The organism is Variovorax sp. LjRoot84 (assembly GCF_964254305.1).
Classification (GTDB): Bacteria; Pseudomonadota; Gammaproteobacteria; order Burkholderiales; family Burkholderiaceae_C; genus Variovorax.
The window spans coordinates 447,822-503,202 of record NZ_CAXUTE020000002.1 but is presented as its reverse complement, the minus strand read 5'-3'; the positions used below and the strand labels follow the sequence as shown (position 1 = coordinate 503,202).

Here is a 55,381-nt window from a genome sequence, read left to right as displayed (position 1 = left end):
GAAGATCGCGTTGTAGGTTCTGCGCATGGGCGTGTTCGGCGGCGGCAGGATCCAGTCGAGTTGCGCCAACCGCGCCCAGTCTAACGGCCCGCGCGACAGCCGCTTGACGCTCTTCGCGGCCACCACCAGGCAGGGCTCCTGCTGGTAGATCGCCTCCTGCACCAATCCCGTCGCATCCCCGTCGTACGAGCGGCCGATCGCGCAGTCGAGCTCGCGCGCGACGAGGCCGGCGACGAGTTCGTCCGTCGTGCCCTCGCGCGTCATCACCGCCATGCGTGGGGTGCGATCCAGTAAATGGGTGAGCGCGGCGGACAGCAACTGTTGCGGCACCTGCTGCGTCAGGCCCAGACGCAGGCGGCCGCTGCGGCCTGCCTCCAGTGACGTGAGCACGCGCGTGGTGGCCTCCAGTTCCGCGAGCCAGCGCTGCGCGTAATGCAGCACGGCCTCTCCGGACGGCGTGGGCAGCAGACCCCGGCTGGTGCGTTCGAAGAGCCTGCTGCCGAAAATGTCTTCCACCTCGCGCAGCGCCTTGGTGATCGCCGGCTGGCTCAGTCGCATCTCGGCGGCCACGCGGCCGAGCGTGCGATGGCGGTTGATGGCCTGCAGCAGCGAAAGCTGCCGCAGCTTCAGGCGCGAGAGCAGCGCGTGCTGCAAGTCGGCGGCAGGGTCGCGGGCGGTCAGCAAGGCCATAACTCCAGGGTTATCGGGTCATCAGAATTTAATGCACTTTGGTGAATTTGGGCGCCTAGACTTTCTCCATGCCCGCAGCCACCGCATCGACGCTCACGGCCCTCACGGCCAACCTCCTGGACGTGCTCGCCGAGGCGCGCAGTACCGACGCCGCCCTGCGCCAGGTGGACCTTTGCCGACGCCTGATTGCCGGCGACAGCGTGTTCAGCATCCAGCAGAACGTGACGACCGCGCGCGACCCGGTTGACGAGATCCGGCTGCGCCGCTTCTATTCGTCCGAGGCGCAGCGCTACCCGGTGAACGGCGCCAAGCGCAAGACGCTCACGCCGTGGACCGAGTGCCTCTTCCTGCAGGGCCGCGTGTTCGTCGGCGAGGGCGAGGAGGCGCTGGCACGCCATTTCGACGACTTCGAGCAGATGCGCCCCCATGGCCTGCAAAGCGTGATCAACGTGCCGCTGCTCCAGGGCAACCTCTGCTACGCCACGTTCAACGTCTTCGGCACCCGCCCGCAGTGGCTGCCGCAGGAAGTCCTGGGTATCCGCCTGCTGGCCCTGGCCGCGGCGCGCTGGGTGCCGACCGCGCCCGGCCTGGCGTACCGCTTCAATGGCGTGTCCCTCACCGCTCCCATGGAGGCTTGACCATGCAAAGCAAAGTCCCTGTCGTGATCGTCGGCGGCGGCCCGGTGGGCCTGTCGATGGCGATCCTGCTGCAGCGCTTCCGCATCGATTTCGTGCTGCTCGAACGCAGCCCGACAACAACGGACCATCCCAAGGCGCGCGGTACCTACACGCGCACGATGGAGATCTTCCGCCAGTGGGGCATCGACGGCCTGATGAAGCGCCATGCGCTGCCGGACGGCGCCGACTTCTTCGCCTTCTGCGAATCCATGACCGGCCACGAATGGGGCCGTACCAACCCCGAGCCGAACGTGGGCCACTCGCCGTGCTGGAAGATCATCCAGTCGCAGGACACGGTGGAGATGGAACTGCTGGACCACGCGCGCAAGAGCGAGGTCGGCCGCTTCCTGTTCGGCCACGAGTTCCTGCACTACGACGAAGGCGCCAGCGGCATCGCGGTGACCGGCCGCAAACTCGACACCGGCGAGACCACTACCTGGCAGGCCCAGTACCTGATCGCCGCGGACGGGGCCGCGAGTTCGGTGCGCAGGCAGGCCGACATCGAGATGCGCGGGCCGGCCACGCTGGCCGTGATGGCCAACGAGTTCTGGCAGGCCGATCTCTCGCACGTTCGCGACGCCGCCACCTGCGCCGGCTGGCGCGTGTACGCGAAGGACTCGCCATACCCAATCACGACCGTGCTCAACACCAACGGCAAGGACCGGTGGCTGAGCCTCCTGCCGGTCGGGCGCGAGGTGGACGAGCGCATCGGCGAGCGCACCGACGACGAAGTGGTGCGGCTCGCCCGCACCGTCGCAGGTGCCCCCAACCTGGACGTGAAGGTGATCAACCGCTCGGTGTGGCGCATGAGCCGCCAGGTGGCCGCGAGCTTCCGCAAGGGCCGCGTCCTGCTGGTGGGCGACTCGGCTCATCGCTTCCCGCCGAACGGCGGCTATGGCATGAACTCGGGCATCCAGGACGCGCACAACCTCGCGTGGAAGCTGGCCTTCGTGCTCACGGGGCGCGCCGGCGCGCGGCTGCTGGACAGCTACGAGCGCGAACGCCGCCCCGTCGCCGAGTCGAACGCCGACTTCAGCCTGCACAACGCGACGCGCTTCATCCAGTGCGACGAGGCGCTGCGTTCCGGCAACCCGGACCGTATCGACTTCTGGATCCGCGACAGCGACAACCACATCCACAGCATCGGGCAATCGCTTGGCTTCTGCTACGAGGACGGGGCGGTCATCCCCGACGGCACGGGCAGGCACGTGATGCGGGCACGCTGGTACGAGCCCGGCGACCGACCGGGCGTGCGCTTTCCGCACCTGTGGCTGGACCTGGCACGGCGCCACACCACGCTCGATTGGTTCGACCGGGAGTTCGTGCTGGTCGCGGGGCCGAAGGCCGATGGATGGATGGAGGCGGCGCATGCCGTTTCGGGCAAGAACGGGCGCGTGGTGCAGGCACATCAGCTGGAGGACTCTCACGAGAAGGACGGACTGCTGCTCGGCCTGCGCGGCGCGGTGCTCGTGCGGCCGGACGGGCACGTGGCATTCCGCATGCCATGGACGCCGTCGGATCCGGCCGCCGAGCTCTCCGCCGTTCTCGCCAGGCTGCTGGATTGATGCCATGCCTGTCACCGCTCTTCACCACTACACGATCCGCTGTACCCCGGACGAGTTGCCGCCGCTGGTCGATTTCTACACGCGCGTGATGCGTCTGCAGCTCGGGGCGCGGCCGGAGATCCCCGCGCCCGGTGCATGGCTCTATGCGGAGGGTCAGCCGATCGTGCACCTGTATGCGCATCTCTCGAAGCCGGACGCGCCGATGCAGCCGGTCACCGGCCACGTGGACCACATTTCGTTCCGATCGCGCGGGCTGAAGGAGACGCGCGAACACCTCGGTGCGCTGGGCGTGCCGTTCACCGAGGCGCCGATTCCCGGGTGGGCCATCCACCAGCTGTTCCTCCACGACCCGCGCGGGCTGAAGATCGAGATGACGTTCTGGATGGACCAGGAAGAGGGAGGTGCGGCATGACGGACTTCGTGCAAGCCGGCGAGCTGCGCGTCGCCTTCGATCGCGAGGGCCAGGGCCCGGCACTGGTGCTGATGCACGGCGCGGAGGCCTCGCGCCAGATGTTCGCCGCGCTGGTGCCGCACCTGACGAAGCACTTCACCGTGATCTCGTACGACCAGCGAGACTGCGGCGACACGCAGGGACCCGAGCGCGCGGCGACGTTGACGGACCTGGCGAACGACGCGCACCAGTTCATCAGGGCGCAGGGGTTCAAGCGAACGCATGTGTTCGGGTCGTCGTTCGGCGGAAGGGTGGCGCAGGCCTTGGCGCTGCTGTATCCGCGGTCGATCGATCGACTCGTGCTGGCCAGCACCTGGCCACTGCCGCGGCCGTACGAGGAGCTGTGCCCGGACGCGCGCCGCTTGGCCGAGTTGCGGCACGGCCTGCCTGGGACGGCGCAGGAGCTGGCGACGTGGTTCTTTCCGGAAGACTTCCTGCGCCAGCGCTCGGAGCTGCGGCGCGTGTTCGCGAATGCCCGGCCGGAATCGGCGCGGTCGGCACGGCGGGCCGCGACCGTGGCGACGACGCTGGAGAACGGGGTGGCGGACATCGTGGCGCCGACGCTGGTGCTGGCCGGCGAGCTGGACCGCGTGGTGCCGCCGACGGTGACGCTGGCGATGGCGGGGCGCATCCGCGGGGCCGATGCCGTGCTGCTGCCGGCCATCGGGCATGTGGCGGCGATGCAGGCACCGGAAGTTCTCGCCCACCACATCGTTCGCTTCCTGAATCCTGCAGGAGTCAAAGCATGAACACGACCTTCCCACAGGCTGCGCCCGCGAAATCCGCGGGAGCAAGAGCCGACTACATCCGCATCGAAGGGCTGTCCAAGACCTTCGGCGGCGGCGCTGACGGCGTGCTCGCGCTCCAGCAGATCGACTGCAGCATCCAGCAGGGCAGCTTCGTCACCATCGTCGGCCCCAGCGGCTGCGGCAAGAGCACGCTGCTGCGCATCCTGGCAGGGCTGCTCGACTACGAAGTCGGCCGCGTGGCGCTCGACGGCCAGCCGATCCATGGCACCCGGCGCGACGTGGGCGTCGTGTTCCAGAGCTCCATCCTGCTGCCCTGGCGAAGCGTGCTCGAGAACGTGATGCTGCCGGCCGAGGTGCTCGGGCTGGACAAGAAGCAGGCGCGCGAGCGCGCCATGCAGCTGCTGCACATGGTCCGCCTCGAAGGCTTCGAGCACAAGCTGCCGCGCCAGCTAAGCGGCGGCATGCAGCAGCGCGCCTCGATCGCGCGGGCGCTGCTGCACGACCCCAAGATCCTGCTGATGGACGAGCCGTTCGGCGCCTTGGACGCGATGACGCGCGAGCGCATGAACCTCGAGCTGCAACGCATTTGGATGGAAAGCGGCAAGACAGTGGTGCTGATCACGCACTCCATCCCCGAGGCCGTGTTCCTCGGCGACAAGGTGTTCGTGATGTCGCCTCGCCCGGGCACGCTGGAGCGCGTGCTGCCCATCGACCTGCCGCGGCCGCGAACGATGGAAGCGATGTCGCACCCGGCGTTCGCGTCCGCGGCCGCTTCGATCCGCGAGCGCTTCTCGCATGCCGCTTCGTTCGACTGAAAAGGTGCTTGCCATGACGACCGCCATGTTGACCTCCAGTTCCGCCGCGCAGCCCGACGACACCAACGCCAGACCGATGAAGGCGCAGCGCCACCGCCGCGCCAACCCGCTGGCGTCCACCCGCGTGCAATCCATCCTGCTGCTGATCACGCTGCTCGGTTCGTGGGAAGCGGCCGTGCGGCTGTTCAAGGTGCCCAGGCACCTGGTCCCGCCGGTCAGCGACATCGCGGTCGCGCTCTGGCGCGGCCTCGCCACCGGGCCGATGGCGAAGGACGGCTTCTGGTACCACGGCGGCGTCACCCTCTCCGAGATCCTGCTGGGCTTCTTCATCGGCGGCGGCGTCGGCCTGGCGATCGGCATCCTGGTCTCGCAGATGCCGAAGCTGGAGGCGCTGCTGGAACCCTATGTGGCCGCGCTGCAGAGCGTGCCCAAGGTGGCGGTGGCCCCGATCATCGTGGTCTGGCTCGGCTTCGGGATCAGCTCCAAGGTGATGATCATCTGCCTGCTCACCTTCTTCCCCGTGCTGGTGACCAGCATCGCGGGCTTCAAGGCGGTGGACCCGGACCGCATCGACCTGCTGCGCTCGTTGTCCGCCACGCGCTGGCAAATCTTTCGCAAGGCCAAGTTCCCGAGCGCCCTGCCCTACATCTTCGCCGGCTTGAACATGGCCGCCGCTTTCAGCGTGGTGGGCGCCGTGGTGGGGGAGTTCGTCGGCGCCCAGGCAGGCCTGGGCGTGCTGATCCTGCAGATGGAGGCGCAGGCCGACACCGGCGGCAGCTTCGCGGTGTGCGTCGTGCTCTCCGTGATCGGCATCCTGCTGACCGGACTGCTGCGCCGCGTGCAGCGGCGCGTGCTGCACTGGATGCCCGCCGACACCTCGCAACGCACCGTGAACGTCTGAATCCGCCCTTGTGCGGCGGGCGCTTCCAGCCGCACGACTGCTTTCTTCCAACGCGGCCGGCGCGGTGCCGGCAAGGAGTGGACCATGTTGACGCGACGTGATTTCGGGCTGGGCCTGGGTGCCCTCGGACTCGCCGGCGGGCTGCCGGCCCTGGCGCAGAAGCTGCGCGTGATGAAGGTGGCGAACACCGCGGCGGTCAACGACCCGCAGCAGTGCTTCGTGACCTCGGGCCAGCACCCGAAGCTGAACTTCTACAAGCCCAACGGCGTGGACGTGGAGTACGTCAACATGTCGAGCATGACGCAGGCGCTGCAAAGCCTGCGCGCCGGCCACGTGGATTTCGGGCCTGCGGTGCCCGGCATCCTGCTGCCGGCGATGGCGAAGGACTCTTCGTTGGACCTGGTGAGCGTGTACAAATGGTTGCCGCGCAATGCCAACGTGATCGTGGTGAAGCCGGGCAGCCCGATCAAGTCGGCGGCTGACCTGGCGGGCAAGCGTATCGGCGTGCGCAGCCAGGGCGACAGCGGGATCGTCGTCACCAAGACCATGCTCGCCGAGCTGGGGCTGAAGGACGACAAGTGCGAATACATCGCCATCGGCGACGGCGCGCCCGCCGGCGCGGCGATCGACAACGATCGCGTCGATGCGATGGTGAGCTTCGACACCGCGGCAGCGCGCATCGAGCTGGTGGGCACCAAGCTGCGCTATGTGCCGATCACGCCGAAATTCGCCCAGGTGGGCTCCGGCTGGATCTGCGTGCCGCGCAAGCTGCTGCAGGAGGAGCGCAAGGGGCTGGTGGCGCTGTTCCGCGGCATCGCCAAGTCCACGGTCTTTGCGCACCATAATCTCGACGCCGGCATCGACCTGCATTGGGCCGTGTACCCCGAGAGCCGCCCCAAGGGCCGCAGCGAGGAAGAGGCGCGCAAGGAGCTGGCGTTCATTTTGAAGGACCGCAAGAACAGCTGGATGCGTCGCCCGGACGACCCGGACCAGCGCATCGGCGCGTCGTCGCTGGCCGAGTGGAAGGCCAATATCGAGATGGCCGCCGAGAGCAGCAAGAACCCCAAGCTGGCCGAGGAACTGGGCGATCCCAACCGCTTGTTCACCAACGAACTGATCGACGAGATCAATGCGTTCGACAAACAGGCGGTGGTGGAGATGGCGAAGGCCTTCAAGTCGTAGGCCGACACCACGCCGCTGCGTCATGCACTTCGACTTCCACAATCCCTACCCCAGCACGCGCCTGCCCGTCTTCGCGCGCAACGTTGTCTCGACCTCGCACCCGCTCGCCGCGCAGGCGGGCTGCGGATGCTGTGGAAGGGTGGCAACGCAATGACTTCGAACGCCAAGAGAAACGGAAGAGCAAGAAGAGGATCAGGGCATATAGCTGCCCTACCAGGATGGCCGTCATCGCCACGACCGGTCCGGACAGAAGGATCAAGACCCAATACTGTTCGTTTATGGCATAAAGCTCCGGAATCGACGCGGTATGTGGGAATCGGCTGGTTTGGGTCGGGGTCCAGGCGGGCCGATGATCTCGGGCGTGCAATCCATGGGCACGCGCGTCGGCGCGTGGTGGTCGAATGATGCGTAGGGCGAGTGGCGCCGCTTGAGCATCCGCGGCGAGCGCTTATTCAGCGTTCGCGTGGCGCGGATCCGGGCGCAAGCTTCGAGCAGTTCATCGAACCATCGTCGTCGACGCCTCGGGCGCGCTGGGGGGAAAGGCCCCGGAGCGGGGCTGTGCGCGGCGTAGCAGCTGCACATGCCCTGTGAAGGACAGCTCGGCGTGCGGTATTCGGTGCCGCGTTGCGCCCTGATGCAACAGCCAGCGCACCGAGTAGTGCGCCAGCACCCAGCCATAGAACTCCTGGCGTACGAGCTCCGCGGTCTTGCTGCGCAGCACGCGCCGGCTCTGCCGCAGGTGCGTCTTGAGCTCGTCGAACACGCCCTCGATTTCCCAGCGCTGGTGGTACAGCGCTGCCAGTTCCAGCGCCGGGGCGATCTGCGGGTCCAGCAACGTGGTCAGCAGTCGGTAGCGCGGTTGTGCATCGGTCAGTCCCGGCAAGGCGTATTCGATGACACGCACCACGATGGCTTGGCTCATCGCCTCGCTGCGGCTCACACCGGTGGGATGGATGGCACTGAGGTACGAACCGTCGTCGAGCATGCGATGCACGGGCAACTGGCGGTTGCCCACGCAGCGCCAGAGCAACTGCGCCCCGGTGGCTTGCGCCTGCTGCCAGTGCTCGAAGCCATTGAACCCCCGGTCCGCCATGCACAGCATGCCCGGCTCGAGCCGGGGCAAGAGCGGCTGGAACAGCTCCCATTCGCCGCTGCGGTAGGGCCCCAGGTTGGCGCCCAGGATCGCGTGCGTGGCGCACTCCACCAGGACCATGCATCGTGCCTGCGGGTAGCCAGCGTGGCCGATGCGGCTGCCCGGGTAGCCGAACTGCGCCGCGTTCTCCGCCTCGTCAGGCAGCTCGAAGGTGCTGCCGTCAATGGCCACCAGCCTCAGGCCGGCATAGAAGGCGCGGGGGTGCGCCTGGGCGTCGGCCATGGGCACACAGCAGCGCTCGACCAATTCACGCATCGGCGCCGCGCCGATCTTGCTGCGCAAGCCGCTGATCGAGGACTTGGTCACCCGGGGTGGCTCGGCAGCGCCGGCGGCCCACGCCAGGCCCTGCGACACGGCGGCGAACACTTCCTCATAGGCGGCCTCGGGGTACAGGCTCAGGGCCATGCAGTAGTACGCCCCTGCCACCGCCGGAAAGCTGCGCATGCGCTGAGAGTTGCAGCCGTGGGCGTCGAGCACGGCGTTGACGACCTCGGCCGGCACCACCCGCGCCAGCAGGCTGGCGCTCAGAAAGTCAGCCAGCCTCGCCCCGCTGCCCAGGACCGCCTTGGTTCGCGCCATGCTCGACTCCGTCGTTGCGACGGCAGTCATTTTACATCAGATTTCTCTATCCGAACAGTATTGGATCAAGACCACCTTTCCAACGAGCACGAGCTTCCTCAGGCAAGCCAGTTTGAGCGGACCACTATCCAGATGGGAATAGCGCGCGGCCAGACTCCAACGTAGGACGGCTCATCACACGGGCAAACCCTCAATACCCAATATTGGCGTGACATCCCTTCGCCGTCGCAATTCATGCGGAGAAGATCCACCACCCATTCAGCTAAACCAACGCTGATTCAGCCTACGGTTCCGCGGCTCCAGCGTCACCCCGCATGATCCCGGCCATCCACTCCCCAATGAACGCCCTCCCTTCTTCCTCAAGCATGACGATCGCTGCGGCCTGGTCGTGCTGCTGGCCCGCCAAGGCGATGCGGCACTGATGGGTTTGGCCTTGGTACAGGTCCGCATGGCCAGCGACGAAGCCGTCCGCCTCAAGCTTGGTCAAATAAACTCGGACAGACCATCCCTCGTGATCGAAGCGCTTCACTTCGAACTCACCATCGGCGTCCACAGCAGCTCCCGGGGATTGCGATCGCCGCCGACCGGCCGCGAATGGTCAGATTAAGCCCTTTGACCTACAACGCCGTCAACAGGGGTAGCGGGTTCAGCTCCAACGGCAGCCCCTTGGCTTCGTGGCATTCAGGTGCGGTCGTCCCGCCAAGGGTTGAAGCCGCGTCGATGTGTTCATCCCGGGCAGCCGCAGATCGTCGCCGGCGGCGCTCCTCTGCACCGTTAGGATCGACGCATGACCGACTCTCAAGATCTATTCGCCCGCTCGCCGTCTCTGCTTCGCATGCCGTCCTGGCTCGGCCCGGGGGTGCATGAGGAACGTGAACTCCCGCTTGAGCCTGGCGAGTACGAGATCACGCCCGGGGAACGCTGGACCGTCAGCGCTCTGAAAACTGGAGAGACGGTGTATTCGGGCATCGGGCCGGTCGAGGTCCTCCGCGCCGTTCCTCAGTCCCAATAGCCCAATGCGCCGCTGAGTGTGGGCGGCGTGCGACACATAAGAGCTTTGAGCTGCAATGTGCGAAATTGCGCAGCGCGTTCTGCTGCGCAGATCCCACAATTTCTGCTCATGAACAGTCCTCGCTTGCCCCTCTGGTATCGCCACGCCTGGTGGTTGCCGGGCACCGTCACTGCGCTGGCGGTCGTCCTGGTGGCCGCTCTGGTGGCCGCGACGCAGAGGCCAGCCGAACATGGCGTCATGCTGTTCGTAGCGATCTTGTGTGCGCTCCCGTGGTCCCTGGCTCTTCTTCTCCTTGATTTCGGGCAAGGATTCGCGGATCGCGCCGCAGTGATCGTTTCCTTGGGCCTGACTGCGAACACGGCGCTGATCTGGGGCTCAACCGCCCTCCTCCTCGCTCGTTTCCGTCATCGGCAGGGCCTCGAGCTCATCAAAGCCTAGCCCCATCGACAGGACGAGGTCGACGCCTCAAGCACCCAGCCCACGCGGCTTTCGGCCTCGTTGCCCTTCTCGCCGACGGGCACGGTTATGTCCGCTTCATGCCGGGCGCCTCTCGACCCAGTGCGTCTCATGCCCCAAAGAACATGTTTCCCGTTGGCGCGGCGTGATCGAGCTTGTCTCTGTTGTGCGGCGTCTGCGGCATCTAATTGGTCACGTTTCATCAGGAGATACCTTGTCGAACCAGCACGGCCTGATCTCGTACAACACGCGCAATGTCTTGTGCGACACGATGCTCCTCGGTGCAGAAGATGATGAAGAGGGGGAACGCCCGGTTACGAACTGGGGACAGTGACATCAGCCATCGTCTTACAAAAAGACGCACGTAAATATAAGAGAAGAGAGATGCGCTGCTCACCGCCTCGCTCGTGTTCGGCTTACCTGGACGCAGCGCCGACCATCCTGGTGCCGCCCGCCGCGTGACGCCAGTTCAACCCCATCCTTTTCGCAGAGAAAGATCTCCCACCATGTTCCGTACCCTGCTCAAGTCCAAGATCCACCGCGCCACCGTCACCGATTGCGAGCTTCACTACGAGGGCTCCTGCGCCATCGACGAAGACCTGCTGGAGGCCGCCAACCTGGCGGAGAACGAGCAGATCCATGTCTGGAACATCAACAACGGCGAGCGCTTCGTGACTTACGCGATCCGCGGCCAGCGCGGCAGCGGCATCATCTCGCTCAACGGCTCGGCCGCGCGCCGCGCCTCGCTGGGCGACCTGGTCATCATCGCCGCCTTCGGCCTGGTGCCCGAGGAGCAGGTGCGTGGCCACCGGCCCAAGCTGGTGTTCGTGGACGAAGCCAATTTCATCAAGGAAGAGCGCGCCCACATTCCGGTGCAGGCCGCCGACGGCGAAGCGTTCGCGGCCTGAGCGCGGATTCCGCGGCGTCCGGCCGCTCCCGCTTCCGCGACGCCATCCCCCTGCACGAGCTGTGTGGGCTAGAGGGCAAGGCTTCGAATACCGCGTTGCGGCTGGATACCGCTCGCCAATAGGGCTCAGGAGCCGGCAGCGGCGGTGTCGATGAACCTCAGCAGATCATGGAGCCCCGGCCCGAACTCCTGCGTGTCGACTCCCGCAAGGAGGACCAGATCACCAGGTGCCAGATCCATGTCGTCCCCACGAATCGTCCTCACAGGGAGCTTTCCATCCCGTGCGTCGGACTCCCCGGCACACAACACGACGATCGCGCATTCGTGGGGCGCGTTTCGGCCCATGGCCAGCGCGCCGCGGGCAGCGCAGCAACCAACATCGAACAAGCGGGCTCGACGCAAGGTGCGCTAGAACGCGTAGGCTTTCCAAGCGCGTAGCCACCGGGCTGCGCTTCGGATTCGTCGCTGCACCCGCGCAGTGGGTGCTGCCATAGAGCGAACGATCAGGGCTTCCATCTGGAACACCCCCGGCGTGATGACGGCGATCGCCTGCGGCTGGCTCGACGACGGTACGGTCACCCGGCTGGAGGCAGAGAAACGCCACGATGCGAGGATTCGGCAATCCATGGCCAGCGAAGTGCTTGCCAGGCTCCGATGCGTTCGCCATCCGGCTTCCCATTTTCTCTGGCTTCCGCTGGCAGAAGAGGTTCGAGCCGACCAGATAGCGATGGCGCTCATGCGCGAGCACGTAGCGGTGTCGACTGCCGAACCGTTTGCGACGTCTGTCCACGTGCCCCATGCGATCCGCTTGGCACTCGGGTCTGTAGCTCTGGACACTCTCCAGGAAGCGCTGGAAAAAGTGAAGCAGGTGATTGGCACCTACTCGTACTGAGGCCGCCAGTACATGCTGGTCAACATCAGCACTCGGAAGATGCCGATCCGTCAACACGCGTGCCGCACGAAGGTCTGCCAGCCCATCACGCCAGCTCTATCACGGGGGTGACCGTGACCGATACAGTGTCACAACGCAAGCGCCCCCGAGGCCCAGATTGTGCTGCAAGGCAATACGAGCGCGGGGCACTTGACGCTGTTCTGCGCTGCCTCGCAGCTGATGGGTCAGCTCGAAGCATTGCGCCAGGCCGGTCGCACCCAGCGGATGGCCTTTGGACAACAGGCCGCCGGACGGATTCGTCACGACCCGGCCCCCGTAGCTGTTGTCGCCCGCGGCGATGAATGCCGCGGCTCCGCCCTCGGCACACAGACCCAGCGCTTCGTAGCTGATCAACTCGTTCTGTGCGAAACAGTCGTGCAGCTCGACCACGTCGAGGTCTTCGGGGCCGATGCCGGCCTGCTCGTAGACACTGCGCGCCGCTGCTCGGCTCATGCCGTAGCCGACGAGGTTCATCATGTCGTGGCTCTCGAGCGAGTCGGGCCGGTCGGTCGTCATCGCCTGCGCGGCGATGAACACATCGGTGCGCAAGCCGTGCGACTTCGCGTACTTCTCCGAGACCAGCACCGCAGCCGCCGCGCCGCAGGTCGGCGGGCACGCCATCAGGCGCGTCAGCACGCCGGGCCACAGCATCGGTGCGTCCATCACATCGTCGACCGACAACTCCTTGCGCAGCAGCGCGAGCGGGTTGCGCGCCGCGTGGCGGCTGGCCTTCGCGCGCACTTGGGCGAAGGCCTCGAGCGGCGTGCCGTACTTCTGCATGTGGGCGAGCCCCGCGCCGCCGAAATAGCGCAGCGCGAGCGGCAGCTCGGGCATGCCGACCAGCGCCTCGGCCTCGCGGTCGAAGTCCTCGAACGGGCTGGGCCTGTCGTTGAACACGGTGCCAAGCGCACCCGGGCTCATCTGCTCGAAGCCGAGCGCCAGCACGCACTCGGCCGCACCGCTCTCTATCGCCTGGCGCGCGAGGAACAGAGCGGTCGAGCCGGTCGAGCAGTTGTTGTTGACGTTGAAGATCGGGATGCCGGTCATGCCCAGTGCGTAGACCGCCTTCTGGCCGCTGGTCGAGTCGCCGTAGACGTAGCCGACGTAGGCCTGCTGCAGCGCCTCGAAGACGATGCCGGCGTCGGCCAGCGCGAGCCGGCCCGCCTTCGCGGCCATCACGTCGTACGGATCGCTGCCTCCCGGCTTCGCGAACGGAATCATCCCGACACCCGCGACGAACGCCTTGCTCATCGAGCCGCCTCGGTCACGCGTTTCAGCATCTCGGTGCGGATGTCCTTCTTCAAAACCTTCCCGACCTTGGAGCGCGGCAGGTCGGGCCAGATGTCGACAAGCTTGGGCGCCTTGACGCTGCCGATGCGTGCCTTCACGAACGCGACGAGTTCGTCGGGCCGCACGCTGCGCCCGGCGTACAGCTGCACGACCGCGACGACCTTCTCGCCCCACTTGTCGTCAGGCAGGCCGATCACCGCGCTGTCCTGGACGTCAGGGTGCCGCATCAGCGCTTGCTCGACCTCGACCGAATAGACGTTGAAGCCGCCGGTGATGATCATGTCCTTCGCGCGGTCGACGATGTAGAGATAGCCATCGTCGTCAATGCGGCCGATGTCGCCGGTGTGGTGCCAGCCGAAGCGCCCGGCTTCGGCGGTCGCGGCCGCGTCCTTGTAGTAGCCCATCATCACCAGCGAGCTGCGGATCACGATCTCGCCGGTCTCGCCGCGCGGCAGCAGCGCTCCTTCGCTGTTCATCGTCGCCACCTGCACCAGCGGCCCGGGCCGGCCGGCGGACGCCAGGCGTTGCTTGGCCACCGAACCGTTGGCGTTGAAGTGCTCGCGCGGCGCCATCATCGAGATCATCATCGGCGCCTCGGTCTGGCCGAAGAGCTGCGCCATCACCGGGCCGATCTTCGTCAGCGCGTCCTCGAGTCGCGCGGGGGAAATCGGCGCAGCACCGTACCAGAAGCACTGCAGCGAATCGCGCTTCGTCTGCGCGAGCTGCGGATGTTCGAGCAGCATGTAGATCAGCGTCGGCGGCAGGAAGGTGTGGGTGATGCGGTGGCGCTCGATCAGCGCGAGAAACTCGCCGAGGTCAGGCTTGGGCATGATGATGACGCGCCCGCCGAGCGCCATCACCGGCAGGCAAAGCACGCCGGCCGCGTGCGTCAGCGGCGCGAGCGCCAGGTACGAGGGCCGGCCGTCGAACGGGTAGCCCATCAGCGTCAGCGCGCTCATGGTCTCGAGGTTGCGGCCCGACAGCATCACGCCTTTGGGTGCGCCGGTGGTGCCACCGGTTCCGGCGATCATCGCGAGGTCGTCGATGGGCGGGATGTCGATGGCCGCGTCGCTGACGCCTTCCAGCCATTGCGCCAGCGACGGCGCGAACGCGCAGGGCTGGTCGATGCAGACGAGCACGCGAAGCTTGGACAAGTCGACACGCATCTGCTCGACCATCGGCGCGTAGGCGCTGTGGAAGATCAGCGCCGCGCAATCGAAGGCATCGAGCACGAAACAGTTCTCGGCCGCCTCGTTGCGCGGGTTCACCGGGCACCACACGGCCGCCGCACGCGAGATGCCGAAGACGCAGGCGAAGGCGGTCGCGTCGTTGCTCGACAGCACCGCGACCTTGTCGCCGGCGGCAATGCCGGAGCGCTGCAGGCCGTGCGCAACGCGGTGGCTGATGCGCTGCACGTTGCGGTACGACAGATCCGCCGTGCCCATCGTCAGGCACGGCGAGTCCTCGCCCAGCATCGCCCCTTTGTCGAGGTAATCGATCAAACGCATTGCAACGTCAGGTGTGCACTGTCAGAACAGGCGCCTGCACCAGGCCGAAACTGCGCAAGGCCCCGAGCAGCTCGTGGTGACCGAAGGCCTGGCAGCCCGACGCGAAGCCCACGCGCTTCGGCACTTGCTGCAGCAGCGAGGCCGCCGCGAAGGCCTGCAGCATGCCGGTCTGCTTGTAGTTGCAGTTGCCGAAGATGACACAGTGCGCGCGCGCCAGCGGGCCCGAGGCATGCACCGAGTCGACGGACTTGTTGATGCGCGGGTTCTCGCGCGGCGGCATCGTGTTCATCACACCGGCGGCCGTCTTCGCCAACGCGGCGTAGCGATCGTCGGCGTTCATGTCTTCGGTGGCCTTCAACGCGGCGGCCACGATCTGCGGCACGCCCAGCATCAGCGGCTTGTTGAACACGCCGCCCAGCACCTTGACGTTGGACACGCGCGGGTCTTTCTTGAACCACACCGGGTGCGAGGTCCCGCCCCAGGGCAGCGCGAGTGCGGCCTCGTGCTGGCCCGGGATCGTCAGGCTGTACAAGCCTGCATCGGCTTGATGCTCGACGAACTGGTTCTGCTCGAGGTAGTAGGCCTTGGCCATCGCCGCATTGACAAGGATCGTCTGCGTCGACGCGATCGTCGGGCTGCCGCCCCAGAAAACCGCGATGTCCAGCGTGTCCAGGCCCGGCGTCTCGAGACACAGCTGCGCGGCGATCTCGCCGGTGGTGTACATCTGCGCCAGGCCCGGCGACAGCAGCAGGCCGGCGGCGGCAAACCTCGCGCCGTACTCCTGGTCCAGCGTGATCAGCCAGTCCTGCTCGCCGGTCGTGTCGGTGTAGTGGCACTTGGCGGCCAGACAGGCCTCGACGACCTCGGGGCCGAACTTGGCGAACGGGCCCACGGTGTTCAGCACGACCGAGGCCCCCTTGAACAGCTGGGTCAGCGCCTCGACGGTGTGGATCACCTCGACCACTTCGTAGCTCGCGGTCTCGATGCCGGCGACGTTGGACTTCATCGCGGCCTGGATCTTGTCGGCACTGCGACCGGCGGCGATGAACGGAATGCCGTACTCGCGCAGGTACTCGCACACAAGCCGTCCGGTGTAGCCGGAGGCGCCGTAGACCACGACGGGTTTCTTGGGCTTGCTCATGATTGTCTCGCTCCTGGTTGGTTGGTCTTACATGCCCATGCCGCCGTCGACCGGCAGGCCCGCGCCGGTGATGAAGCGCGACGCGTCGGAGCACAGGAACACCACCGCATCGGCCATGTCGGCGACCTCGCCGAGGCGGCCTGCCGGCGTCTGCTCGATGATCGAGCCCACCGCCGCTTCGGGGGATGCGAACAGGCCCGCGGCGACCACGTCGGCGGCCAGCTTCATGCCCATCTCGGTTGGCACCAGGCCCGGATAGATGCAGTTCACGCGCACGCCGTAGCCAAGCTTGCCGGACTCCATCTCGGCCACGCGCGTGAGCCGGTCCACGGCCGCCTTGGTGGCCGAGTAGCCGGCGATCGCCGGGAACGCGATCGTCGCCGCGACCGACGAGATGTTGACGACCGCACCGCCTTGGCCCGCCGTGCCGCCAGGCCGCATTGCGCGGAACGCATGCTTCAGGCCGAGGGCGGTGCCGACGATGTTCACGTCGAGCATGCGGCGCAGGTCGGCGGGGTCTATTTCGGTCACCAGCGCAGTGACCTCGATGCCGGCGTTGTTGATCAGGATGTCGAAGCCGCCGAGCGTGTCGACGGTGGCCTTCACCGCGGCGAGCCAATCGTCTTCCTTCGTCACGTCGAGCTGCACGAAGCCGGCTTTTGCGCCGCTGGCTGACAGCTTGCCCGCCGCATCTCGGCCGAGCGACGCGAGCACGTCGCCGATCATCACCGACGCGCCTGCGGCTGCGAGCGCCTGCGCCATGCCTTCGCCGAGGCCGCGCGCGCCACCGGTGACCAGGGCCTTTCGGCCGCTCAGGTCGAACTTGTTCATGGATGTCTCCTGTTTGATTTGGACAGTCGTCAAGAAAATGGAAACTGATCCTAGGAGTCGTCTTGACAACTGTCAAGCTGGTTTTGGACAAGTGTCAAGACGCGCGGATTGCGACACTGGTGCGACGCGCGAAGTGCTCCTTACAATCGCCGCATGGCCACCGTTCCCCAGCCCCGCGACCACAAGTTCGCCGAGCGCCGCGCCGAGCTCGGCGAAGCCGCGCTGCAGACGCTCGCCGAACTCGGCTATGCCCGTACCAGCCTGCGCGAGATCGCGCAGAACTCCGAGTTCTCGCACGGCGTGCTGCACTACTACTTCACAGACAAGCTCGACCTGATCCTGTGCAGCGTGCGCCAGTACAAGGCGCGCTGCGTGAAGCGCTATGACGAGGTCACGGCCACGGCGACGACCTACGACGAACTGCTCGACGGCTTCGTCGCTGCGCTGGGTGACACGCTGCGCAAGGAAGCGCCGATGCACCGCCTCTGGTACGACCTGCGCGCGCAGTCGCTGTTCGAGGAAGCGTTCCGCGCCGACGTGGCCGAGATCGACAAGAGCCTGGAGAAGATGATCTGGCGCGTGATGTCACGCTTTGCCGAGATCACCGGCGAACCGGTGCGGGTGCCGAGCAGCGTGGCCTATGCGTCGTTCGACGGGTTGTTCCAGCAGAGCCTGTTGAAATACCTGTCGGGGGACAAGAAGGCGGTGGCGGCGATGCAGGCGAACGTTCGGCTGGTCGTGTCTCGGCTTGTCGGCGTCGAGCTTCCGGTCAAGCCGCGCCGGAGTGCACTGGCGCGTAACCGCCTGAACACAGCGTGAAGCACGAAGTCATCTCGCATGCCCCCCGCTCGAAGCTGTTGGTATTCGCGGCAGCTGCCGCGTCGGGATGTCAGCGCTGGGCAAAGCAGCTCAAGATCACGTACCCGAAGAAAAACCACGTCAACAAGCAGTCGGACTTCGAGGACTTGAAAGAAGGTCAGGTTGTTGAGGTTGCAAAGAGCGCTCAGATCTTTAGTGTCCGCCGCCAAGACATTGATCGAGAAGATCGATAAGCGGAACACCGCCGCGCATCCGTCTTCGACAATCGTCATGCCTGTGACGGCAGACGAGGTCATTGCTGGCCTCGTACAAAACATCATTCTTAAGCCTACGCTTTAGCCTTGGCTCTGGACTTGCACGGGTAGATGATCGTCAATGACCGCTGCCAGTCTGAAGACAGCTATGCAGCGGAAGCGGACTGTCTGCCTGGAGCGTTCAAGGCCTTGGCGGCTGATAGTCGGGCCCAACCAGATTCTCGCGTGACCGGGCGCATGCGCTACCTCTATCATCACAATTGTCGATTGCCGAGCTCTCAAAACTGCCCAATACTTGATCAATCCGATTAAGGATGGCCATCTTGCACGACCTTCGCTCTTTGCACCGCTCGTGGCGGCCAGCAACGCTATGAATACGCCCACCGCGGCGAGCCGGCTGCGCCAGTTCGACGACTTGCCCGGCCCACACGGTGTGCCGGTGTTCGGCAACCTGCTTCAGATCGACTCCACTCGGCTGCACCTGCAACTTGAGCAGTGGTGCGAGGAGCACGGGCCGATCTTCAAACTGCGCCTGGGCCCTCGCCGCGCGGTGGTGGTGGGAGACCATGAACTGATCGCCACAGCCCTGCGTGACCGCCCCGACGGCTTTCGCCGTACCACCAAGCTCGAACAGGTTTGGACGGAACTCGGTCTTATGGGTGGTGTGTTTGGTGCCAACGGCGACACTTGGCGGCGCCAGCGACGCATGGTGATGGCCGCCTTCGATCCCGGTCACGTGAAGCGCTATCACCCCGCACTGCAGCGCGTTGGACTGCGCCTGGCCCAACGCTGGCAGCAGGCCGCGCGTCATGGCACCACCATTGATCTGCAGGCCGATCTGATGCGCTTCACAGTGGACGCGATTGCCGGTTTGGCGTTCGGCGCCGAGGTCAACACGCTGCAAAGCGACGAAGATGTGATTCAGAAACACCTGAACCGCATCTTTCCGGCCGTGTTCAAGCGCATCTTCGCGCCACTTCCGCTGTGGCGCTGGTTCCCGTCGGTCGAAGATCGCGCTCTGGTGCGCAGCGTGGCCGAGGTGAATGCGGCGGTCGACGGCTTCATTGCGCAAGGGCGCAGGCGACTACAGGCGAACCCGGCCCTGCGCGAGCACCCATCCAACCTGCTGGAGGCCATGCTGGTTGCCGCTGACGAACCCGACAGTGGGATGGACGACAAGCAAGTGGCAGGCAACGTGCTCACCATGCTACTGGCCGGAGAAGACACCACCGCAAACACGCTGGCTTGGATGATCCACTTGCTATGGCAAAACCCGCAGGCTCTGGCCGAGGCCACCGCGGAGGTGCGCCGCGTGTGCGCCGATGGCGAGCCGCCCACCGTCGACCAGATTGGTCAACTGGACTATGTGGAAGCCTGCGCCCACGAAACCATGCGCCTGAAGCCCGTGGCTCCGCAGAACGCCATGCAAGCCCTGCGCGACACCACGCTGGGTGACGTGCACATCCCGGCCGGCATGGTGGTGATCGCGGTCATGCGGCGCGACGCGGTGAGTGAATCCCACATTCGCGATGCCGGCCGCTTCAACCCCGAACGCTGGTTGGCCGACGGCCACCCCGGGCAGAACGCCAGCGCCGCCAAGCGTATCTCCATGCCCTTCGGTGCTGGCCCGCGCATCTGCCCCGGGCGCTACCTGGCCTTGGTTGAAATGAAGATGGCGATGGCGGTTCTGTTGAGTCGCTTCGACATCCAAAACGTGAGCACGGCCGACGGCAAGGAGCCGCGCGAACTGCTGCAACTGGCCATGGCGCCGGTGGGATTGAAGATGAATGTGCGCGAGCACGGCATTAACGCTGAGGCCTGAAAAATCGCGCTCGCCTCCTCGTCAGGGCGTTGGCCAGTCGGCAGCGCGGCGTTACCTTGGCGATGCGTAGGCATCGTGTGCGTCGGCCCCGCGCAGTCTCGGCGGTGGTCGCTGCAAGTCTGATGTGCAAGCGGAAGATGCTATGTGGGACTCCCCGAGGTAGACCCGTTGAGCTAGAACGGAACTTCCCAACCTCTTTGTGCGAAGGAGATGGAAATGTCGACAACCCAGACAGTCCCACAAGGCAAGGATACGGCGATCGCGGGCGATCTGTACATGAGCTTCGAGCTCGGCGACAAGAAGTGGAAGTTGACGGCAAGCGATGGCGGCCGGGGCCCGAGCCGGTACAACGTGGACGCCGGCGACACGGCCGCAGTTGCGGACTGCATCCGCAAGGCCCGGGAGCGCTGCAAGCTCGAGCCGCAGGCCCGGGTGCACTCGTGCTACGAAGCCGGCCGCGACGGCTGGTGGCTGCACCGCTGGCTGATCGAGCAGGGTGTCGACAACATCGTGGTCGACTCCTCCAGCATCGAGGTGAACCGGCACGCCAGGCGGGCCAAGACCGACCGGATCGATGGCGACAAGCTGCTGGCGATGCTGCTGCGCCATCATCGCGGCGAGCGGGTGTGGTCGGTGGTGCATGAGCCCACGCCCGAGGACGAAGACGCGCGCCGCACGCACCGCGAGCTCGCCCGACTGACGCAGGAGCGCACCTCACACATGAACCGCATCGGCTCGCTGCTGGTGCTGCACAACCTGCGCCCGCACGTCATCATCGGCGGACGCGACTGGGCGCGCTGGTGGGAACGCCATGGCGAGCAGGTGCCGCCTGTCTTGCGCGCCGAGATCGAGCGGGAGAGCGCGCGGCTGACTCTGGTCAAGCAGCAAGTGAAGGCGCTGGAGGCTGCGCGGCGCTTGGAACTGGCCGACGGCAAGCAACCGCTGGTGGCGCAACTGGCGCAGCTGCGCGCCATCGGACCCAAGGGCGCCTGGGTGTTGGTCAAGGAGTTGTTCGGCTGGCGGCGCTTCGCCAACCGGCGCGAGCTGGCCGGCTGCCTGGGGCTGACTCCCACGCCCTACGCCAGCGGCGACAGCCAGATCGAGCAAGGCATCAGCAAGGCAGGCAACAAGCGAGCGCGCACGATGCTGATCGAACTCGCCTGGAGCTGGCTGCGCCTGCAGCCCGAAAGCGCATTGACCCAGTGGTTCAACCGGCGCTTCGCTGGCGCAGGCAAGCGCATGCGACGCGTTGGCATCGTGGCCATGGCCAGAAAACTGGTGATCGTCTTGTGGCGCTATCTGCAGAACGGCGAGATTCCGGCCGGGGCGACGCTCAAGCCAGCCACCGCTTGAGGCCCTGCCAGCCCTCACACTGAAGCACGGCTTGCCAAGGAACGCATCATCATGATCAAAGGTCGACGCGCCCGCAAGGTCAGCGGGTCACTGCACAGAAGTGACCGATGCGAAAGAAGGGGCGCGTCGGTAACCGGGGTTTGCCAGTGCGCTTCGCGCGCATGCAGCATGAGGTGCAGGGCTTGCACGCCCTGCACGGATAGAAGTTCGTCCGGGCACTGGCTCGAACGCTCGCCATACCCCGACCTCGGATCAGGTGGACGCATCACCCATGCCACGCCACTGTCTCATCCGCTCAGCAACACCCGGGGCCGCCATGAAATAACGCTTCCTATCGATGCGATGCTAAAAAAGACTTGACTAAAGAGTCCCCATAGAAGCTGACCTTCGAGCCTGGACCGCGAACTGGAACGTCGGCCCACTTGCGGACCTTCATCCCGCTGACTCGAATGTCCCCTTGCGATGCAGGCGGTCATTCGATAGTTCCAGCTTCAGTTCAGACTCCGGCCTACAGGCCGACCGTCATCCGCGCAAACGCATCGAATCCGAAAACCTGTCCGTCGGATGCGCAGGAAACCATCCAAGGTGCGGGCGTGTGAGCGCCCTCGCCTCCAATGCTCCGGGTTCGACCGCAAGAGCACGGCACGAGAGGGTGCTTCCGAGCTTTATGCGGCCCTTTGTCGGCCGCCCCATGGAGACGCAAGTCGGTGTCGTCGATGCGCGGGACCAACGGGCCGCGGCCCGCTCGGACCTCCCGGGGCGGCGTTCGCACGTTGCACAAACCAACGTGGCGCGCCGCACGTATTTTGAACCGCGACTGTTCAGCGCAGCGTGGCCTCGCCGCGCGTGGCACACGGCTTGCATGCCGCTCCCTCGGATAACATTCACGCTAACAGGCCGCCGCCTCCATGGGCTTCCATCTTGGACGGCTTCCCTGAACAAGGTCTTTGGATTTGGGCACCGAGAACGCTTTCGCCGAACTGGGATTGGCACCTGACGCGACCGAGCGCGAGGTGAAGGCGGCATGGCGCCGGCTCGCCTCGCAATGGCATCCGGACCGCAATGACAGCGCCGGTGCTGTTGCCAAGATGCAGCGCATCAACCAGGCATTCGAAGAGATCCGCCGCGCCGGATTCGGTGCCCGGGCGAACGCCGACGTCGACACGCCCGACGCGCCGGACAACAACACCCCCGGCGGATTCGACGCCGACCAAGCTACGACGGCATCCCGCGCGGCCGGCACGGAACGGCAGCGCCGGCCCCTGCACCGCAAGGTCAGGATGACTCTGGAGGAAGCGGCCGTCGGTTGCATCAAGGTGCTGCGGGGCAAGGTCACCGACATCTGCGCCACCTGCGCGGGCGCCGGGCACCAGGTGATGGGCGGGAATTGCGCTCGGTGCGGGGGGTCGGGCGCGATCCCGAAGCGCTCATTTTTCGGTTGGCCCGCCGGTGTGACCGAGTGCGAGGCTTGCTTGGGCGGCGGCATCGCGAGGCAGCCGTGCGCGGCGTGCGGCGGGGTCGGCAAGAAGGAGCCGCGCGGCTACAAGATGAACGTGCGCATTCCGCACGGCGTGCGCGATGGCGATCTGCTCCATGTCGACGGACGGCGCGTGCGAGCCGAAGGCCCTCCCACCGACGTCGAGATTCGCGTCGAGGTGTCGGAGCACGCGTTCTTCAAGCTCGACGACGACGGCACCATTCGATGCGAGATGCCGGTCGATGGATTCGCGTGGATCGCCAATCGGCAGGTCAAGGTGCCGACCGTCACCGGCTTCCAAGCGCTGCAGCTGAGCCGCGACCGGCTGTCTTACCGCTTGAAGGGCCAGGGCTTCCCGGTGCAGTGCCGCGGCACGCGTGGCGACCATCTGGTCACGCTGGCGCCGATATTTCCGCAACAGCTCAGCACCGATCAGCAGATCCTGCTCGACCAGCTCTCGGCCACCAGCTCGGGCGCTGGCGGAGAAGCATTGGACGACCGCCTTCGCGCATGGAATCGGGGGCTACGCGCCTGGGAACGAGGCCTGTAGACGGCGGTAGCTGAGCCGGCAATGGACCGCGGACCGTGCCCCCGGGCGCGCGGGCTAGTGAGGGAACGAAATGACATTGCACCGTTTTCTCAAGACACTCGCAATAACCCAGGCGCCTCATCGTCCATTGAAGATCTTGAACCGCAGACCTCTCTCGTCGACATTGCGGACCTTCAGACTGACAGCTCGAAAGGCGGCAACGGGTCTGGTGCCGCGGCACAGTCTTCCCCACCGGTAGGGCCGGACTCGCAGCCAGAAGCGGACGCCGCCGCCACCTGAATCCGCGTCGCCGCGCGCAACAATGAGTGTAGAAATGGATTTGACGCAGGTCTCCTTCACCGGCCCCAACCTTGATACTCAGTCGCCGGTGCTCGAGCGCCTACCGACGGAGCTTGCCGAATATGGCGGACTGCACGTGCGAGGCATCTGCTCAATATGGGCTTCGCACCTGCTGTCCTTCAAGAACTTGGGCATATCATCGAAGTCAGAAACAGATCCCCCATGGCGCAGCCGACCAACAACCAGAGCATCACCCCGGAGGTACGACCGGTCACCGAAGAACTGGACCGCTTCGCGAGCCGTCCCGACGTGTTGTGCGTCCTGCGGCAGGCGGCCGCCGATGCCCGCGAGAAATTGCGGCAGAACCCGAACATTGCCGAAGCCTTTGCAGCATTGGATCTCTCGTGTCTTGGGTGCCCAGTGCCCGCGGCGATTGGTAGCGTCAGAGTCGTGGTGAATCGCGGCGCCGGCGGCGCAAGCATCGAGCGGCATGTGAATAGCACGCAGTATCTGTTTGCCCTGGATGGCGCCATGGAAACGCACGTCCAGACAACGGACGGCTGGCGCGTGGATCGTTATGGGCAAGGCAACCCAGCCGTACTGGAAAATCGATGGCACGTCGTTCCGCCCGGGGTTTGGCACAAATCCACCGCCCCCGGAGCGCGGAACTGGGGTGTCGTGGCTTTCCATTCCGCACGCAACGTGAGCGACGAGTATCAGTGAAGGCTCAGCCTTGCCCCGCCCTCCCAAGCAACTCGCGCGCCTCGATCAAGTCAGCCGCATCGAAGCCTTCGGTAAACCATTCATACACGGAGGCAAGTTCGAGCAAGGCCTGCGCGTGCCCGCCATGGAGACGCGCCAACCGGACCATGCTGACGCATGTGCGCAATTCAAGAGACTTGGCGCCTTGCTTCCTGGCGATGGAAAGAGCGCGCTCGAAGCAGGTCTGCGCCTCGGCGGCATTTTCCGTGGAGAGGGCAAGAAGCAATTCTCCCCTGACGCGAAAGAGCTCAGCCTCCCACCAATACGTACCCATCTCGCTGGCGAGGCCCAGCGCCTTGGTGACCGATTCCAGTCCCTCGGCGATTTGTCCGGCACGCGAGAGCGCCTGAACCTGCAACAGCAGGAATAGCGGCTGCCAGACCTTGGCACCGGTAGCCTTGTACGCTAACAGCGCCTGCTCGATGTGGGTGAATCCGCTTTCGGTATTGCCTAGCTCGGCCTCGGCCCATCCTTGGACGATCAGGCCGTGGACGAGCCAGCTCGGGAAACCCTGCTCGGTGGCGAAATCGGTCGTCGCTTCGGCCGCTTGCAGAGCCAGCGACGCTTCGCCGCGGAATTGATGGACCCATGCCAATGAAGCCATCGCGTACGCGAGGCTGAACGGGTGCCGAGGCGTTGCCGCATGCGCCGCCCGCTGCGCTTGCGCAACGCCCGCAACCGCCTGATCCGGGTATCCCAACAGCCACAGCGCCAGCGCCCCGAAGGCAAGACAGGAGATCCTCGGATCCCGGCCCAGGCTGTCGCGCAGTGCGCGATCGCGCACGTCCTCGTAGCGCTGAACCGCCAGCTCCATATGCGACCTGCAATCGATCAGGTCGCCGACCCGAAGCAACGTGAGTCCGAGCAATTCGTGGCCGCCCACAAACAGCTCGGTTTCCAGCCTGCGCTCGGCCAAGCCCAGAAGTTGCTCGCCGATATCGCGCGCCAACCGCAGTTCACCCCGATTGATGTACAGCAACCCCAATCCTGAAAGCACCCGAACGAGGTCGGCGCTATCGGTGGTGTCCTGGCATAGTTCGCGGGCCCGCTCGTAGGCTTGGGCGACCTCCGGCACCGCGAAGCCGCGCGTCGCCATCCATGCGGACCCGAGCATCGATTGAATCTGCAACTCGCGCGAGCCGCGCCCCGCCGGATCGGCAAGTCCCGGCAGCATGGTCAGCGACGAACTGAGATGATCGATTGCCGTGGCGTAGGCGGAGCGTTGCATCGCTTGCGATCCGGCGCGCATCAGGAAATCGACCGCCTTCGGCACGTTGTCGCTGCAAGCATAGTGATGGGCAAGCTCGCTGCAGTGATCGTCCAGGTGATCGCTGAAATGCGCTTCCATCGCTTGCGCCACACGCGAATGCAAGATGCGCCTGGTGTCAGCCAGCAGCTCGCCGTAGGCCGCCTCCCGGGTGAGTGCGTGCTTGAACACGTATTCCACATCGGGGAACACCGTTCGCTCGAAGATGAATTCGGCACTCTGCAGGCGGTCGAGCATCTCCTGGAGCTGCGTTTCGGAACTCTGCGCCACACGCTCGATGAGACGCAGCGGGGACGCATTGCCGAGCACCGCAAGCATCTGTAGAAACGCCTTGTGCTCGGGCTCCAAGCGGTCGATGCGGGCCGCCAACACGCCCTGCACCGTTGCGGGCATCTCGATCGTCGCCAATGCGCGGGTGAGCACGATCTCTTCACCGCGTCGCATCAGAACACCATGATCGAACAGGGTCTGAACGTACTCCTCCATGAAGAATGGATTTCCCTGCGTCTTCTCTACAATGAGCGATTTCAGCTCGGCGAGCGCGGGAGCTATTCCGAGCAAGGCGATCAGCAACGCTTCGGCATCCTCACGGCCGAACGCTTTCAAGCGCAATTGGCTGTGCGACGTGGCAGCGTCCCAGCTGGGTTGGTACTCGGGACGATAGTTGACGAGCAGCAGGATGCGCGCACCTTCCACGGCGCGGCCGAACATCGTCAGGAAGCTCTGACTCTCGGCGTCCAGCCAGTGCAAGTCCTCCATCACCATCAAGACCGGCTGGTTGACGGCTTCGCGCAGCACCAGTCGCTGAATTGCGTCGAACGTTCGGCGGCGCCGAATCTGCGGATCCATCTTGTCGATCGGCGCGGCAGGATCCCTGACGCCCAACAGGGTCAACAGGAAGGGGATCGTGTCATCGAGGCTGCGATCGAGCCCCAGCACGCGGCCGGTCACCTTCTCCAGCTTACGGCGGTCGTCGTCGCCCGGCGCAATCTGCAGATAGCTCTTCAGCATGTCGATCAACGGCAGGTAGGGAAACGCCTTGCCGTAGGAGTCCGAACTGCATTCCAAGATCAGGCAGCCCTCTTTCGCCAGCAGCTTGAACTCGTGACACAGGCGCGACTTGCCCACGCCCGCCTCGCCGATGACCGCGATGATTTGTCCTTCGCCCGCCTTGGCCAACCGCAGCATCGCCTGCATCCGTTCGAGCTCGTGCTGGCGACCGACGAACCGTGCCAAACCGTGGCTGGCGGACACTTCGAGGCGGGTATGCAATGGGCCGACGCCGGTGACTTCGAAGAGGTTGACGTTCGCACTGACGCCTTTCAAAGGGACGCTGCCCAGCCTGCGAAACTCGAAGTAGCCCTCCGTCAGGCGATGGGTGGATTCGCTGACGACCACTGAGCCGGGTGCCGCGACGTGCTCAATGCGAGCTGCCAATCCCGTCGAGTGCCCGATCGGCACATAGTCCGCACGCTGGTCGTCGGTCGGGATCGAACGCACGACCACTTCACCGGTATGGATCCCCACCCTGATCTGCATGGCGGGCAGCCCGTATTCCCGCAGCAGCCGGGCGCCGTACCCTTTCATCTGCTCCTGCATGCTGAGCGCCGCATAGAGAGCCCGGCGGGCGTGATCCTCGCGCGCGATCGGAGCGCCGAAGAAGGCGAAGATGCCGTCACCCAGCGCCTGGGCAACATAGCCTTCGTAGCGGTACACGGCACTCATCATCAGGCGCAGTGCCGGATCGATCACCTGCTGCGCGACTTCCGGGTCCATGCCGTCGAGCAGCGCCATCGAGCCCTTGATGTCCGCGAACAGCGCGGTGATGATCTTGCGCTCGCCGGCGTGCTTCGTGAGGTGTGCCGCATGGCCAAGCCGGAATCGCTCAGCCAGATGCGCCGGAACGTACGGATCCGCCGTGGCAGCCTCGGCCGACACGCCGGTACGCGCAGCCTGCGAAGATTCAATGGTCGCTGCGGCAACGACCGCCGGCTTCGGAGTCAGCGGCGTTCCGCACTTTCGACAAAACCTGCTGGCTGCCGCATTCGCGGCATGGCATCCGCTGCAAATCAACTCGAGCTTGGCACCGCAATCCTGGCAAAAGCTGGCATCGGCCAGATTCTCACATTGGCAGAGGGGACACTGCATCCGCGGCTCCCAGTGATCTGGTGGCGCAAAAAGCTGAGAAACGACAATGCAGCACCGTCACACAGGACGATCGTAAGCGGGCAGGCCAAAACACTCTTGCAAGACGGTTTCCGTGGAGCGCAATGCACCGTCAACCCAAGCTTGCTCGTCCGAATACGCTTCACCGCAAATGTAGACCTTGCCCTTGATCGGGTTCTGCAGCCGCGCTGCGATGGCCTTGTCGTCCGCGCCGATCACCCAGGAGTGATCGCCGTCCCCGAACTCCGGCGAGCCCCAACGCACATAGGTCGCCAACACTGGATCCGGCAAGGCGTTGTCCCCGAAGAACTCGGCAAGCTGCCGCATCGCCTGCTCGACCACGAACGTGCCGGCCGGTGTCGTGTGCTTGGGTTGCGTCAATCCATCGGTAGGCGCGAAGGGCTTGCCCATCTTCTGCAACTCCTCCCAATATGTGGTGCGATCGAAATCGCAGTAGATCGTCATCGACGCCGGCCCTTTGTCGTCATTGGCCGCAATGGGCCAATAGCAGTAGAACTGGGCCATCGGCAGGTCGGTGAAAGAACCGCCTGCGGCAATCTTGTAGCGGTCGAACCACCACCGCTCCTTGAAGTACAGGTTGATCTTCGTGAGCGGCATGGTGGTGACGCTGCGGATGTCAGCCATGAGCTGACCGTTGTCGCGCAGCGCCGGACATTGCGAGCAAAGGAGCTCGAGCGGACGACTGGGCAGCCCGAGGACGAGTTGCGGACAAAGAAAGTGCGTCGTCCAGCCGTTGTCAGTATGGGCTCTCACGTTGAGCAGGTTCTTGTCAGTGACGTCGAAGTCGAAGGCATCGACGTGATGTCCCAGGAGAATCCTTCCTCCCATTTCCTTGATCTGCTGCGCAAGCGTGTCCGACAGCGTTTCGTAGCCGGGCCGTAGCGTTAGATAGTTGGGCAACTTGTCGAAGTCACCCATGGTCTGGAAGCCGACGCCGGCGTTGACCTTTTGGTCATAGAACGCGAGGAACCCCATCGAGTCCTCGATCATCTGCAGGCATTCCTGAGAAAGACCGAAGTCGACGAGCAATGCCCAAAAGCCCCATTCATACAAGGGCACGCCGCGATAGCGGAATTCGAGGCGAATCTTCTGCCAGTCCTCGGGAGTTTGCGGATACCACTGCTTCGGATCGACACCATTCTGTGTCAGCACCGTGTCGAAAACCTCTTGAAGAATCTTGTTCGGCTGGCGCTGTTTCTCCTGGTCACGCAGGAAGTAGCGGCTGCTCCAGAGGTCGGGATTGCCCGCCATGTCGCCAAAGGTGAAGCGGCGGCCACGCAGGTAGTAGATGTTGTTGTCGTCCCCCATGTTGAACGGCATGATGTCCTTGTCGAGCGACAGCGCCTTGAGCAGCCACATCAAGTTCTTCATGCTATCGACAAAGCGCATGCCGCCTTCTTCGTTCTTGACCAAGGTGCCGTCGATGACGACGAGATCGGTATCCAACCGTCCGCCGGGGCGATCGAGCATTTCCAGGATGACGATCTTCGTCGTAGGCTTGTGCCTGAGCATCCGCCAAGCGAAGTACAGACCGGCCATGCCGGCGCCAACGACGACGATGTCTGGCTGAATTGCCTCTGCCGTATTCGATTCCGTCATCTGTGCCTCCCGGACCGGTTTGCCGTAGTGAGGTATGCGTGACGCAGATCGTACGGCCAGGGCGACTAAAACGCGGACTTTCGCACTCTTGCGGACCAGATGTTACGAAATCGTACTTACATTCGGCCGCTACGCGATTGTTCAGCGATGGCAATGGCTCCGGCAGCAAGTACCGTCAGCGACGCCGGCCGCAGGAGCTAGGTTTCGATGAGCGCTCGATCAGCGCCGCGCCCCGCAGGATGAAGCCGGTGCGCGCCACCAGCGCGAACACGATGCCGATCAGCAGCGCCTTCTGTTGCGCCTCGCGCGGTACCTTGAAGCTGGACATGATCACCAGGAAGACGAACACGTTGTCGACCGACAGCGCCTTCTCCGTCAGTAGCCGGCGAAATACTGGGTGCCGGGCTCGGTGCCGCCGAGCACCCACACCATGACACCGAACAGGACGGCCACGCCGATGTAGGCGGCCGACCGGCGGGCGGCTTCGGCGAGCATGGGCACGTGCGCCGTGCGGATGTGGAAGAAGTAGTCGAACAGCAGCAGGGCGACGATCAGGGCGATCGTCACTTCCCAGACCAGCGGGCCGTGAGTCATGTCGCACTCCTCGAGGAGCCTGAATCCGATGAAAGACACCGCGGGCTGACCATGCCCGCGGCCCGGCCGGGCCGCTACCGCTCGGCGCCGCCCGGCGCTAGTATTGCCGCATGCAACGCTTGCTCATTGCGCTGGGCGTGCTCCTCGTCGTCGCGGGCCTTGCCTGGCCCTGGCTGTCGCGGCTGCCGTGGGGGCGCCTGCCGGGGGATTTCTCGATCGAGCGTGAAAGCTTCAGCTTCCATTTTCCGCTGATGACCTCGCTGATCGTGTCGATCGTCCTGAGCCTCGTCCTCTGGTGGTGGTGGCGCAAGTAGGCTTCGATCCCTCAAGGCGGTTCTCCCTGAAGAGGCGCGCATCTCCTCTCCATTGGGGATGACCTCTGCCAACCCATGGCTCCAAATTGCCTGATCCTGGTGCGCGTCATCAGCGCGCGAGTTGGGCCAAGAACGAGCGAGGTGAGAGTGGATGCAAGCGAGGTTGCCAAGCACTGGGAAGCGAACGCAGAAGCTTGGACGCGTCAGGTACGCCGCGGTCGTGACGTGTTTTGCGATGCGCTGAACAGCCCGGCATTCTTCGCAATGCTGCCATCAGTGCGCGGGCTCCACGGATTGGACGTGGGATGCGGTGAGGGCGCCAACACCCGCCAGCTCGCGCGGCTGGGCGCCAGGATGGTCGCGATTGACGTTGCACCCACGTTCATCCGGCATGCCGCGGAGCTCGAGAAGACGGAGCCACTCGGCGTCGACTACCGGCTCGCCGATGCGATGGCGCTCCCCTTCGAGCCGAGCTCGTTCGACTTTGCATCGGCCTTTATGTCCCTGATGGACATGCCAGACCCGGGCCGCGCCCTGCGCGAAGTCAGTCGAGTCCTTCGCCCCGGTGGCTTCCTGCAGTTTTCCATCCTCCGTCCGTGCTTTGCACCACCCCATCGACGGGTCCTTCGAAGCAGAAACGGCGAGCCGCGAGCCATTGAACTAAGCGGGTACTTCGAATCGACCGACGGGCGGGTCGACAGGTGGTGGTTCTCAGTACTGAAGGGAAAAGAACGCAAGAGCGTCGAGCCATTCTCGTGAATGGATACTCGATATACCGATAGGTGCTGGGTTTCTGCTCAATGTCGCCACGACTATCACTCCTGGATCCCCTGCCCTAAAAAGTAGCAGGGTAGAGCTTGTACGCGGGTCAGTTTTCGGTGGCAATCAACAGTAGATGCTATGTGGGACTACCTGAGCGAGGCCCGTTTAGCTAAAACGGGATTTCCTTAACTTCTTGGCAAAGGAGATGGAAATGTCGACAACCCAAGCAGTCCCACAACGTGAGGATACGGCGATCTCGGGCGAGCTGTACATGAGCTTCGAGCTCGGCGACAAGTCCTGGAAGGTGACAGCGAGCGATGGCCACCGCGGCCCGAGCCGGTACAACGTGGACGCTGGCGACACAGCCGCCGTCGCGCACTGCATCGATAAGGCCCGGGAGCGCTGCAAGCTCGAGGCGCAGGCCCGGGTGCACTCCTGCTACGAAGCCGGGCGCGACGGCTGGTGGCTGCATCGCTGGCTGATCGAGCAGGGTGTCGACAACATCGTAGTCGACTCCTCCAGCATCGAGGTGAACCGGCACGCCCGGCGGGCCAAGAGCGACCGGATCGATGGCGACAAGCTGTTGGCGATGCTGCTGCGCCATCATCACGGCGAGCGTGTGTGGTCGGTGGTGCACGAGCCCACGCCCGAGGACGAAGACGCGCGCCGCACGCACCGCGAGCTTGCCCGGCTGACGCAGGAGAGGACCTCACACACGAATCGCATCGGCTCGCTGCTGGTGCTGCACAACCTGCGCCCGCACGTCATCATCGGCGGGCGCGACTGGGCGCGCTGGTGGGAACGCCATGGCGAGCAGGTGCCACCTGTGTTGCGCTCCGAGATCGAGCGCGAGAGCGCGCGGCTGGCGTTGGTCAAGCAGCAGGTGAAGGCGATGGAGGCCGAGCGGCGCCAGGAGCTGGCCGATGGCAAGCAGCCAATGGTGGCGCACCTGGCGCAGCTGCGCGCCATCGGGCCCAAGGGCGCCTGGGTGCTGGTCAAGGAGTTGTTCGGCTGGCGGCGCTTCGCCAACCGACGCGAACTGGCCGGCTGCCTGGGGTTGGCGCCCACGCCCTATGCCAGCGGCGACAGCCAGATCGAGCAAGGCATCAGCAAGGCGGGCAACAAGCGAGCGCGCGTGTTGCTGGTCGAACTCGCCTGGAGCTGGCTGCGCCTGCAGCCCGACAGCGCGTTGACCCAGTGGTTCAACCGGCGCTTCGCAGGCGGGGGCAAGCGCATGCGCAGAGTGGGCATCGTCGCCTTGGCGAGAAAACTGGCGATCGCGCTGTGGCGCTATCTGCAGGACGGCGAGATCCCGGCTGGGGCCACGCTCAAGCCGACCCCCGCTTGAAGTCCGGAGCAACCCCGCTCTAACGCACGGGTGGCCAAGGAACGCATCATCATGATCAAAGGTCGACGCGCCCGCAGTGTCCGCGGGTCACTGCTCAGTGACCGTCCAAATAGATGGGGCGCGTCGGTAACCGGGGTTTGCCAGTGCGCTTCGCGCGCATGCAGCATGAGGTGCAGGGCATTCACGTCTTGCACGGATAGAAGTTCGCCTGAGCACTGGCTCGAGCGCTCGCCATACCCCGACCTCGGATCAGGGTGCATCACCCACGCCACGCCATCTGTCTCACCCGTTCAGCAACACACAGGTGCCGCCATGAACTACCGCTCATTGATACGTTGATCAAAAAAGTCTTGACAAAGGAGTCCCCATAGAAGCGGTCACTCTTCGAAATCAGCCGACCTCGCTCGTCGTGGAGATGAGACAGCCCTCGTCCATGCCTAACCTCCCAACCCACGGAGTCGCCCCATGAGAAAGCTCATCGCATCTACCTTCGTCTCGCTCGACGGCGTCATGCAGGCGCCGGGCGGCCCCGAAGAAGATCCTACCGGCGGTTTCGCCTTCGGCGGCTGGACGTTCAACTACTGGGACGAGGTCATGGGCCGCTCCATGAACGGCTTCGACGGCAAGGACCGCGAGCTCGTGCTCGGCCGCAGGACCTATGAGATCTTCGAGGCGCACTGGCCGTACCAGCCGGCCGACAAGCCGATTGCGCAGACGCTCAATGCGGCCAAGAAGCACGTGGCCTCGCGCACGCTGAAGAAGCTGCTTTGGAACAACTCGACGCTCCTGCGCGGCGACGTCATCGCGGCGGTCGCGGCGCTCAAGTCAGAGGCGGGACACGACCTGCAGATCATCGGCAGCGGCAACCTGATCCAGACGCTGCAGGCCGCGTCGCTGATCGACGAGTACAACGTGTGGACCTTCCCCGTCGTGCTCGGGCGCGGCAAGCGGCTGCTCGAAGCCGGCGCGAAGCCCGGCGCGCTGCGGCTCGTCGCTTCGCAAGCCTCGACCACCGGCGTCGTGATGAGCACCTACGTGCCGGCCGGCGACGTCCCGCTCGGATCGTTTGCGCAGGCCGAGCCGAGCGCGAAGGAAGTCGAAAGGCGCGCGAAGCTGGCGCGCGAGGCGCGCTGACGCTTCTTCGCGACAATGCCTCTCGAAGCTTCTCTTTGATTCGCGCTGAGAGGCGACGCGCCTATGATGCCATTCCCGAGGCAAGGGAATGGGTCCTGCGCCTTCAAGCAATCAGGAGAGAGACATGGCCAAGAAGAAGTCTGAGTCCGGCGTTTACCGCGTCACGGAGATTATCGGGACAAGTCCGGATTCCTGGGAGGCCGCCGCGAAGAGCGCGGTGGAGACCGCAGCTAGATCGCTGCGCGATCTGCGTGTCGCCGAAGTCTGCAAGCTAGACATGAAGATCGAAGAGGGCAAAGTCGTCGCCTTTCGCGCGCGGGTTTCGCTGTCATTCAAATACGAAGAGTGATCGCTGCCGCCGCCGCGCGGCGAGCAGACGTTGATACGCAGCCTGCTCGCAAACTCTTCCGACTGGCAGTCGAAGCCGAAAGATCTCGCACCGGCCGCTTTCACGCACCAGTCGAATGCAGTGCTGATCGCAACTGCATGCGCGCGAGCGCCCGGGGCAACCGGCGCTAGGCGTCGCGGGTCAGACCTCGCCTCTGAAGATCGCTTCCAGGTCCACCTCCTCGGTCGCATGCTCCAGCTTCATGCTGCTCTCGATATGGTCGAGGTGCTCGCGCATCAGCCGCTCGGCGCGCGCCGGATCGCGCTTGGCGATGGCCTCGATGATCTGCGAGTGCTCGTCGGCGCGGCAGCTCGAGCTGGTCGGTGCGTCGTATAGAAAGATCATCAGGCAGGTCAATATCGACAGCTCGCGCATGCTGCGCGCCAGCGCCGTGTTGCCCGCCAGGTCGGCCGCCAGCGAATGGAATTCACCGGACAGCCGGATCACAGCGCGCTTGTCATCGCGTCGGCGGGCATCGAGCTCGAGTTCCTGGTGCTGGCGCAGGCGCGCCAGCTTCTCGGGCGTGAGTGTCTCGATCAGCCGGCGCAGCACGGCCGGCTCGATGAGCCGGCGGGCTTCGAACACATCGAGCGCTTGCTCGATCGAGGGCTTGGCAACGTAGGCGCCGCGCTGCGGATAGAGCTCGACGATCTGCTCGTGCGCGAGCCGCGCCAGCACTTCGCGAATGCGCGCCCGACTGGCGCCGAAGATCTCGGCCAAGCGCTCCTCGCCGAGCTTGGTGCCGGGATGCAGGCGGTGCTCGAGAATGGCGACATAGATCTTTTCGTAGATTTCGTCCTGCGTGTTCTCGCGTTCGAGTCGGGCTTGCGAGGCAGGCTTGCGCGCGCTTTTGGTTGGCATGTCTGGGTTGAGCTTGGCGAGCGGATCGGACGCCAGCAGCACGCGTGCATGGCGGCAGGCGGCGGGATGGCGGTCCATTATCGCCAGCCGAACATGCGGCCCCAGCCGCTCACCTGCGCCGGATCGGCGCCGGCGGCGCGCAGTTGCCCCCATACCGTGGTGCTGACGGTGTCGAGCAACGGAATGTCGAGTTCGGCCTCCACCGCCTCGGCCAGCGGTGCCGCCCGCAGGTTGGTGCAGAAGGTGGTGATGGCCTCCGGCCGTGCCGGCGCCACCTCGCGCATCAAGGCCATCAGCCGTTGCGGCGCGACCGATGCGAAGTCGTGGTTGACGCTGATGCCGAGGTGACGCTCGGCCACCACTTCGATGCCGATGCTGCGGTAGTTGTCGACAATTTTCTGCTGGACATCTGCGGTGTACGGCGTCACCAGCGCGAGCCGCTTCACGCCTCGCAACGCGAGCAGTTCATTCAGCGCCAGCACCGCGGTGGTGGCGACGATGCCGGTGCGCTCGCGGATGCGTTCGACCAAGCGCCGGTCGGCGTCGAAGCCCAGCCAGCCCGAGGAGGTGCCGCTCCAGCCGATCACGTCCACTTTGGCGTCGGCCAGCAGCTCGGCGGCCGCGAGGATCTTGCTGTCGTCGAACTGGCCGAGCGCCTGCGCCGACAGCGAGATCTCGGTTACCTTGAAGCGTGAGAAGTGGGCGCTGCAGCCGGGCACGGCCGCCGCCAGCGCACTGGTCAGCGGCTCCAGCGCGGTGTTGGATGAGGGCGTGAGCACGCCGAGACGAAGGGTCTGGGGCATGGGAATCCTTTCGGGTGAGCTTCGTCGCGAACCATATTGTCGACATTAGTGTAATCACCGAGATCGACAAACAGATTGTCGACGATGATGTCGACAAAATGAACACCCCCCACCCCTTCGACTTCGTGCTGCGCAACGCCCGCGTGGCAACCGCCAGCGACACCTTCGACGCAGACATCGCCGTTGTTGGCGGGCGCATCGTCCAACTCGGCACCGGGCTGGCCGGCGGTGCGCGCGAGATCGACGCAGCCGGCCGCGTCGTGACGCCCGGCGGTGTGGACGCGCACTGCCACCTCGACCAGCCGATGGCGTCGCCGCTGCGCATGGCCGACGACTTCGAAAGCGGCACCCGAAGCGCGGCTTGCGGCGGCACGACCACCGTGATCCCTTTCGCCGCACAGGAAAAGGGCCAGTCGCTGCGCGCCGCCGTCGCCGACTACCACCAGCGTGCCGAGGGCCGCGCCCACGTGGACTACGCCTTTCACCTGATCGTCAGCGACCCCACGCCCAAGGTGCTGAACGAGGAACTGCCGGCGTTGATCCGAGAGGGCTACACCTCGTTCAAGATCTACATGACCTATGACGACCTGAAGCTCGACGACGGCCAGATCCTCGACGTGTTGTCGGTCGCGCGCGATCACGGCGCGATGGCGATGATCCACGCCGAGAACGCAGACTGCATCGAATGGCTGACCAGGAAGCTCGAGGCCGCCGGCCGCACCGCACCACGCTTCCATGCCCATTCGCGGCCGATGCTGGTCGAGCGTGAGGCGACGCATCGCGCGATCGCGCTGTCGCAGCTGGTCGACGTGCCGATCCTGATCGTGCACGTCTCGGGTCGCGAAGCGGTGGAGCAGATCCGCTGGGCGCGCGCCCACGGCCTGTCGGTGTTCGCCGAGACCTGCCCGCAGTACCTGTTCCTGACTGCGGCCGACCTCGGGCTGGACGACAGCTACCAGGGCGCTCGCTGCGTCTGCAGCCCGCCACCGCGCGACAAGGCGAACCAGGAGGTGATCTGGAACGGCCTGAACGACGGCCTGTTCACCGTGTTCTCTTCCGACCACGCGCCCTTTCGCTACGACGCGCCGGAAGGCAAGAAGCCGGGCGGCGAGGAAGTCGCGTTCCGCCACATCCCGAACGGCATCCCCGGCCTCGAGACGCGCCTGCCGCTGCTGTACTCCGAAGGCGTGCTGGGCGGCCGCATGACGCTGAACCGCTTCGTCGAGCTGACCTCGACCAACCCCGCTAAGGCCTATGGCCTGCATCCGCGCAAGGGCACGATCGCGGTCGGCAGCGACGCCGACCTGGTGGTCTGGGAGGAGCGCGAGTTCGTGCTGCGCAACACCGACCTGCACCACAACGTCGACTACACGCCCTACGAGGGCCAGCGGCTGCGCGCCTGGCCGGCACTGACGATCGCCGGCGGCGAGCTGCTGTGGGACGGCCAGTTCCACGGCCGCGCCGGACGCGGGCGCTTTCTGGCCTGCGACGCACCTTCGCTGCTGCCGCGGCGCGCCTGACCATGAAGCTGCTCCTGATCAACCCCAACATCTCCGACAGCGTCACGGCGCTGATCGACAGCGAGGCGCGCTGCGCGGCCTCGCCCGAAACGCGCATCACGACGCTGACCGCGCCCTTCGGCGTGGCCTACATCGAGACCCGCTTCGAGGCGCTGATCGGCGCCTATGCCGCGGCGACGCTGGCGGCCGAGCACGGCGCGCTGCACGACGCCGTGGTGGTCGCCGCCTTCGGCGATCCCGGCCTGGCGGGCCTGCGCGAGGCGCTCGACATCCCGGTGCTCGGCCTCACCGAAAGCGCGCTGATGAGCGCCTGCATGCTCGGCCAGCGCTTCTCGATCATCGCGATTTCGCGCCGCATCACCGCCTGGTACCGCGAATGCGTGGCGGCGAACGGGCTGGCCGATCGGCTCGCCAGCATCCACCACCTCGACCAGCCGCTCGCGGACATCGGCCGCGTGCAGGACGACCACGCCGCGCATCTGGCAGCGCTGTGCGAGCGAGCCGTCGACGAAGACGGCGCAGACGTCATCGTGCTGGCCGGCGCACCACTCGCGGGCCTGGCGCGCAGCCTCAAAAGCCGCCTGCCGGTGCCGGTGGTCGATGGCGTGTCGAGCGCGGTTCGCCACGCCGAGACGCTGGTGGCGCTGCAGTCCGGCACGGCCCGCCGCGGCAGCTTCGCGCCGCCGCCCCAGAAGCCGAACCGCGGGCTGCCGCCCGCCATCGAGGCGCTGCTGCGCCGCCAGTGATCCGAACTCTTCACCCACCACCCGCGGAGACCCTGAACCATGCAAAGACGTCACATCCTCCAGGCCGCCGGCGCGGCCGCCGCATCACTGGCCGCGCCCTCCATGTTCGCTCAGGCCTTGCCGGCTACGCCGATCCGCCTGGTCGTCGGCTTTCCGCCCGGCGGTGGCGCCGATGCGCTGGCACGGGTGGTGGCGCAGAAGCTCGGCGGCCTGTGGAACCAGCAGGTCGTGGTCGAGAACAAGGCCGGTGCCTCGGGCACGCTCGCGGCCGACTACATGCTTCAGCAGCCGTCCGACGGCAGCGTGCTGCTCCTGTCCACCATCAACAGCCACGCGCTCGCGCCGGCCGTGCGCTCCAACCTGCGCTACAACGCCGAGCGCGACTTCGTGCCCGTGGTGCTGCTCGGCGTCACGCCCAACCTGCTGATCACGAGCGCGACGAACCCCGTGAAGTCGGTGAAGGAAGTCGTCGCGCAGTGCAAGGCGCAGCCCGGCAAGATCAGCTTCGGCTCCGCCGGGCCCGGCACCATCCAGCACTTCGCCATCGAGATGTTCAAGCTGCAGGCCGGCGTCGACGTGCTGCACGTGCCATACAAGGGCAGCGGGCCGTTGCTCACCGACCTGATTGGCGGCCAGATCCAGTACACCTTCGAGACCATGACGGCCGCCACGCCGCACGTGAAGAACGGCCGCGTCGTCGCGCTCGCGCAGACGCGCGCCAAGCGCTCGAAGGCCTACCCCGGAGTGCCCACCATGCAGGAACAGGGCTTCCCCCAGTTCGAGACCATGAACTGGTACGGCATCTCCGGCCCGGCCAAGCTGCCCGCGGCGCTGGCGCGCAAGATCAACCAGGACGTCAACGCCGTGCTCGCGATGGCCGACGTGCAGGAAAAGTTCGAAGGCTTCGGGGTCGAGGACGGCGGCGGCCCGGTCGACGCCTACAGCAGCTTCACGCACAGCGAGATCGCCAAGTGGGCCAAGGTGGCGAAGGACGCCAAGGTCTCCATCGACGGCTGAGGGGGCGCCGGCCACCACCCGATGGCGCGCAACTTGCAAGAGGCACGCCATGACAGCAAGCTCGCCCCGCCGCCCCTCCAAGACCGCCAAGATCACCCGCATCGACCGCGACAGCGACAGCACCGTGCAGTCGCTCACGCGGGCAATGCAGTTGCTGGAGCTGCTTGCCGACGATGACGAAGGCTACCGCCTCGTCGACATCGCCGCGCACAGCGGCCTCTCTTCCTCCACCGCGCACCGCCTGCTCACCACGCTGGAGCAGCGCCAGTTCGTCCAGTTCGACCGCGAGACCAACCTCTGGTATGTGGGCGTGCGCTGCTTCTCGGTCGGCGCCGCGTTCGCGCGGCGGCGCCGCATCGCGCCAGTCGCGCTGCCGGTGATGCGACGCCTGCGCGACAGCTCCGGCGAGAGCATCAACCTCGGCATCGCCGACCTGGGCGACATCGTGTTCGTGACCCAAGTCGAAAGCCGCGAGCAGATGCGCGCCATGGGCAAGCCGGGCTTTCGCGCGCCGCTGCACGGCACGGCGATGGGACAGGCGATCCTCGCCGCGATGGCGGAGGACGATGTGCTGCAGTACCTGCGCACCTACGGCCTGCCGAAGCTCACGGCCAACACCATCGCGCGCGCTTCGCGGCTGCACGAGACCCTCGGCGAGGTCCGCCGCGCCGGCTTCGCGATCGACGACGAACAGAACGCGGTCGGCCTGCGCTGCATCGCCGCCGCGATCCGCGACGAGCATGGCCAACCCTTCGGCGCGATCTCGCTCGTCGGGCCGACGCAGCGCATCAAGAGCGCCGACTTCGCGCAGCTCGGCGCGGCCGTGCGCGCCGCGGCCGACGACATCACCGCAGCCTACGGCGGGCGCATCAGGTAGCGCGCTTGTTCCACGGGCGCGCAGCGCCAAGTGCTTGATTCGAAAAGAGTTTTCCCGCCTCTCCCGCTCCGCGGAAAAGTCTGCAGGCGCGCCCTGCCGCGCGCTTCAATGCGTGCACGTTCCCCTTCACTGCACAGCCACGAAAACCCATGAAAACACTGCTCCCACCGGACCCCGTGAGCCGCGGGCTGACGCGCGTCTGTGACTGGACCGTCATCGCCTGCGGCTGGTGGCTCATCGCTCTATCGGTGATGACCTGCATCGAGATGCTCGGCCGCAAGGTCTTCTCGTTCAGCTTGCAGGGCATCGACGAGATCGGCTCGTATACCTACGGCATCGTCGGCGCGTTCGGCTTCGCCTACACGCTCATCACACGCAGCCACACCCGCGTCGACTTCCTGCTGTCGCGCTTCCCCGCGAAGACGCGCGCGCTGCTCAACCTGCTCGCGATGCTGAGCCTCGCTGCCCTGTCGATGCTGTGCCTCTGGCGCGGCTGGCACGTGGTCGTCGAAAGCATCGAGCTGCACAGCACCGCGGCCACGCCGCTGGCCACGCCGATGTGGATCCCGCAATCGATCTGGCTCGGCGGCTATCTGATGTTCGCGCTGGTCGCGGGCTGGGCCGCGATCGATGCGCTGCGCCTCTTCCTGGCGCGCCGCACGCAGGAGCTCAACACGCGCTTCGGCCCGCAGACGCTCGAGGAAGAGATCGAGGCCGAGACCGACATCCACGTGAAGACACCCTCGGAAACCGCGTCCATCCACACGACCCCCGCCGGAGCCACATCATGATCGGACCGCTCGAAATCCTGGCCGGCCTGGCCATCATGCTGGGCCTGATGTTCCTCGGCTTCCACGTCGCGACGACGATGCTGGTCGTCGGCCTGCTCGGGTCACTGATCCACTTCGGCATGCCGGCGATCAACGCCGTAGGCGAGCAGCTCTGGGCCGCCGGCGAAGACTACCTGCTGCTGTCGATCCCGCTGTACATCCTGCTCGGCGAGATCCTGATGCGCGGCGGCGCCACCGACAAGATGTACCAGTCGCTCGGCCAGTGGCTCAACCGCATGCCCGGCGGCCTGCTGCACACCAACATCGGCGCCTCGGCGCTGTTCTCCGCGGTGTCGGGCTCGTCGGTCGCGACCGCGGCGACGATCTCGACCGTCGCGCTGCCGGCCTTCAAGAACCGCAAGTACGACCAGCGCATGGTGCTCGGCACCATCGCCGCTGGCGCCAGCCTGGGCAACCTGATACCGCCCGGCGTGGCTTTCATCATCTACGGCTCGATGACCAACACCTCGGCAGCGCGGCTGTACATGGCCGGCATCCTGCCCGGCGCGATCATGACGGTGCTGTTCCTGCTCACCATCCTCGCAATCTGCGTCTGGAAGCCCTCGGTCGCCGGCACTCGCGAAGCCGGCACGGCGATGCGCGAGAAGCTGCGGCACTCGGTGCACCTGCTGGGCCCGCTGGCCGTGTTCTCGGTCGTGATGGGCGGCATCTACACCGGCTGGGCCACGGTGACCGAAAGCGCGGCGCTCGGCGTGATCGTGTGCCTCCCGATCGCGGCGGCCTACGGCAAGCTCAAGGTCGGCATGCTGCACGAGTGCTTCCGCTCGACCATGCGGCTCACCGCGATGACCGCGCTGATCCTCGTCGCGGCGCTGTACCTGAACTTCGTGCTGTCGATGCTCGGCGTGCCGCAGGCGCTCGCCAGCCTCATCAAGTCGGCCGACGTCTCGCCGATCATGCTGCTGTGGATGCTGGCGGTGATGTATCTCATCCTCGGCATCGCGCTCGAGACCATGCCGATGCTCGTGGGCACGCTGCCGGTGGTGTTCCCGATCATCCAGGCGGCCGGCATCGACCCGGTGTTCTTCGGCGTCTTCATGGTGCTGATGTGCGAGATCTCGCTGATCAGCCCGCCCATCGGCATGACGCTGTACGTGATCCAGGGCGTGCGCGGCGAAGGCTCGATCAACGACGTGTTCCAGGGCACCCTGCCCTTCTTCGCCGCCATGATCGTGATGACCGCGATCCTGATCCACACCCCCTGGATCGCCACCTACCTGCCGAACCTGATGTTCGGCAAATGACGGTCCCTCCCACAAAAGAACCCATGAAGCTCAAGCTCGCCCTCATCGCGGCCGCGCTCGCGTTCGCGCTGCCCGTCCACGCCCAGAACACCAAGCTTCGCGCCGCCGGCAGCCTGGTCTCCGGCGGCCTGATCCAGCAGAACAAGGAACAACCCTTCTTCGAGAACTTCGCGAAGAACACCGGCCTGCCCATCGACGTCGACTACAAGCCGATGGACGTGCTGGGCGTGAAGGACGCCGACGGCCTGCGCGTCGTCAAGTCGGGCCTGTTCGACATCGTGACCTTGCGGCTCGCGCAGGTGTCGCGCGACGACCCCTTCCTGCTGGGCCCCGACATCGTCGGCCTGTCGACCGACTACGACACCGCACGCAAGGTGGTCGACGCCTACCGCGGCGCATTCGACAAGCGACTGCAGGAAAGGCACAACGCCAAGCTGCTCGGCACCTATCCCTTCGGGCCGCAGATCCTGTTCTGCAAGTCGGCGATCTCGGGTCTGGCCGACCTCAAGGGCAAGAAGGTGCGCGTGAGCGACCAGTCGCTCGCGAAGTTCATCGAAAAGCTCGACGGCATCCCGGTCGCCCTCGCCTTCAACGAGACGCAGCAGGCGCTCGAGCGCGGCGTGACCGACTGCGCCATCACCGGCCCGAGTTCGGCCAACTCGGCCGGCTGGCCCGAAGTGGCGACGCACGTGATGCCGATCGGCTTCCAGATTCACCTCGTCGCTTACGCGATCAACCTGAAGAAGTGGAACGCACTGCCGCCCGCCCAGCAGACAAGGATGAGCGAGGCCTTCGCCAGGTTCGAGACCGAGGCCTGGGCCTATTCGCGGGAACTGTGGGACGACGCGTCACGTTGCAACGTCGGCCAGGAACCCTGCAAGTACGGCAAGAAGTACGCGATGAAGGACGTGCCGGTGAAGCCCGCCGACCAGAAGCTCGTGCGCGACGCGGTCGGCGCCGTCTCATTGCCGCTGTGGGCCGAGGTTTGCGACAAGTCCTACGACAAGTGCTCGGCCACCTGGAAGCAGGCGGTTGGTCCGCTGGTCGGAATTCGATGAACAAGTTCTTAAAGGAGTGATGCCGTGAAACTGAAATTCGTTCTCCCCTCGCTTGCCGCCGTCCTCGCGCTGGCCCTGCCGGCACATGCCGAAAACCCAAAGCTGCGCGTGGCCGGCAACCTGGTCGCCACCGGGCTGATCCAGCAGACGAAGGAGCAGCCCTTCTTCGAGAACTTCGCGAAGAACACCGGCCTGCCCATCGACGCGGACTACAAGCCGATGGACGTGCTCGGCGTGAAGGACGCTGACGGCCTGCGCGTGCTGAAGTCGGGCCTGTTCGACATCGTCACGCTGCGCCTCGCGCAGGTGTCGCGCGACGAACCCTTCTTCCTCGGCCCTGACATCGTCGGCCTGTCGACCGACTACGAAGTCGCGCGCAAGGTGGTCGACGCCTACCGGGATGCCTTCGACAAGCGCCTGCAGGAGCGCCATGGCGGCAAGCTGCTCGGCATCTATCCCTTTGGCCCGCAGGTCGTGTTCTGCAAGGTGGCGATCACCGGCCTCGCGGACCTGAAGGGCAAGAAGGTGCGGGTCTACGACCAGTCGCTCGCCAAGTTCATCGAGAAGCTCGGCGGCATCCCGGTCACGATCCCGTTCGGCGAGACGCAGCAGGCGCTCGAACGCGGCGTGACCGACTGCGCCATCACCGGCCCGAGCTCGGCCAACTCGGCCGGCTGGCCCGAAGTCACGACGCATTTCATGCCGATCGGCTTCCAGATCGCGCTCAACGCGTATGCGATGAACCTCACGAAGTGGAACGCGCTGCCGGCCGATCAGAAGGCGAAGATCACCGAGGCGTTCAAGAGGTTCGAGACCGACGTCTGGGCCTACTCCAAGGAACTCTTCGAGGACGCATCGCGCTGCAACGTCGGCAAGGAACCGTGCAAGACGGTCAAGAAGTTCGCGATGAAGGATGTCCCGGTCAAGCCGGGCGACCAGCAGATGATTCGCGACGCGCTGACGACGGTGTCGCTGCCGATCTGGAGCGAGCTCTGCGACAAGTCCTACGACAAGTGCTCGGCCACTTGGAAGCAGGTCGTCGGCCCGGTGGTGGGACTGAAATGAGCTCACCCCCAGGCTTGCCCGCTTCGTGTGGCCGCCAACCCCCTAGCCGGGGGCAACACCAGCGGCCCGGCAAAGCCGGTTCCGCGGTGTTTCCCGAACGGGCCCGGCTGCGCCGGCCGTCTTGCGTCGCGGGTGGCGTCCGGCCTGTGGATCGACTGAAATGAAATTGCTCTGGCAACTTACGGCAACGCAGCTCGCCGCCGGTTTTCGCGACGCCGCGTTCACGCCGACCCAGGCGCTCGAGGCCTGTCTGGCGCGCAGTGCCGAGGTCAACCCGCGGCTCAACGCGCTGATCGCGCTCGACGCCGAGGGCGCGACCCACGCCGCCGAGCAAAGCAGCGCGCGCTGGCGCACGGGCCGGGCGATCGGCGCGTTGGACGGCGTGCCGATCACGATCAAGGACAACCTGCAGGTGCGAGGCCTGCCCACTCACTGGGGAAGCCGCGCGCTCGCCGGCTTCGTGGCCGAACGCGACGAGCTTCCGGTGGCGAAGCTGCGCGAAGCCGGCGCCCTGATCTTCGGCAAGACCAACGTGCCCGAGTTCACGATGCAGGGCTACACGGACAACCCGGTGTTCGGCCCCACCGGCAATCCGTGGAACCCGGCCCTGACGCCCGGCGGCTCATCGGGCGGCGCGGCCGCGCTGGTCGCTGCGGGCGGATGCCCCATCGCGCTTGGCACCGACGGCGGCGGCTCGATCCGGCGACCCGCATCGCACACCAACCTGGTCGGCCTCAAGCCCTCGCGCGGCCGCGTGCCGCGCAGCGGCGGACTGCCGCCGATCTTTCTTGACTTCGAGGTCGCAGGGCCGCTCGCGCGTTGCGTGGACGACGTGGCCGCGGTGATGCAGGTCATCGGTCGCGGCGCGGTTCAGCCGGATGCCGCGCTGCCGGCGCGCATCCTGTACATCCCGCGCTTCGCCGATCACCCGCTCGATCCGCAGATCGCGCATCTCGCCGATGCGGCGGCCCGGAATCTTTCCATGCTGGGCCATGAAGTGACGACAGCAGAGGGCTTCGATCTGGCAGAGGCGGTCAACCAGCGCTGGCCGCTGCTGGCGCAGGTGGGGCTGGCGTGGCTGGTCGAGCATCCGCAGGCGCTGTCGCCGACGCGCCCGTTCGATCCGGCCTTGTTCGCCCCCACGATGCAGGCCAACGCGCAAGCCGGGCGCAGCGCGTCGGCCCTCGCGCTGTTCGACCTGCTGCTCGAAGCCGAGCGGTTGCGCACCGAACTGGCCATCCTGTTCGAGCGCTACGACTTCCTCTTGACGCCGGCGGCGGCGGCGCTTCCCTGGCCGGCCGGCGAAACGCATCCACCCCGAATCGATGGCCGCGAGGTCGGCGCGCGCGGTCACGCCGTCTTTGCTGGCTTCGCCAATGCGGTCGGCCTGCCGGCGATCGCGCTGCCCTGCGGCTTCGCCCAAGGCATGCCGGTCGGCCTGCAGCTGGTCGCGCGCGAAGGCGACGACGACGCGTTGCTCGCGCTGGCCCGCGCGTTCGAGCGAGCTCATCCGTGGCAGCGCTTTCCCGAGCTCTGACGCCGGTGGCCGCCACGGTCACGCCGGACACCGCAGCGCGCGCCCTGTACATCGCGCGTCGCGACGGCCGGCGCGTGCCCTCGGCACTGGTGCAGCCTGCGGACCGCCACGAGGCCTATGCGATCCAGGACGCGACGCTGGCCGCTCTCGGCACCGTCGGCGGCTGGAAGGTCGGCGCGCGTGCGCCGGGACTGGAGCCGACCTGTGCGCCATTGCCGGCCGAAGGGCTGCGGTCCGACGGTGCGCTGCTGAAAGGCCCGGCTTGGCGGCTGCGCGGCGTCGAAGTCGAGGTCGGCTTCCAACTCGGCGTCGACCTGCCGTCCCGCGCGGCGCCCTATACCCTGGACGAGCTGGCGTTCGCCATCGAATCGGTGCTGCCGGTGATCGAAGTCGTGGAGACCCGCCTCGCCGACTGGCTCGGCGCCGGCTCCGATGCGCAATTGGCAGACCTGCTGAGCCACGGCGCACTGGTGCTGGGGCGACGCCAGCCCTTCGAGCCGGCGTGGTTCGATCTGGCGAAGGTCGAGGCCGTGCTTCGCTTCGGCGAGCAGATCGTGGCCCATACGGTGGGCGAGCACCCGAGCCCCGATGCCGGCACGCTGCTCGAATGGCTGGCCAACCATTGCTCGGCGCGCGGCGTCGGGCTCAAGGCAGGCCAGGTCATCACCAGCGGCTCGTGCACCGGCATGCTGTTCGCGTCCCAAGGCACTGCCGTGCGCGTCGAGATCGCGGGTCTCGCGCCGTTGAGCGTGTCGTTCTGACCCCAGTCAAAAGGAATGGAAGTGCCCCTTTCGAAAATCGATGCCGTGGCCGACGCGCTGATTCATGCGCGTCGCACCAGGAACCTGGCGGATGCCACGCCGCTGGCCGATGCGCTGACCGACACAGCCGATGCCTACGCAGTGCAGCAGCGCGTGGCGCGCGAACTCGGCGGGTTCGAAGCTGCAGCGCCGCAGTACTGGAAATCGGGCAGCCCGTCCCGCGGCGCGGTACTCACCCATGCGCGGCTGCCGCCGGCCGGCGTATGGACCAGTCCGGCGCAGAGCGGCACCTGGCCGTTTCACATGCGCGGCATCGAGGCCGAGGTTGCGCTGCGGCTCGCGCGCGATGTCGATGCCACGCTCGCCGAAACGCTGGACGCAGGCAGCGCGAGCGCACTGGTCGATGCGATGACCGTCTCGATCGAGCTCGTCGACTCGCGCTGGCGCGAAGCACTGGGCGCGCGGGCGCTGTTCAAGCTGGCCGACCTGCAGTCGCATGGCGCGCTGGTGCTCGGCCCCTGGATACCGTTCGCGGCGCGTGACTGGCGCGCGCAGACGTGCCGCGTGCAGATCGGCGCACAACCGCCGGTCGAACGCCGCGGCACCCACTCACTCGGCGACCCCACCTTCCTGCTGACGGCGTGGCTGCGTCACGCCACGCAGGACGGCCGCAGCCTGCCGGCGGGCACCGTCGTGACCACCGGCACCTGGGTGGGGATTCTTCACGCGGCCGCGGGCGATCTCGTCACGGCCGAGTTTCCGGGCATCGGACGCGCGTCCGTGCAGTTGTAGTTCCATCGACTCGCCACAGAAAAGGAGACCCATGATCGCTCTCGACAACCATCCCAGCGGCCGCCACTTCCTGCAGATCCCCGGCCCGAGCCCGGTACCCGACCGCATCCTGCGCGCCATCAGCCTGCCGACCATCGATCATCGCGGCCCCGAGTTCGCGACGCTCGGCAAGAAGGTGATCGCCGGCCTGCAGCAGGTGTTCCGGACGCAGCATCCGGTGGTCATCTACCCCGCGTCGGGCACCGGCGCCTGGGAGGCGGCGCTCGTCAACGTGATGAGCCCCGGCGATGCGGTCCTGATGTACGAGACGGGCCACTTCGCGACGCTGTGGCAGCGGATGGCGCAGCGCCTCGGCCTGGAGCCCGAGTTCATCGGCCTGCCCGGCGTCGACGACACCGGCTTGCCGCGCAGCTGGCGCCACGGCGTGCAGCCCGACCTGATCGAGGCGCGCCTGCGCAAGGACACCGAGAAGAAGATCAAGGCCGTGTGCGTGGTGCACAACGAGACCTCCACCGGCGTCACCTCCGACATCGCCGCGGTGCGCCGCGCCATCGATGCGGCCGGGCATCCCGCGCTGCTGATGGTCGACACCATCTCGGGCCTCGCGAGCGCCGATTTCCGTCACGACGAATGGGGCGTCGACGTGACCGTCAGCGGCTCGCAGAAGGGCCTGATGCTGCCGCCCGGCATCAGCTTCAACGCCCTGTCGCCCAAGGCCATCGAGGTCAGCAGGACGGCGCGCCTGCCCAAGGCCTTCTGGGCCTGGGACGAGATCGTCGAGATGAACCAGAGCGGCTACTGGCCCTACACGCCGAGCACGAACCTGCTCTACGGCCTCAGCGAGGCGCTCGACATGGTGCTCGGACAGGGACTGCCGGTGGTGTTCGCGCGCCACCAGCGCTGGGGCGAAGGCGTGCGCGCCGCGGTCCGTGCGTGGGGCCTGCCGACGCAATGTGCGGACGAGCGCGTCCACTCGCCGGTGCTCACCGGCGTCATCACGCCGCAAGGCGTGGATGCCGATTCGCTGCGCCGGCTGATCCACGAACGCTTCGATCTCTCGCTTGGCGCGGGACTCGGCAAGCTCAAGGGTCGCATGTTCCGCATCGGCCACCTGGGCGACTGCAACGACCTGACGCTGATGGCCGCGCTGACGGGGGTTGAGATGGGCCTGAAGCTGGCAGGCGTGCCACTGGCCGGCAGCGGCGTCGCGGCGGCCATGGACTTCTTCGCAGCGACACCGCAGCCCAAAGTCTAGCAAGCTCCTCGCTTCACTCAACCCGAACTTCCGCTTCGCGGCGGCGGGAGCGGACGTCGAGCTTGAGGTTTCAAACTACCGACTTCGGTGGCCACAAGATGCTATGTAGTCCCCTGTTTCGATCGAGACTGCACACGGACCCAATCCTTCATTGGGCGCGAACCGACCCGCGCTTCATCTGCATCATGGCGAAATGGGACGTGCGCGGCGGCATCCAGCCGTCGTCGCCCCGCCAGGAGATGGATGGACCGTTCGATGGATTGATCAGGGCCTCGCCGGATCCGCTGATGTATGCGCTCGCCCATCTGGACCGTTGAGCTCGCGCACTGGATTTTTTCCATCAATGACGTGTATGGACTGGCTCGCACCTGGCGGACCTTATGGTCGGTGCGGCGATCGCCTTGGTAGTGCTGTCAGGCGCGGTGCGGATCCTGCGACTGGCCAAGACTTCGGGAGCTCAAGGTCCGTTCAGCGCCCGGAGCGTCGGTTCTCGACATGCAGAAGCAGCCGTTCACGCGCGATTTCGTCGTGGTCGTCCGCTGCCATCCGCGATCCGTCTGCTGTCGCCGAACTCGGGTTTCCTCGACGATGTCGGAGGAGGTCAAGTTCCGAGGTAGACCGGCTGTTGGCGACGAAAAGTGCCAAGGTCTGCTTCTTCGGGGGCGCTGCGGGCCGCGCCGATGCGTCCAAACAAGCAGCCTTTGCCCTGACTGAGATAGCGCTGTGAGGTTGTAGCGCCATATCGGCGCGGACTCGTCAAATGCAGGGGTTGCGCAATAGATGCCGCTCGCAACGATGGTCTCCAGCCGGTTCACGATCGAGCGTATGGTGTCGAGCGTGTCGTAGCGCACGAGAGCATCGAGCTCCTCGCCAGTGGCGATGCCGGTCACGTAGACGGTGAACATCTCGATGACGCCTACGAGAAGTGGAAGGGCATCGTGCAAGCCTCTGGCGCGACAATCGAATAGGTGCCCGTGTCGCAGAATGACGTCTCCACAATAGGCCGCACCGACGGCACGGAGACAGCAATGGCACAACGCAAGAATCGAACAGGCACCCTTCTGCTGAAGACAACCGCCCTCGCAGCGGTTGTCGCCCTGGCGCAGGGCTGCGCGCAGACCACGGCACAGCGGCCGGCGCCGTCAGGCGCCACCGTCGCCGCACATGTTGCAGCAGCCACGGGTGCCGCCGGTTCCGATCTGACGGCGCTGTTGACTCTCTGCAAACCCGCTCCCGCCGCGCGGCCGCCCCAGGCCGAGCTGGACAAGGGCCTTGCCGCCTTCATCGCCAAGCCCGCACCGCCGCCGGGCCAGGCTTTCGACAACCTGTATTTCGTGGGCGCCGACTGGGTCAGCGCCTGGGCGATCAAGACCTCGGACGGCATCATCCTCATCGATGCGCTCAACAACCAGGCGGAGGCCGCGGCACTGATCGAAGGCGGCATGCGCAAGCTGGGCCTCGTTCCGGCGCAGATCAAGTACGTGATCGCGACGCACGGCCACGGCGACCACTACGGCGGCGCGCCGTACCTCTCGCAGAAGTACCGTGCGCGCGTGGTGATGAGCGAGACCGATTGGACCATGACCGAAACCAAGCTCGAATTCGCAACGCCGATCTGGGGCGCGCCGCCGAAGCGCGACGTTTCCGTGAAGGACGGCGACCGCATCACGCTCGGCGATACCACCGTCTCGCTGTACATCACGCCGGGCCACACCATGGGCACGATCTCGCCAGTGTTCGACGTGACGTCTGGCGGCAGGAAGCACCGCGCCATGCTCTGGGGCGGCACGGGCTTCAACTTCGGCAAGGACGTGCCGCGGCTGGACAGCTACATCGATTCAACGCGGCGCATGGGCGCGGTGGCACAGGCGCAGCGCATCGACGTGCTACTGTCGAACCACTCGGGCATCGACGGCTCGCAGGCCAAGCTGGCTGCGCTGCGCCAGCAGCCGGCCGGCGCGGCCAACCCGTTCGTGATCGGCACGCCCGCCGTGGAGCGCGCATTGAACGTGATGGGCGAATGCGCTCAGGCGCAGCGCGATCGGTTCGCGCTGCAGTAGGGCCGGCTCAATCTGGCGTGAACTTCTTGTTGAAGATGTCGACATCCGATGCCAACTCGAACGTCGCCACCTGCCCCATCTTCCCGTCGCTGAGGCGGCAGGCGGAGAACAGGCTGTAGCAGCCCTTGAAGTAGAACTCGTCCATCACGATCAGCGCGTACGGATACGGCACGAAGACCTGGTGCTCGAAGATGACGCGGTGCACGTTCCTGGGCGAAGGAAAGAGCTTGTAGTCGCCGGTGTCGATCGACTTTGCGGTGGCCATGGCGTGCTCGCTTCTTCTGCGTTCAGGCGGGGTCGCGCACGTCGGCCACGGGGTTGTTGCCGAAGTCCTCGCGCGCCAGATACTTGAGCACCTTGGCCGCCGCGGTGGCAGGGCTGTCGAGCCGGCCCTCCTCTTTCATGCTTACGAAGCGCGTTCGGTCCGGAAACTTCTCGGCCGATGCGCCGCGCAATTGCACCTGCATGTCGGTGTCGATCACGCCAGGCGCGAGCGAGACGATGCGTGCGCCGTTCGGCGCCCCTGCTTCCTCGAGCGCCACGACGCGCGAGAAGTGGTCCATGCCGGCCTTGGCGGCGCAATAGGACGCCTGGCTGCCCATGGCACTAGCCCCAGGCCCGATGGCGCGTCGAAGGCATGAGCCCAATGCCGTGCGTGCCGACGTGTGACCGCGTTTGGCCGTGAGTCGGCAGCACGTCGCACCAGCCAACCGCTACACCCTCCAGAGCAGCAATCATCTGGCGCCACCGGTTCGCGACGAACGACGAGTACAACGCCCATGAATCCTCCTCTGGCGGCGCCTCCGTGAACGAGAGAAATCGCTTCTCTCGCGCCGCTGTGTCGACGCAAGCCGTAGTCCCTCGAAATGCTGCGTCGAAAGAGGTTCAATGGACAGGTTCATCTGATAGGAGCCTGGAAGTTGAGCTCTTGGGCAGAACTCTGTCTGTCGCTCTCATTGGAAATGACCTCAGTCGTTGACACGTTGGTACTGCTCGATCTGACAGGCGTAGCTCCCAGGCTGCGTCGAGCATACCGAATAGCCCACAGGCGCGGTGCTTGCGCAGCCGGCCAGGACGCATGAAAGTACTGCGCTCGCGACCTTGAACATGAAGCCTCCGAACGACAGACCTGACAGCTGGGTCTTGGCTGCATTCTGCCCGTCAAGTTGGAGCGGCGGCGAACGTCGGGTTTTGGAGCGTATCGCGTCATGCGGCCGAATCATCGAGCCAGAGATCCGATCTGTCGACAGCGCCCCAAGGGCGGCGGCAAGCATGCCGACACCTGCTCAACCGCGTCGCGCGCAGTGCCCCGGCGGGGCTTGATTTGTCTTGACGAAACGCTGAGAGCTGACAATCATGGCCGGCGAGTAGACGTAGATGCGATAGCCAAGGAGCTCGTGTTCCTGCTTGTCTTCGGTGTACTCATGCCGGCTGATGTCGACTGTGAACCTCGTCCCCTCGCCGAGCTTGACGGCCTCTCTGCGCATCTGCGCCAGATCGCGTTCAAGCGCGCCGGCTCGCTCGAGGCCGGACTCGATGGGTTTCAGTTCGCAACGACCGCGATCCCCCGGAACTGCCCCGCCTGCACCCCCGCCGCCGGCCTCGGGTAGCGCCCTGGCGCGAAGCGGTGCATCAACTCGGCCTCGCGGGCGCGCGCCAACGCGAGGTTGGCCAGCTTCACGTGGCCGAAACCGCGGATCGTCATGGGAACGGCGGCGATCTGCGCCGCGAGCTTCTGGTTGTCCGTGGACAGTTCAGCCAGCAACTCGTCGAGTCGCGCATCGAACTGTTCGATCAGCGAGCGCTCGAGCCGGCGTTCGGCCGTGTAGCCGAACAGATCGAAGGCTGTTCCGCGCAAACGCTTGCCATGGGCCAGCCACCTCATGGCGGGCAGCATCCAGCCGCCGAGGCGGATCTTCGCCGGCGGCTGTCCGTTCCTCGGCCGCGACAGGAACGGCGGGGCCATGTGGAATTCCAGCTTGACGTCGCCTTCGAACTGCTGCGCGAGCTTCTCGCGGAAATTGCCGTCGCTGTACAGGCGCGCGACCTCGTACTCGTCCTTGTAGCTCATGAGCTTGAGCAGGCTGCGTGCAGCGTTGCGACTGAAAGGCACGGATGGATCGCCCCCCGCCAGCGCCGCCTCGCGCTGCTGCACGCCGCGCACGCGCGCCTCGAAACGACCCGCCCAGGCCCCGTTCTGATAGCCGGTGAGATGGCTGCGGCCGCGCGCGATCAGCGCCTCCAGCGATTCATCCTGCGTCTCAGGCGAGGTGCTGCGCAGTCCTTCGATCGCCTGCGGCGCGCCTGCGGCCAGCCGGCCCAGCGAGAAAGCCATCTGGTTGGATGCGATGGCGACACCGTTGAGCTCGATCGCGCGCGTCAGCGCCTCCAGGCTCAGCGGTATCAGGCCGCGCTGCCAGGCGTAGCCGGTTGCGAGGATGTTCGACGCCAGCGTGTCACCGAGGAATTCCTCCGCGAGCGTCTGCGCATCGAAGGTCTCGACCTGGTCGCTGCCGGCGACGAAGCGCATCTTCTCGAGCAGCAGCTCCACCTTGAGGTCGGCATCCGGATTGCGCAGCGATTCGGCTACCGGGATCTCGTGCGTGTTCGCGAGGATGCGGGTGCGGCCATGGCGCACGGTCTGTAGTGCGTCGGGCGAGGCTCCCACCACGATGTCGCAGGCCAGGATCGCGTCGGCCTGTTGGGTGTCGATGCGCACCTGGTTCAATCGCTCGGGCACATCGGCGAGGCGCACGAAGCTCAGCACCGCCCCGCCCTTCTGGGCGAAGCCCATGAAGTCCAGCACGCTGGCCGATTTGCCTTCGAGATGCGCGGCCATCGCGACCACCGCACCGACGGTCACTACGCCGGTGCCGCCGACGCCGGTGACGAGCAAGTCGTAGGGCGCGTCCCAGGCTCGCTGCGCAGGCCGTGGCAATGCGGCCACGTGTCGCAGGAAGGCATCGCGGCCCGCGGCCAGCGTCCCGCTCTTCTTGCGCAACGCCCCGCCAGTCACGCCAACGAAGCTCGGGCAGAAGCCCTTGGCGCACGAATAGTCCTTGTTGCAGCTGGTCTGGTCGATCTTGCGCTTGCGCCCAAGGTCGGTTTCGTGCGGCAGCACCGCCACGCAGTTGCTCTGCACGGTGCAGTCGCCGCAGCCCTCGCAGACGGCCTCGTTGATGAAGAGGCGCTTGGCAGGATCGACCATCTCGCCTTTCTTGCGGCGGCGGCGCTTCTCGGCCGCGCAGGTCTGTTCGTAGATCAGCACGGTGACGCCGGGCAGCTCGCGCAGTCGGCGCTGTACCGCGTCGAGCTCGCTGCGGTCGTGGAACTCGGTGCCGGCCGGGAATTTGCCCTTGATCTGCGCGTACTTGTCGATCGCGTCGCTGACGACGACGACCTGCTTCACGCCTTCCGATTCCACCTGCCGCGCGATGGCATCGACACTGATGACGCCATCGACCGGTTGCCCGCCGGTCATCGCGACCGCGTCGTTGAAGAGGATCTTGTAGGTGAGCGTCGCCTTGGCCGCGACCGCCTGCCGGATCGCGAGGTAGCCCGAGTGATAGTAGGTGCCGTCGCCGAGGTTCTGGAACACGTGCGGCGTGCGCGTGAACATCGAGTGCGAGACCCAGTCGACGCCTTCGCCGCCCATCTGGATCAGGCCCGCCGTGCTGCGGTCCATCCAATTGGCCATGAAGTGGCAGCCGATGCCGGCGCGTGCGGTCGAGCCTTCGGGCACCTTGGTGCTGGTGTTGTGCGGGCAACCGGCACAGAAGTAAGGCAGGCGCTTGACGCTGTCGCCACCGTTGCTCAGCAGTTCGGGCGGCGTGAAGTCGCGCACATGCTGGAAGTGGTCGCCCAACTCGGCGTTATCCGGGAAGTGCTCCGACAGCCAATGGGCCACCAGCTCGATCAGCCGCGAAGGCCGAAGCTCGCCGAGCGCCGACACCAGTGGCCGGCCGTCGCGATCGTGCTTGCCCACCAGTGCCGGCCGCGCATCGGCCGGTGCGTTGTAGAACAGGTCGCGCAACTGGCTCTCGACGATTGCGCCCTTCTCCTCGACGATCAGGATCTCGTCCAGACCTTGTGCGAACGCCCGGATGCGCGTGGGCTCGATCGGAAAGCTCAACCCGACCTTGTAGAGGCGCACGCCCACGCGAGTCAGGCTCTCCGGCGTCACCTCGAGACGGCGCAGCACCTCCATCAGGTCGTAGTGCGCCTTGCCGCAGGTCACGATGCCGACCTTCGCATGCGGGCTCTCGATCACCTGGCGGTCGATGCTGTTCACGCGCGCAAAGGCGGCCACCGCCTGCAGCTTGTCGACCAGGCGCGACTCGATGCGCAGCGACGGCAAGTCGGGCCAGCGATAGTGCAGCCCGTCGAGCGGCGCGACGTGACCGGTGGCTGCGCGAACTGCGTCGGCATCGGCCCAGGCGGCGACGCGGGACTCGACCAGGTCGAGGTCCACCGTGCCCGCGCTCTCGACCACTTCGGACAGGGCCGCCATGCCGACCCACGCGCCGGAGAAACGCGACAGCTCGTAGCCGTACAGGCCGAACTCCAGGTACTCGGCCACGCAGGCCGGCTGCACGATCGGCATGCTCCACGCCACGAAGGCGTGGTCGCTCTGGTGCGGCATCGACGAGGAGACGCAGCCGTGGTCGTCGCCGGCGACCACCAGCACGCCGCCATGCGGCGACGAGCCATAGGCATTGCCGTGCTTGAGCGCATCGCCGGCGCGGTCCACGCCCGGGCCCTTGCCGTACCACAGCGCGAAGACGCCCTCGACGGTGCGCTCGGGGTCCGACTCCACGCGCTGCGTGCCCAGCACCTGCGTGGCCGCCAATTCCTCGTTGATCGCGGGTACGAAGCGGATGCCCGCGTCCTTGAAGCCCGGCCCGGCCTTCCAGATCGCCTGGTCGACCATGCCCAGTGGCGAGCCGCGGTAGCCGCTCACGAAGCCCTGGGTGTTCAGCCCTCGGGCCGCGTCGCGCCAGCGCTGCATCAGGAGCACGCGCACCAGGGCTTGCGTGCCGGTCAGGAAGACGGCGCCCGAGCGCGCCCAGAGGCTGTCTGAAAGCTGGTAGTCCGGGCGCTGCAGCGCAGGGGGCGTCGTGATCAAGTGCATTGGAGGATTGTTCTTCGCCATTCGGAGGAATATCCTCTGCAATGCACCGGAACCGA

At 66.0% G+C, this 55,381-nt stretch carries 52 protein-coding genes and 2 pseudogenes (1 of these 54 running past the window's edge); 36 read left to right on the top strand and 18 right to left on the bottom strand.

Annotation, left to right across the window (positions count from 1 at the left end):
- Window positions 1-684 carry the 5' portion of a LysR family transcriptional regulator gene (locus ACSQ9I_RS33085; RefSeq protein WP_436316245.1) on the bottom strand. The gene continues 288 nt to the left of window position 1, outside the view, so 684 of the gene's 972 nt are visible here — the first part of the coding sequence; the start codon lies at window positions 682-684; its stop codon lies beyond the left edge, outside the window.
- A 74-nt stretch (window positions 685-758) separates the two neighbouring features.
- Between ACSQ9I_RS33085 and ACSQ9I_RS33080 the strand changes: the two genes are divergently transcribed.
- The 7 genes from ACSQ9I_RS33080 (at window position 759) to ACSQ9I_RS33050 (ending at window position 7,030) form a co-directional block, all read left to right on the top strand.
- Window positions 759-1,328 (top strand): GAF domain-containing protein, encoded by a 570-nt coding sequence (locus tag ACSQ9I_RS33080; RefSeq protein WP_436316244.1) that lies wholly within the window; start codon window positions 759-761, stop codon window positions 1,326-1,328.
- A 2-nt stretch (window positions 1,329-1,330) separates the two neighbouring features.
- Window positions 1,331-2,932: an FAD-dependent monooxygenase gene (locus ACSQ9I_RS33075; RefSeq protein ID WP_436316243.1), complete on the top strand. Its 1,602-nt coding sequence runs from the start codon at window positions 1,331-1,333 to the stop codon at window positions 2,930-2,932.
- Between the two features lie 4 nt (window positions 2,933-2,936).
- Window positions 2,937-3,344, top strand: coding sequence for a VOC family protein (locus ACSQ9I_RS33070; RefSeq protein WP_436295920.1), 408 nt, complete (start codon window positions 2,937-2,939; stop codon window positions 3,342-3,344).
- Window positions 3,341-4,132 carry an alpha/beta fold hydrolase gene (locus tag ACSQ9I_RS33065; RefSeq protein ID WP_436316242.1) on the top strand — a complete coding sequence of 264 codons (792 nt, stop codon included), beginning with the start codon at window positions 3,341-3,343 and terminating at the stop codon, window positions 4,130-4,132. Before ACSQ9I_RS33070 ends, ACSQ9I_RS33065 begins: the two co-directional genes overlap by 4 nt.
- Complete coding sequence (locus ACSQ9I_RS33060; protein WP_436316241.1) at window positions 4,129-4,947, top strand: ABC transporter ATP-binding protein; 819 nt, start codon at window positions 4,129-4,131, stop codon at window positions 4,945-4,947. Before ACSQ9I_RS33065 ends, ACSQ9I_RS33060 begins: the two co-directional genes overlap by 4 nt.
- A 13-nt stretch (window positions 4,948-4,960) precedes the next feature.
- Entirely contained in the window at window positions 4,961-5,848 is an 888-nt protein-coding gene (locus ACSQ9I_RS33055) for an ABC transporter permease (RefSeq protein WP_436316240.1), read from the top strand.
- Window positions 5,849-5,932: 84 nt separating this feature from the next.
- Entirely contained in the window at window positions 5,933-7,030 is a 1,098-nt protein-coding gene (locus ACSQ9I_RS33050; protein WP_436316239.1) for an ABC transporter substrate-binding protein, read from the top strand.
- A gap of 496 nt (window positions 7,031-7,526) precedes the next feature.
- Here the strand turns inward: ACSQ9I_RS33050 and ACSQ9I_RS33045 are convergent, their stop codons facing one another.
- Together ACSQ9I_RS33045 and ACSQ9I_RS33040 are read right to left on the bottom strand one after the other, a co-directional pair.
- Window positions 7,527-8,762: an IS4 family transposase gene (locus tag ACSQ9I_RS33045; protein ID WP_436316238.1), complete on the bottom strand. Its 1,236-nt coding sequence runs from the start codon at window positions 8,760-8,762 to the stop codon at window positions 7,527-7,529.
- A gap of 283 nt (window positions 8,763-9,045) precedes the next feature.
- On the bottom strand, window positions 9,046-9,315 hold the full coding sequence (locus tag ACSQ9I_RS33040) for a hypothetical protein (RefSeq protein ID WP_436316237.1): 270 nt from the start codon (window positions 9,313-9,315) through the stop codon (window positions 9,046-9,048).
- A 234-nt stretch (window positions 9,316-9,549) separates the two neighbouring features.
- On the opposite strand from ACSQ9I_RS33040, the gene ACSQ9I_RS33035 reads away from it, so the two are divergent.
- From ACSQ9I_RS33035 to ACSQ9I_RS33020, 4 genes and pseudogenes are all read left to right on the top strand, one after another.
- Window positions 9,550-9,774 (top strand): hypothetical protein, encoded by a 225-nt coding sequence (locus ACSQ9I_RS33035; RefSeq protein ID WP_436316236.1) that lies wholly within the window; start codon window positions 9,550-9,552, stop codon window positions 9,772-9,774.
- Window positions 9,775-9,882: 108 nt separating this feature from the next.
- The gene (locus ACSQ9I_RS33030; RefSeq protein WP_436307150.1) at window positions 9,883-10,212 is read left to right on the top strand and encodes a hypothetical protein; all 330 of its coding nucleotides are present in this window, start codon (window positions 9,883-9,885) and stop codon (window positions 10,210-10,212) included.
- Between the two features lie 524 nt (window positions 10,213-10,736).
- Complete coding sequence (gene panD / locus ACSQ9I_RS33025) at window positions 10,737-11,138, top strand: aspartate 1-decarboxylase (RefSeq protein ID WP_436296930.1); 402 nt, start codon at window positions 10,737-10,739, stop codon at window positions 11,136-11,138.
- A gap of 421 nt (window positions 11,139-11,559) precedes the next feature.
- A pseudogene (locus ACSQ9I_RS33020) lies at window positions 11,560-12,029 on the top strand (aminotransferase class I/II-fold pyridoxal phosphate-dependent enzyme); the annotation flags it as partial.
- Window positions 12,030-12,128: 99 nt separating this feature from the next.
- Here ACSQ9I_RS33020 and ACSQ9I_RS33015 read toward each other — a convergent pair.
- From ACSQ9I_RS33015 to ACSQ9I_RS33000, 4 genes are read right to left on the bottom strand one after another with little or no spacing between them, the layout of a single operon-like run.
- Window positions 12,129-13,319: a lipid-transfer protein gene (locus tag ACSQ9I_RS33015; protein WP_436307164.1), complete on the bottom strand. Its 1,191-nt coding sequence runs from the start codon at window positions 13,317-13,319 to the stop codon at window positions 12,129-12,131.
- Complete coding sequence (locus ACSQ9I_RS33010) at window positions 13,316-14,866, bottom strand: AMP-binding protein (RefSeq protein ID WP_436316235.1); 1,551 nt, start codon at window positions 14,864-14,866, stop codon at window positions 13,316-13,318. The genes ACSQ9I_RS33015 and ACSQ9I_RS33010 overlap by 4 nt, the downstream gene beginning before the upstream one ends.
- Before the next feature lie 7 nt (window positions 14,867-14,873).
- Window positions 14,874-16,007 (bottom strand): DUF5938 domain-containing protein, encoded by a 1,134-nt coding sequence (locus ACSQ9I_RS33005; RefSeq protein WP_436316234.1) that lies wholly within the window; start codon window positions 16,005-16,007, stop codon window positions 14,874-14,876.
- Window positions 16,008-16,034: 27 nt separating this feature from the next.
- The gene (locus tag ACSQ9I_RS33000; RefSeq protein ID WP_436316233.1) at window positions 16,035-16,838 is read right to left on the bottom strand and encodes an SDR family NAD(P)-dependent oxidoreductase; all 804 of its coding nucleotides are present in this window, start codon (window positions 16,836-16,838) and stop codon (window positions 16,035-16,037) included.
- Window positions 16,839-16,991: 153 nt separating this feature from the next.
- Between ACSQ9I_RS33000 and ACSQ9I_RS32995 the strand changes: the two genes are divergently transcribed.
- The 6 genes from ACSQ9I_RS32995 to ACSQ9I_RS32970 all read left to right on the top strand — a co-directional run bounded on the left by ACSQ9I_RS32995 (window position 16,992) and on the right by ACSQ9I_RS32970 (window position 24,115).
- The gene (locus ACSQ9I_RS32995; RefSeq protein ID WP_436316232.1) at window positions 16,992-17,657 is read left to right on the top strand and encodes a TetR/AcrR family transcriptional regulator; all 666 of its coding nucleotides are present in this window, start codon (window positions 16,992-16,994) and stop codon (window positions 17,655-17,657) included.
- The gene (locus tag ACSQ9I_RS32990; protein WP_436316231.1) at window positions 17,654-17,890 is read left to right on the top strand and encodes a hypothetical protein; all 237 of its coding nucleotides are present in this window, start codon (window positions 17,654-17,656) and stop codon (window positions 17,888-17,890) included. The genes ACSQ9I_RS32995 and ACSQ9I_RS32990 overlap by 4 nt, the downstream gene beginning before the upstream one ends.
- A 391-nt stretch (window positions 17,891-18,281) precedes the next feature.
- A complete protein-coding gene (locus ACSQ9I_RS32985; RefSeq protein ID WP_436316230.1) occupies window positions 18,282-19,733 on the top strand; it encodes a cytochrome P450 in 1,452 nt (483 codons plus the stop codon).
- A 216-nt stretch (window positions 19,734-19,949) separates the two neighbouring features.
- Entirely contained in the window at window positions 19,950-21,086 is a 1,137-nt protein-coding gene (locus ACSQ9I_RS32980; RefSeq protein ID WP_436316228.1) for an IS110 family transposase, read from the top strand.
- Window positions 21,087-22,039: 953 nt separating this feature from the next.
- Entirely contained in the window at window positions 22,040-23,113 is a 1,074-nt protein-coding gene (locus ACSQ9I_RS32975; protein ID WP_436316227.1) for a DnaJ C-terminal domain-containing protein, read from the top strand.
- A gap of 501 nt (window positions 23,114-23,614) precedes the next feature.
- Window positions 23,615-24,115, top strand: a complete 501-nt coding sequence (locus tag ACSQ9I_RS32970) for a hypothetical protein (protein ID WP_436316225.1) — start codon at window positions 23,615-23,617, stop codon at window positions 24,113-24,115.
- A 4-nt stretch (window positions 24,116-24,119) separates the two neighbouring features.
- Here the strand turns inward: ACSQ9I_RS32970 and ACSQ9I_RS32965 are convergent, their stop codons facing one another.
- The 4 genes from ACSQ9I_RS32965 to ACSQ9I_RS32950 all read right to left on the bottom strand — a co-directional run bounded on the left by ACSQ9I_RS32965 (window position 24,120) and on the right by ACSQ9I_RS32950 (window position 29,801).
- Complete coding sequence (locus ACSQ9I_RS32965) at window positions 24,120-27,569, bottom strand: AAA family ATPase (RefSeq protein ID WP_436316224.1); 3,450 nt, start codon at window positions 27,567-27,569, stop codon at window positions 24,120-24,122.
- Window positions 27,570-27,626: 57 nt separating this feature from the next.
- Window positions 27,627-29,207, bottom strand: a complete 1,581-nt coding sequence (locus ACSQ9I_RS32960; RefSeq protein ID WP_436316223.1) for a flavin monoamine oxidase family protein — start codon at window positions 29,205-29,207, stop codon at window positions 27,627-27,629.
- Between the two features lie 175 nt (window positions 29,208-29,382).
- Entirely contained in the window at window positions 29,383-29,556 is a 174-nt protein-coding gene (locus ACSQ9I_RS32955) for a TerC family protein (protein WP_436316222.1), read from the bottom strand.
- Between the two features lie 26 nt (window positions 29,557-29,582).
- Window positions 29,583-29,801: a hypothetical protein gene (locus ACSQ9I_RS32950; protein WP_436316221.1), complete on the bottom strand. Its 219-nt coding sequence runs from the start codon at window positions 29,799-29,801 to the stop codon at window positions 29,583-29,585.
- Window positions 29,802-29,911: 110 nt separating this feature from the next.
- Between ACSQ9I_RS32950 and ACSQ9I_RS32945 the strand changes: the two genes are divergently transcribed.
- The 5 genes from ACSQ9I_RS32945 (at window position 29,912) to ACSQ9I_RS32925 (ending at window position 33,708) form a co-directional block, all read left to right on the top strand.
- Complete coding sequence (locus ACSQ9I_RS32945; RefSeq protein WP_214680953.1) at window positions 29,912-30,115, top strand: DUF2905 domain-containing protein; 204 nt, start codon at window positions 29,912-29,914, stop codon at window positions 30,113-30,115.
- Between the two features lie 147 nt (window positions 30,116-30,262).
- Window positions 30,263-30,874: a class I SAM-dependent methyltransferase gene (locus tag ACSQ9I_RS32940; RefSeq protein ID WP_436316220.1), complete on the top strand. Its 612-nt coding sequence runs from the start codon at window positions 30,263-30,265 to the stop codon at window positions 30,872-30,874.
- 214 nt (window positions 30,875-31,088) lie between these two features.
- Window positions 31,089-32,225, top strand: a complete 1,137-nt coding sequence (locus ACSQ9I_RS32935) for an IS110 family transposase (RefSeq protein ID WP_436296013.1) — start codon at window positions 31,089-31,091, stop codon at window positions 32,223-32,225.
- Between the two features lie 465 nt (window positions 32,226-32,690).
- Entirely contained in the window at window positions 32,691-33,359 is a 669-nt protein-coding gene (locus ACSQ9I_RS32930; protein WP_436316219.1) for a dihydrofolate reductase family protein, read from the top strand.
- Between the two features lie 124 nt (window positions 33,360-33,483).
- Window positions 33,484-33,708 (top strand): dodecin family protein, encoded by a 225-nt coding sequence (locus ACSQ9I_RS32925; protein ID WP_436316218.1) that lies wholly within the window; start codon window positions 33,484-33,486, stop codon window positions 33,706-33,708.
- Between the two features lie 180 nt (window positions 33,709-33,888).
- Here the strand turns inward: ACSQ9I_RS32925 and ACSQ9I_RS32920 are convergent, their stop codons facing one another.
- Both ACSQ9I_RS32920 and ACSQ9I_RS32915 read right to left on the bottom strand, forming a co-directional pair.
- Complete coding sequence (locus ACSQ9I_RS32920; RefSeq protein WP_436317095.1) at window positions 33,889-34,608, bottom strand: GntR family transcriptional regulator; 720 nt, start codon at window positions 34,606-34,608, stop codon at window positions 33,889-33,891.
- 77 nt (window positions 34,609-34,685) lie between these two features.
- Complete coding sequence (locus ACSQ9I_RS32915) at window positions 34,686-35,411, bottom strand: maleate cis-trans isomerase family protein (protein ID WP_436316216.1); 726 nt, start codon at window positions 35,409-35,411, stop codon at window positions 34,686-34,688.
- 98 nt (window positions 35,412-35,509) lie between these two features.
- On the opposite strand from ACSQ9I_RS32915, the gene hydA reads away from it, so the two are divergent.
- The 13 genes from hydA (at window position 35,510) to ACSQ9I_RS32850 (ending at window position 48,451) form a co-directional block, all read left to right on the top strand.
- Window positions 35,510-36,931, top strand: coding sequence for a dihydropyrimidinase (gene hydA, locus ACSQ9I_RS32910; protein ID WP_436316215.1), 1,422 nt, complete (start codon window positions 35,510-35,512; stop codon window positions 36,929-36,931).
- Window positions 36,932-36,933: 2 nt separating this feature from the next.
- Window positions 36,934-37,677 carry an aspartate/glutamate racemase family protein gene (locus ACSQ9I_RS32905; protein WP_436316214.1) on the top strand — a complete coding sequence of 248 codons (744 nt, stop codon included), beginning with the start codon at window positions 36,934-36,936 and terminating at the stop codon, window positions 37,675-37,677.
- A 39-nt stretch (window positions 37,678-37,716) separates the two neighbouring features.
- Window positions 37,717-38,694, top strand: a complete 978-nt coding sequence (locus tag ACSQ9I_RS32900; RefSeq protein WP_093111074.1) for a Bug family tripartite tricarboxylate transporter substrate binding protein — start codon at window positions 37,717-37,719, stop codon at window positions 38,692-38,694.
- A gap of 49 nt (window positions 38,695-38,743) precedes the next feature.
- Window positions 38,744-39,571: an IclR family transcriptional regulator gene (locus ACSQ9I_RS32895; RefSeq protein WP_093111072.1), complete on the top strand. Its 828-nt coding sequence runs from the start codon at window positions 38,744-38,746 to the stop codon at window positions 39,569-39,571.
- Between the two features lie 149 nt (window positions 39,572-39,720).
- Window positions 39,721-40,362, top strand: coding sequence for a TRAP transporter small permease subunit (locus ACSQ9I_RS32890; protein ID WP_436316213.1), 642 nt, complete (start codon window positions 39,721-39,723; stop codon window positions 40,360-40,362).
- A complete protein-coding gene (locus ACSQ9I_RS32885) occupies window positions 40,359-41,666 on the top strand; it encodes a TRAP transporter large permease (protein ID WP_093111068.1) in 1,308 nt (435 codons plus the stop codon). The genes ACSQ9I_RS32890 and ACSQ9I_RS32885 overlap by 4 nt, the downstream gene beginning before the upstream one ends.
- Before the next feature lie 23 nt (window positions 41,667-41,689).
- Window positions 41,690-42,724, top strand: coding sequence for a TRAP transporter substrate-binding protein (locus ACSQ9I_RS32880; protein WP_436316212.1), 1,035 nt, complete (start codon window positions 41,690-41,692; stop codon window positions 42,722-42,724).
- 24 nt (window positions 42,725-42,748) lie between these two features.
- The gene (locus tag ACSQ9I_RS32875) at window positions 42,749-43,789 is read left to right on the top strand and encodes a TRAP transporter substrate-binding protein (RefSeq protein ID WP_436295569.1); all 1,041 of its coding nucleotides are present in this window, start codon (window positions 42,749-42,751) and stop codon (window positions 43,787-43,789) included.
- A gap of 160 nt (window positions 43,790-43,949) precedes the next feature.
- On the top strand, window positions 43,950-45,326 hold the full coding sequence (locus tag ACSQ9I_RS32870; RefSeq protein WP_436316211.1) for an amidase: 1,377 nt from the start codon (window positions 43,950-43,952) through the stop codon (window positions 45,324-45,326).
- Window positions 45,302-46,087: a 2-keto-4-pentenoate hydratase gene (locus ACSQ9I_RS32865; RefSeq protein ID WP_436316210.1), complete on the top strand. Its 786-nt coding sequence runs from the start codon at window positions 45,302-45,304 to the stop codon at window positions 46,085-46,087. The genes ACSQ9I_RS32870 and ACSQ9I_RS32865 overlap by 25 nt, the downstream gene beginning before the upstream one ends.
- A gap of 21 nt (window positions 46,088-46,108) precedes the next feature.
- Window positions 46,109-46,879, top strand: a complete 771-nt coding sequence (locus ACSQ9I_RS32860; RefSeq protein WP_436316209.1) for a fumarylacetoacetate hydrolase family protein — start codon at window positions 46,109-46,111, stop codon at window positions 46,877-46,879.
- Between the two features lie 31 nt (window positions 46,880-46,910).
- The gene (locus ACSQ9I_RS32855; protein ID WP_436316208.1) at window positions 46,911-48,134 is read left to right on the top strand and encodes a pyridoxal-phosphate-dependent aminotransferase family protein; all 1,224 of its coding nucleotides are present in this window, start codon (window positions 46,911-46,913) and stop codon (window positions 48,132-48,134) included.
- Window positions 48,135-48,319: 185 nt separating this feature from the next.
- The gene (locus ACSQ9I_RS32850; RefSeq protein ID WP_436316207.1) at window positions 48,320-48,451 is read left to right on the top strand and encodes a hypothetical protein; all 132 of its coding nucleotides are present in this window, start codon (window positions 48,320-48,322) and stop codon (window positions 48,449-48,451) included.
- A 96-nt stretch (window positions 48,452-48,547) separates the two neighbouring features.
- On the opposite strand, the gene ACSQ9I_RS32845 is transcribed toward ACSQ9I_RS32850, so the two are convergent.
- A complete protein-coding gene (locus ACSQ9I_RS32845; protein WP_436316206.1) occupies window positions 48,548-49,039 on the bottom strand; it encodes a hypothetical protein in 492 nt (163 codons plus the stop codon).
- A gap of 123 nt (window positions 49,040-49,162) precedes the next feature.
- Here ACSQ9I_RS32845 and ACSQ9I_RS32840 point away from each other — a divergent pair, with 123 nt between their 5' ends.
- Complete coding sequence (locus ACSQ9I_RS32840) at window positions 49,163-50,194, top strand: MBL fold metallo-hydrolase (protein ID WP_436316205.1); 1,032 nt, start codon at window positions 49,163-49,165, stop codon at window positions 50,192-50,194.
- A gap of 7 nt (window positions 50,195-50,201) precedes the next feature.
- Here the strand turns inward: ACSQ9I_RS32840 and ACSQ9I_RS32835 are convergent, their stop codons facing one another.
- From ACSQ9I_RS32835 to ACSQ9I_RS32820, 4 genes and pseudogenes are all read right to left on the bottom strand, one after another.
- Window positions 50,202-50,459: a hypothetical protein gene (locus ACSQ9I_RS32835; protein ID WP_436316204.1), complete on the bottom strand. Its 258-nt coding sequence runs from the start codon at window positions 50,457-50,459 to the stop codon at window positions 50,202-50,204.
- A 22-nt stretch (window positions 50,460-50,481) separates the two neighbouring features.
- Window positions 50,482-50,892 (bottom strand): annotated as a pseudogene (locus ACSQ9I_RS32830) (SDR family NAD(P)-dependent oxidoreductase); the annotation flags it as partial.
- A gap of 270 nt (window positions 50,893-51,162) precedes the next feature.
- Window positions 51,163-51,468 (bottom strand): hypothetical protein, encoded by a 306-nt coding sequence (locus tag ACSQ9I_RS32825; protein WP_436316203.1) that lies wholly within the window; start codon window positions 51,466-51,468, stop codon window positions 51,163-51,165.
- Between the two features lie 269 nt (window positions 51,469-51,737).
- A complete protein-coding gene (locus ACSQ9I_RS32820) occupies window positions 51,738-55,325 on the bottom strand; it encodes an indolepyruvate ferredoxin oxidoreductase family protein (protein ID WP_436316202.1) in 3,588 nt (1,195 codons plus the stop codon).
- Window positions 55,326-55,381: the final 56 nt, after the last annotated feature.

What these genes read in the sequence shown, in the direction of transcription:
- ACSQ9I_RS32880 (WP_436316212.1), top strand. Translation starts at nt 41,690, where the DNA reads ATGAAGCTCAAGCTCGCCCTCATCGCGGCCGCGCTCGCGTTCGCGCTG.
- ACSQ9I_RS33055 (WP_436316240.1), top strand. Translation starts at nt 4,961, where the DNA reads ATGACGACCGCCATGTTGACCTCCAGTTCCGCCGCGCAGCCCGACGAC.
- ACSQ9I_RS32885 (WP_093111068.1), top strand. Translation starts at nt 40,359, where the DNA reads ATGATCGGACCGCTCGAAATCCTGGCCGGCCTGGCCATCATGCTGGGC.
- ACSQ9I_RS32840 (WP_436316205.1), top strand. Translation starts at nt 49,163, where the DNA reads ATGGCACAACGCAAGAATCGAACAGGCACCCTTCTGCTGAAGACAACC.
- ACSQ9I_RS32925 (WP_436316218.1), top strand. Translation starts at nt 33,484, where the DNA reads ATGGCCAAGAAGAAGTCTGAGTCCGGCGTTTACCGCGTCACGGAGATT.
- ACSQ9I_RS32825 (WP_436316203.1), bottom strand. Translation starts at nt 51,468, where the DNA reads ATGCTTGCCGCCGCCCTTGGGGCGCTGTCGACAGATCGGATCTCTGGC.
- ACSQ9I_RS32820 (WP_436316202.1), bottom strand. Translation starts at nt 55,325, where the DNA reads ATGCACTTGATCACGACGCCCCCTGCGCTGCAGCGCCCGGACTACCAG.
- ACSQ9I_RS33030 (WP_436307150.1), top strand. Translation starts at nt 9,883, where the DNA reads ATGAACAGTCCTCGCTTGCCCCTCTGGTATCGCCACGCCTGGTGGTTG.
- panD (WP_436296930.1), top strand. Translation starts at nt 10,737, where the DNA reads ATGTTCCGTACCCTGCTCAAGTCCAAGATCCACCGCGCCACCGTCACC.
- ACSQ9I_RS32950 (WP_436316221.1), bottom strand. Translation starts at nt 29,801, where the DNA reads ATGACTCACGGCCCGCTGGTCTGGGAAGTGACGATCGCCCTGATCGTC.
- ACSQ9I_RS32845 (WP_436316206.1), bottom strand. Translation starts at nt 49,039, where the DNA reads ATGTTCACCGTCTACGTGACCGGCATCGCCACTGGCGAGGAGCTCGAT.
- ACSQ9I_RS33060 (WP_436316241.1), top strand. Translation starts at nt 4,129, where the DNA reads ATGAACACGACCTTCCCACAGGCTGCGCCCGCGAAATCCGCGGGAGCA.
- ACSQ9I_RS32995 (WP_436316232.1), top strand. Translation starts at nt 16,992, where the DNA reads ATGGCCACCGTTCCCCAGCCCCGCGACCACAAGTTCGCCGAGCGCCGC.
- ACSQ9I_RS33080 (WP_436316244.1), top strand. Translation starts at nt 759, where the DNA reads ATGCCCGCAGCCACCGCATCGACGCTCACGGCCCTCACGGCCAACCTC.
- ACSQ9I_RS33010 (WP_436316235.1), bottom strand. Translation starts at nt 14,866, where the DNA reads ATGCGTTTGATCGATTACCTCGACAAAGGGGCGATGCTGGGCGAGGAC.
- ACSQ9I_RS32985 (WP_436316230.1), top strand. Translation starts at nt 18,282, where the DNA reads ATGAATACGCCCACCGCGGCGAGCCGGCTGCGCCAGTTCGACGACTTG.
- ACSQ9I_RS32915 (WP_436316216.1), bottom strand. Translation starts at nt 35,411, where the DNA reads ATGCCCCAGACCCTTCGTCTCGGCGTGCTCACGCCCTCATCCAACACC.
- ACSQ9I_RS33035 (WP_436316236.1), top strand. Translation starts at nt 9,550, where the DNA reads ATGACCGACTCTCAAGATCTATTCGCCCGCTCGCCGTCTCTGCTTCGC.
- ACSQ9I_RS32945 (WP_214680953.1), top strand. Translation starts at nt 29,912, where the DNA reads ATGCAACGCTTGCTCATTGCGCTGGGCGTGCTCCTCGTCGTCGCGGGC.
- ACSQ9I_RS32835 (WP_436316204.1), bottom strand. Translation starts at nt 50,459, where the DNA reads ATGGCCACCGCAAAGTCGATCGACACCGGCGACTACAAGCTCTTTCCT.
- ACSQ9I_RS33070 (WP_436295920.1), top strand. Translation starts at nt 2,937, where the DNA reads ATGCCTGTCACCGCTCTTCACCACTACACGATCCGCTGTACCCCGGAC.
- ACSQ9I_RS33065 (WP_436316242.1), top strand. Translation starts at nt 3,341, where the DNA reads ATGACGGACTTCGTGCAAGCCGGCGAGCTGCGCGTCGCCTTCGATCGC.
- ACSQ9I_RS32970 (WP_436316225.1), top strand. Translation starts at nt 23,615, where the DNA reads ATGGCGCAGCCGACCAACAACCAGAGCATCACCCCGGAGGTACGACCG.
- ACSQ9I_RS32965 (WP_436316224.1), bottom strand. Translation starts at nt 27,569, where the DNA reads ATGCAGTGTCCCCTCTGCCAATGTGAGAATCTGGCCGATGCCAGCTTT.
- ACSQ9I_RS32855 (WP_436316208.1), top strand. Translation starts at nt 46,911, where the DNA reads ATGATCGCTCTCGACAACCATCCCAGCGGCCGCCACTTCCTGCAGATC.
- ACSQ9I_RS32900 (WP_093111074.1), top strand. Translation starts at nt 37,717, where the DNA reads ATGCAAAGACGTCACATCCTCCAGGCCGCCGGCGCGGCCGCCGCATCA.
- ACSQ9I_RS32960 (WP_436316223.1), bottom strand. Translation starts at nt 29,207, where the DNA reads ATGACGGAATCGAATACGGCAGAGGCAATTCAGCCAGACATCGTCGTC.
- ACSQ9I_RS33075 (WP_436316243.1), top strand. Translation starts at nt 1,331, where the DNA reads ATGCAAAGCAAAGTCCCTGTCGTGATCGTCGGCGGCGGCCCGGTGGGC.
- ACSQ9I_RS32895 (WP_093111072.1), top strand. Translation starts at nt 38,744, where the DNA reads ATGACAGCAAGCTCGCCCCGCCGCCCCTCCAAGACCGCCAAGATCACC.
- ACSQ9I_RS32930 (WP_436316219.1), top strand. Translation starts at nt 32,691, where the DNA reads ATGAGAAAGCTCATCGCATCTACCTTCGTCTCGCTCGACGGCGTCATG.
- ACSQ9I_RS32935 (WP_436296013.1), top strand. Translation starts at nt 31,089, where the DNA reads ATGTCGACAACCCAAGCAGTCCCACAACGTGAGGATACGGCGATCTCG.
- ACSQ9I_RS33000 (WP_436316233.1), bottom strand. Translation starts at nt 16,838, where the DNA reads ATGAACAAGTTCGACCTGAGCGGCCGAAAGGCCCTGGTCACCGGTGGC.
- ACSQ9I_RS32890 (WP_436316213.1), top strand. Translation starts at nt 39,721, where the DNA reads ATGAAAACACTGCTCCCACCGGACCCCGTGAGCCGCGGGCTGACGCGC.
- ACSQ9I_RS32850 (WP_436316207.1), top strand. Translation starts at nt 48,320, where the DNA reads ATGGCGAAATGGGACGTGCGCGGCGGCATCCAGCCGTCGTCGCCCCGC.
- ACSQ9I_RS32905 (WP_436316214.1), top strand. Translation starts at nt 36,934, where the DNA reads ATGAAGCTGCTCCTGATCAACCCCAACATCTCCGACAGCGTCACGGCG.
- ACSQ9I_RS33050 (WP_436316239.1), top strand. Translation starts at nt 5,933, where the DNA reads ATGTTGACGCGACGTGATTTCGGGCTGGGCCTGGGTGCCCTCGGACTC.
- ACSQ9I_RS32870 (WP_436316211.1), top strand. Translation starts at nt 43,950, where the DNA reads ATGAAATTGCTCTGGCAACTTACGGCAACGCAGCTCGCCGCCGGTTTT.
- ACSQ9I_RS33015 (WP_436307164.1), bottom strand. Translation starts at nt 13,319, where the DNA reads ATGAGCAAGGCGTTCGTCGCGGGTGTCGGGATGATTCCGTTCGCGAAG.
- ACSQ9I_RS33005 (WP_436316234.1), bottom strand. Translation starts at nt 16,007, where the DNA reads ATGAGCAAGCCCAAGAAACCCGTCGTGGTCTACGGCGCCTCCGGCTAC.
- ACSQ9I_RS32980 (WP_436316228.1), top strand. Translation starts at nt 19,950, where the DNA reads ATGTCGACAACCCAGACAGTCCCACAAGGCAAGGATACGGCGATCGCG.
- ACSQ9I_RS33045 (WP_436316238.1), bottom strand. Translation starts at nt 8,762, where the DNA reads ATGGCGCGAACCAAGGCGGTCCTGGGCAGCGGGGCGAGGCTGGCTGAC.
- ACSQ9I_RS32920 (WP_436317095.1), bottom strand. Translation starts at nt 34,608, where the DNA reads ATGCCAACCAAAAGCGCGCGCAAGCCTGCCTCGCAAGCCCGACTCGAA.
- hydA (WP_436316215.1), top strand. Translation starts at nt 35,510, where the DNA reads ATGAACACCCCCCACCCCTTCGACTTCGTGCTGCGCAACGCCCGCGTG.